Annotated in this window: 32 protein-coding genes and 12 pseudogenes (1 of these 44 running past the window's edge); 28 read left to right on the top strand and 16 right to left on the bottom strand. The window is 60.3% G+C overall.

Going from position 1 to position 57,073, the window contains the following annotated elements:
- Positions 1 to 1,545 precede the first annotated feature (1,545 nt).
- Entirely contained in the window at positions 1,546 to 7,113 is a 5,568-nt protein-coding gene (locus IVB27_RS28025) for a trifunctional serine/threonine-protein kinase/ATP-binding protein/sensor histidine kinase (protein ID WP_247446200.1), read from the top strand.
- 742 nt (positions 7,114 to 7,855) lie between these two features.
- Here IVB27_RS28025 and IVB27_RS28020 read toward each other — a convergent pair.
- Positions 7,856 to 8,500: an FMN-binding negative transcriptional regulator gene (locus IVB27_RS28020; RefSeq protein WP_247342287.1), complete on the bottom strand. Its 645-nt coding sequence runs from the start codon at positions 8,498 to 8,500 to the stop codon at positions 7,856 to 7,858.
- A gap of 753 nt (positions 8,501 to 9,253) precedes the next feature.
- Between IVB27_RS28020 and IVB27_RS28015 the strand changes: the two are divergent.
- The 3 genes and pseudogenes from IVB27_RS28015 to IVB27_RS28005 form a co-directional block, all read left to right on the top strand.
- Positions 9,254 to 9,672 (top strand): annotated as a pseudogene (locus tag IVB27_RS28015) (IS5 family transposase); the annotation flags it as partial.
- Between the two features lie 90 nt (positions 9,673 to 9,762).
- The gene (locus tag IVB27_RS28010; RefSeq protein WP_026233973.1) at positions 9,763 to 10,131 is read left to right on the top strand and encodes a hypothetical protein; all 369 of its coding nucleotides are present in this window, start codon (positions 9,763 to 9,765) and stop codon (positions 10,129 to 10,131) included.
- Between the two features lie 634 nt (positions 10,132 to 10,765).
- A complete protein-coding gene (locus tag IVB27_RS28005; protein ID WP_524536522.1) occupies positions 10,766 to 13,921 on the top strand; it encodes a Ulp1 family isopeptidase in 3,156 nt (1,051 codons plus the stop codon).
- Between the two features lie 278 nt (positions 13,922 to 14,199).
- Here the strand turns inward: IVB27_RS28005 and IVB27_RS28000 are convergent.
- The 3 pseudogenes from IVB27_RS28000 to IVB27_RS27990 all read right to left on the bottom strand — a co-directional run.
- Positions 14,200 to 14,388, bottom strand: a pseudogene (locus tag IVB27_RS28000) (transposase); the annotation flags it as partial.
- A gap of 168 nt (positions 14,389 to 14,556) precedes the next feature.
- Positions 14,557 to 15,687, bottom strand: a pseudogene (locus IVB27_RS27995) (IS3 family transposase).
- 117 nt (positions 15,688 to 15,804) lie between these two features.
- A pseudogene (locus IVB27_RS27990) lies at positions 15,805 to 16,416 on the bottom strand (DDE-type integrase/transposase/recombinase); the annotation flags it as partial.
- Positions 16,417 to 16,776: 360 nt separating this feature from the next.
- Here IVB27_RS27990 and IVB27_RS27985 point away from each other — a divergent pair.
- Both IVB27_RS27985 and IVB27_RS27980 read left to right on the top strand, forming a co-directional pair.
- Positions 16,777 to 18,024: a pectate lyase family protein gene (locus IVB27_RS27985; protein ID WP_247446199.1), complete on the top strand. Its 1,248-nt coding sequence runs from the start codon at positions 16,777 to 16,779 to the stop codon at positions 18,022 to 18,024.
- A 406-nt stretch (positions 18,025 to 18,430) separates the two neighbouring features.
- Positions 18,431 to 19,360 carry a TauD/TfdA dioxygenase family protein gene (locus IVB27_RS27980; protein ID WP_247446198.1) on the top strand — a complete coding sequence of 310 codons (930 nt, stop codon included), beginning with the start codon at positions 18,431 to 18,433 and terminating at the stop codon, positions 19,358 to 19,360.
- 782 nt (positions 19,361 to 20,142) lie between these two features.
- Here the strand turns inward: IVB27_RS27980 and IVB27_RS27975 are convergent.
- From IVB27_RS27975 to IVB27_RS27960, 4 genes are all read right to left on the bottom strand, one after another.
- Positions 20,143 to 21,402, bottom strand: a complete 1,260-nt coding sequence (locus tag IVB27_RS27975) for a carbohydrate porin (protein WP_247342268.1) — start codon at positions 21,400 to 21,402, stop codon at positions 20,143 to 20,145.
- 1,482 nt (positions 21,403 to 22,884) lie between these two features.
- Complete coding sequence (locus IVB27_RS27970; protein WP_247342263.1) at positions 22,885 to 23,073, bottom strand: hypothetical protein; 189 nt, start codon at positions 23,071 to 23,073, stop codon at positions 22,885 to 22,887.
- A gap of 195 nt (positions 23,074 to 23,268) precedes the next feature.
- Positions 23,269 to 24,600, bottom strand: a complete 1,332-nt coding sequence (gene hemN, locus IVB27_RS27965; protein WP_247342258.1) for an oxygen-independent coproporphyrinogen III oxidase — start codon at positions 24,598 to 24,600, stop codon at positions 23,269 to 23,271.
- A gap of 1,139 nt (positions 24,601 to 25,739) precedes the next feature.
- Positions 25,740 to 26,066, bottom strand: coding sequence for a GcrA family cell cycle regulator (locus tag IVB27_RS27960; protein ID WP_247342255.1), 327 nt, complete (start codon positions 26,064 to 26,066; stop codon positions 25,740 to 25,742).
- Between the two features lie 545 nt (positions 26,067 to 26,611).
- Here IVB27_RS27960 and IVB27_RS43810 point away from each other — a divergent pair.
- Together IVB27_RS43810 and IVB27_RS27950 are read left to right on the top strand one after the other, a co-directional pair.
- A pseudogene (locus IVB27_RS43810) lies at positions 26,612 to 27,854 on the top strand (cytochrome P450).
- Positions 27,855 to 28,134: 280 nt separating this feature from the next.
- The gene (locus IVB27_RS27950) at positions 28,135 to 28,731 is read left to right on the top strand and encodes an EAL domain-containing protein (protein WP_247342251.1); all 597 of its coding nucleotides are present in this window, start codon (positions 28,135 to 28,137) and stop codon (positions 28,729 to 28,731) included.
- A gap of 330 nt (positions 28,732 to 29,061) precedes the next feature.
- Here IVB27_RS27950 and IVB27_RS27945 read toward each other — a convergent pair whose 3' ends face one another.
- The 4 genes from IVB27_RS27945 to fixL form a co-directional block, all read right to left on the bottom strand.
- Positions 29,062 to 29,760 carry a helix-turn-helix domain-containing protein gene (locus IVB27_RS27945; protein WP_247342248.1) on the bottom strand — a complete coding sequence of 233 codons (699 nt, stop codon included), beginning with the start codon at positions 29,758 to 29,760 and terminating at the stop codon, positions 29,062 to 29,064.
- Positions 29,761 to 29,863: 103 nt separating this feature from the next.
- Positions 29,864 to 30,283, bottom strand: coding sequence for a response regulator (locus IVB27_RS27940; protein WP_247342246.1), 420 nt, complete (start codon positions 30,281 to 30,283; stop codon positions 29,864 to 29,866).
- Positions 30,284 to 30,327: 44 nt separating this feature from the next.
- Positions 30,328 to 30,945: a response regulator FixJ gene (gene fixJ, locus IVB27_RS27935; RefSeq protein WP_247342243.1), complete on the bottom strand. Its 618-nt coding sequence runs from the start codon at positions 30,943 to 30,945 to the stop codon at positions 30,328 to 30,330.
- Positions 30,946 to 30,948: 3 nt separating this feature from the next.
- Positions 30,949 to 32,466 (bottom strand): sensor protein FixL, encoded by a 1,518-nt coding sequence (gene fixL / locus IVB27_RS27930; protein ID WP_247342240.1) that lies wholly within the window; start codon positions 32,464 to 32,466, stop codon positions 30,949 to 30,951.
- Between the two features lie 188 nt (positions 32,467 to 32,654).
- Between fixL and IVB27_RS27925 the strand changes: the two are divergent.
- The 10 genes and pseudogenes from IVB27_RS27925 to ccoS all read left to right on the top strand — a co-directional run bounded on the left by IVB27_RS27925 (position 32,655) and on the right by ccoS (position 42,038).
- Positions 32,655 to 33,481, top strand: a pseudogene (locus tag IVB27_RS27925) (putative universal stress family protein).
- Between the two features lie 36 nt (positions 33,482 to 33,517).
- Positions 33,518 to 33,943 (top strand): CBS domain-containing protein, encoded by a 426-nt coding sequence (locus tag IVB27_RS27920; RefSeq protein WP_247342236.1) that lies wholly within the window; start codon positions 33,518 to 33,520, stop codon positions 33,941 to 33,943.
- A gap of 196 nt (positions 33,944 to 34,139) precedes the next feature.
- Positions 34,140 to 35,789, top strand: coding sequence for a cytochrome-c oxidase, cbb3-type subunit I (gene ccoN / locus IVB27_RS27915; RefSeq protein ID WP_247342233.1), 1,650 nt, complete (start codon positions 34,140 to 34,142; stop codon positions 35,787 to 35,789).
- Between the two features lie 10 nt (positions 35,790 to 35,799).
- Positions 35,800 to 36,534, top strand: a complete 735-nt coding sequence (gene ccoO / locus IVB27_RS27910; protein ID WP_247363280.1) for a cytochrome-c oxidase, cbb3-type subunit II — start codon at positions 35,800 to 35,802, stop codon at positions 36,532 to 36,534.
- Positions 36,535 to 36,547: 13 nt separating this feature from the next.
- Positions 36,548 to 36,712 carry a cbb3-type cytochrome oxidase subunit 3 gene (locus IVB27_RS27905; protein WP_247363281.1) on the top strand — a complete coding sequence of 55 codons (165 nt, stop codon included), beginning with the start codon at positions 36,548 to 36,550 and terminating at the stop codon, positions 36,710 to 36,712.
- 6 nt (positions 36,713 to 36,718) lie between these two features.
- Complete coding sequence (gene ccoP / locus IVB27_RS27900) at positions 36,719 to 37,594, top strand: cytochrome-c oxidase, cbb3-type subunit III (protein ID WP_247363282.1); 876 nt, start codon at positions 36,719 to 36,721, stop codon at positions 37,592 to 37,594.
- 108 nt (positions 37,595 to 37,702) lie between these two features.
- Complete coding sequence (gene ccoG / locus IVB27_RS27895; RefSeq protein ID WP_247446195.1) at positions 37,703 to 39,169, top strand: cytochrome c oxidase accessory protein CcoG; 1,467 nt, start codon at positions 37,703 to 37,705, stop codon at positions 39,167 to 39,169.
- Between the two features lie 15 nt (positions 39,170 to 39,184).
- On the top strand, positions 39,185 to 39,670 hold the full coding sequence (locus IVB27_RS27890; RefSeq protein WP_247363284.1) for a FixH family protein: 486 nt from the start codon (positions 39,185 to 39,187) through the stop codon (positions 39,668 to 39,670).
- A gap of 11 nt (positions 39,671 to 39,681) precedes the next feature.
- Complete coding sequence (locus IVB27_RS27885; RefSeq protein ID WP_247446194.1) at positions 39,682 to 41,871, top strand: cation-translocating P-type ATPase; 2,190 nt, start codon at positions 39,682 to 39,684, stop codon at positions 41,869 to 41,871.
- Entirely contained in the window at positions 41,871 to 42,038 is a 168-nt protein-coding gene (gene ccoS / locus IVB27_RS27880; protein ID WP_247342297.1) for a cbb3-type cytochrome oxidase assembly protein CcoS, read from the top strand. The genes IVB27_RS27885 and ccoS overlap by 1 nt, the downstream gene beginning before the upstream one ends.
- A gap of 180 nt (positions 42,039 to 42,218) precedes the next feature.
- On the opposite strand, the pseudogene IVB27_RS27875 reads toward ccoS, so the two are convergent.
- Positions 42,219 to 42,692, bottom strand: a pseudogene (locus IVB27_RS27875) (Crp/Fnr family transcriptional regulator); the annotation flags it as partial.
- Between the two features lie 1,975 nt (positions 42,693 to 44,667).
- Here IVB27_RS27875 and IVB27_RS27865 point away from each other — a divergent pair.
- Positions 44,668 to 44,862: pseudogene (locus tag IVB27_RS27865) on the top strand (FitA-like ribbon-helix-helix domain-containing protein).
- A pseudogene (locus IVB27_RS27860) lies at positions 44,859 to 45,031 on the top strand (PIN domain-containing protein); the annotation flags it as partial. The pseudogenes IVB27_RS27865 and IVB27_RS27860, both read left to right, overlap by 4 nt.
- 329 nt (positions 45,032 to 45,360) lie before the next feature.
- On the opposite strand, the gene IVB27_RS27855 reads toward IVB27_RS27860, so the two are convergent.
- Positions 45,361 to 46,941, bottom strand: coding sequence for a Fic family protein (locus tag IVB27_RS27855; protein ID WP_247400018.1), 1,581 nt, complete (start codon positions 46,939 to 46,941; stop codon positions 45,361 to 45,363).
- 366 nt (positions 46,942 to 47,307) lie between these two features.
- Between IVB27_RS27855 and IVB27_RS27850 the strand changes: the two genes are divergently transcribed.
- The 3 genes from IVB27_RS27850 to IVB27_RS27840 all read left to right on the top strand — a co-directional run bounded on the left by IVB27_RS27850 (position 47,308) and on the right by IVB27_RS27840 (position 48,519).
- Complete coding sequence (locus IVB27_RS27850; RefSeq protein WP_247400019.1) at positions 47,308 to 47,769, top strand: Fic family protein; 462 nt, start codon at positions 47,308 to 47,310, stop codon at positions 47,767 to 47,769.
- A 48-nt stretch (positions 47,770 to 47,817) separates the two neighbouring features.
- Complete coding sequence (locus IVB27_RS27845; protein ID WP_247363290.1) at positions 47,818 to 48,201, top strand: hypothetical protein; 384 nt, start codon at positions 47,818 to 47,820, stop codon at positions 48,199 to 48,201.
- Between the two features lie 126 nt (positions 48,202 to 48,327).
- On the top strand, positions 48,328 to 48,519 hold the full coding sequence (locus IVB27_RS27840) for a hypothetical protein (protein ID WP_247342204.1): 192 nt from the start codon (positions 48,328 to 48,330) through the stop codon (positions 48,517 to 48,519).
- Between the two features lie 413 nt (positions 48,520 to 48,932).
- Here IVB27_RS27840 and IVB27_RS27835 read toward each other — a convergent pair whose 3' ends face one another.
- Positions 48,933 to 49,469, bottom strand: a complete 537-nt coding sequence (locus tag IVB27_RS27835) for a hypothetical protein (protein ID WP_247400020.1) — start codon at positions 49,467 to 49,469, stop codon at positions 48,933 to 48,935.
- Between the two features lie 309 nt (positions 49,470 to 49,778).
- Complete coding sequence (locus tag IVB27_RS27830; RefSeq protein ID WP_247400021.1) at positions 49,779 to 49,925, bottom strand: hypothetical protein; 147 nt, start codon at positions 49,923 to 49,925, stop codon at positions 49,779 to 49,781.
- A gap of 357 nt (positions 49,926 to 50,282) precedes the next feature.
- Here IVB27_RS27830 and IVB27_RS43805 point away from each other — a divergent pair, with 357 nt between their 5' ends.
- The 5 genes and pseudogenes from IVB27_RS43805 to xopAD form a co-directional block, all read left to right on the top strand.
- Positions 50,283 to 50,612 (top strand): DUF4142 domain-containing protein, encoded by a 330-nt coding sequence (locus tag IVB27_RS43805; RefSeq protein WP_524536521.1) that lies wholly within the window; start codon positions 50,283 to 50,285, stop codon positions 50,610 to 50,612.
- A gap of 819 nt (positions 50,613 to 51,431) precedes the next feature.
- Positions 51,432 to 51,716, top strand: a pseudogene (locus IVB27_RS27825) (hypothetical protein).
- An 86-nt stretch (positions 51,717 to 51,802) separates the two neighbouring features.
- Positions 51,803 to 52,040 (top strand): annotated as a pseudogene (locus IVB27_RS27820) (potassium-transporting ATPase subunit C); the annotation flags it as partial.
- A gap of 105 nt (positions 52,041 to 52,145) precedes the next feature.
- Positions 52,146 to 53,914: pseudogene (locus IVB27_RS27815) on the top strand (DUF4118 domain-containing protein); the annotation flags it as partial.
- A gap of 1,236 nt (positions 53,915 to 55,150) precedes the next feature.
- Positions 55,151 to 57,073, top strand: the 5' end (the start) of a protein-coding gene (gene xopAD, locus IVB27_RS27810; protein WP_524536520.1) for a XopAD/skwp family type III secretion system effector. Its footprint extends 6,468 nt past the window's final position; the window shows 1,923 of its 8,391 coding nt (coding positions 1–1,923); it begins with the start codon at positions 55,151 to 55,153; its stop codon lies off the right edge, out of view.

The raw sequence follows: 57,073 nt of genomic DNA, 5'->3' as shown, positions 1-57,073 counted from the left end.
GCGCGGATGGAACATGCTCGAAACATTGTCCCGATGCCCCACACAACTCATCCACAAACTCAGCGTCGCCTAACCGAGCAAACGGACCTGGGCAGTTACCATGTTTGTAGGAAAGATGCTCGAATTCGAGCTGCTGCAGGGGCGCTCACGTGCGTTCGTGGCGTTGCTTCCTTCACGAGCCTCGCACCCCAACATGAGGCGGCGTAATCTGAAGGAGAGGCGGGACACACTCCATTCGGTGTCCAGCTGCGGACCGGTTCGCCAAAAGGCAGTTGCATTTGCTCTCCTGCACCAGCCAAACAACCGCTGCTCCAGCGAAAGAATCATTCTTCCACCAGAATTTGCGGGCATCAGAGGTCCGTGCCCGGCACCTTGAAGGTTCGCTCTTGACCTACATAGGAAGGACAAAACGCGCCCCGAGCGGTCAACCTGAAGGTGTTGTTAGACCTGCCAGTAGCTCATCGATCCGCTAAGGGCCCAGGGCCAGGCAGAAGCATTAAAGGGGAGCCGACGCACTCCGTCGACAAGAAAGTGCGTCGGGTTCGCCCCACATCGCCAGTACATCCGTGGTGATGCTGCCTCCAATGAAGCAACCAGCGTGGCAAAGCTGAGGCTCGCTCAGCAAGGCAGAGTAGGTCGTGACTCCCCGCTACTTCGTGCCGGCCAGGAAGGGGGGCTTGGTCATTCGTAGCGTCAGGTTGTACGCTGCCGGCGCAGATCTATCGAATCGGCAAAGAAGGCGTTCCGCTGTACTTTATTCTAATTGCAATTCTCTTCACCGGTTTTGGGGTAGCCTACGCCTTGCTTGAACAGCGGTTCAAGCAGCGAGAACTCTCTCGGTCATCGGCTTCGCACGGCCGGCAATTGCCCTGCGGCGAACGGCAGCGAGCGGCATTCCGATCAGCGAGGGCCTATACGGGCGCTCGGTGAGCATCAGGGGTGCCTTTGTCGCGGGTCAGTTGCTCCATCATTGGAGGAATGAAGAGAATAGTTATGGGCGCGGTTTCGCTCACACTTGGCTTTCAGATCTGCCCTTCATGCTGTGGTTCAGAGTCGATGACTGCATTGCGCATTCCAACAATGGAGCCAGGAGTGAACGTCGATTTCGAAAACAGCACCGCTCGTGTCGCCGGGATTTCTAGCCTGAGCGCCCTTGCGGCGTTTATGTTCAGCGACTCGAGCGAGCATCTTGCTTCTCCTCGGGTCTTAGAACGGAAGCAGCGATCCGGGCCCTGCTGCACGTCGGGCAGTGCGCCATGGTCGGGTAACGGGCCACGAGCCCACTCCATCGAATACAATCCTTCGCCGACACACTGCGCTAGCGAGAGCGCCGCCGCCGATTCTGTGCAGGCTCAGCCGGCGCGCAGGATTGGGCTTGATCGACACGCTTGGGCCACGTATTCGGTGTGTAAGTCGCATCTCGGCGTGCCGCCGTCCACTCTTTGGCGGCCTTAATCGGTAATCCGGCCCCTTTGCGAAGTCTCTTCACAAGCTCGCCCGATATGTGTCAGCTTCCTGCTCAGTCCTTATTGATCGGGCGGGCAAATGCCGCGGGACCTCAGCCGAACTCTGTTCGGCTCAAGCATCGACAGTGACATCCAGCTCCTGTGGGAGGACGGTGATCGCGCGTTCTGCCGTGGGTGGCACCGGCAAATCCACGGCAGCAGGGCTGTCGTGCTTGTCGTGCGGCCCATCGCGGAACACCCAGCGACGCTCGACCGCCTCGCCCATGAGTACGAGCTGAGGGAGGAGCTAGACGAGGGATGGGCGGTGCGGCCGTTGGAACTCATCCGGGAAGCCGGTCGGACTATGCTGGTCCTGGAGGATCCATGCGGCGAGCCACTGCTAAATTTACTCGGGATCCGTATGGAGCCGAAGCGCTTCCTGCGCCTCGCTGTTGGTATCGCGAGGGCCGTGGGCAGGCTTCACCGGCACGGCTTGGTCCACAAGGAGCTGAAACCCGCTCACATTCTGGTCAATTGTCCTGACGAACAGGTGCGACTCACTGGGTTTGGTCTGGCTTCCCGCCTTTCCCGCGAGCGCGTGCCGCCTGAGCCTGCCGAGTTCATCGCCGGCTCGCTGCCCTACATGGCGCCCGAACAGACCGGACGAATGAATCGCTCGGTCGATTGTCGCAGTGATCTCTATTCACTTGGCGTGACATTCTACCAGCTGCTGACCGGCGCGCTGCCGTTCACGGGCTCAGATCCCTCGGAGTGGATCCATTGTCATATTGCAAGAAAAGCAACACCGCCCGTCGAGAAGTCGCAAAACCTCCCGGAGCCGATATCTCAGATTGTGATGAAACTCCTCGCGAAAACCGCCGAGGAACGCTACCAGACTGCCGCTGGCCTTGAGCACGATCTGCAACACTGTCTCGCAGCATGGGCCAACCACGGTCGCATCGACCCGTTTGAGCTCGGCACAGACGACACACCTGATCGGCTGCTCATCCCCGAGAAGCTCTATGGCAGAGCCCTTCAGATCGAGGTTTTGCTTGCCTCTTTCGATCGCGCGGTGAAGAGCGGCGCGCCGAAGTTGGTGCTCGTCGCCGGTTATTCCGGTGTCGGTAAGTCTTCGCTCGTCCAGGAGCTACACAAAGCACTGGTGCCCTCGCGCGGGCAGTTGGTATCAGGCAAATTCGACCAACTGAAGCGCGACGTTCCTTATGTGACGCTAGTGCAGACGTTTCAGAGTCTTGTCCGTCCTCTTCTCAGCAAAAGTGAGGGCGAACTCGCCACCTGGCGGCAAGCGCTCCTGGAGGCGCTCGGCACGAATGGACGACTGATGGTCGAATTGATCCCCGATCTGAGCCTGATCATTGGCGAGCAGCCCGCAGTTGCTGAGCTTCCAGCCCGGCAAGCGCAAATGCGTTTCCAGCTGGTGCTTCGCCGCTTCATTGGCGTGTTCGCGCGGCGAACCCATCCTTTGGTGCTCTTCCTCGACGATTTGCAGTGGCATGATGCCGCAACGCTCGACTTGATCGAGGATCTCCTGACGCAGTCGGATCTGCACCTGCTGCTGATTGGAGCTTACCGCAGCAACGAACTTGATGCAGGCCATCCACTCAAACGCAAGCTCGACTCCTTCAGGAGAGCCGACGTAAATTTCGAGGAGATCACGCTCTCGCCGCTCGCTGCAGACGATGTCGCGCGGTTAGTCGCGGATACCCTTCGCTGCGGACTAAAACGCGCTGCCCCGCTTGCAAAGTTGGTGCATCAGAAGACGATGGGTAATCCGTTCTTCGCCATTCAATTCCTTTCTGAACTGGCCGAAGAGCAGCTATTGACGTTCGATCACGAGTCGGCGCGCTGGCGGTGGGATCTCGAGCGTATTCACGCAAAAGCGTACACCAAGAATGTCGTGGATCTGATGCTCGGCAAGCTCATCCGCCTGCCTGAGGCAACGCAGGACGCGCTGCAACAGCTGGCCTGTTTCGGCAACATCGCCGGGACGGCGGAGCTTGCGATCGTGCTCGAAATTTCGCAGGAGAAGGTGCATGCGACCCTGTGGCCGGCGATCCGGCAGGAACTCATCGCGCGCCACGGAACAGCCTACCGCTTCCTCCATGATCGCGTTCAAGAGGCGGCCTACTTCCTGGTGCCGGAATCCTCGCGCGCTCCTGCCCATCTGCGGATCGGTCGGTTGCTGGCGGCACACGTTCCTGCGCACAAACGCGAAGAGGCTATCTTCGACATCGTCAGCCAACTCAATCGAGGCGTCGCGCTAATTGCCTCCGGTCATGAGCGTGAGCAGCTCGCAGAGCTGAATTTCGTCGCAGGGCAGCGTGCCAGGGCGTCGGCTGCCTACGCCTCGGCACTCACATATTTCACCGTCGGTGCTGCGCTGCTCGCGGAGCACTCTTGGGGAAGGCGCCACGAACTCGCGTTTGCACTGGAGACAAGCCGGGCTGAATGCGAATTCTTGGTAGGCCAGCTGGACATTGCAGAGAGCCTCCTGTCGGTACTGTCGAAGCGCGCCTTGAACGCGCCCCAGCGAGCAACGGTCGCATGCTTGCGGGTCGATCTTTACTTGGCGCTCGGCCAGCACGGGCGGGCAGTGCTCACAGGGCTCGAATATCTTCACGACGTCGGGATCGAGTGGTCGCAGCATCCGACGGACCAGGAAACATTAACTGAATATCAGCGGATGTGGTCACAGCTGCCCGAGGCAATCGAGGATCTTTCTAGGTTGCCTGCAATGACAGATCAGACCATGCTTGCCACGCTTGCCGTCTTGACGCGCATTCTTCCGCCCGCAGGTTTCACGGACGCCAATTTATCCGCTCTGGTCATCTGCAGAGCTGTCACCATCAGCCTCGGATACGGCAACACTGATGCTTCTTGCGCCCATTACGCATGGCTGGGCCGAATCTTGGCCGGGCGCTTCGGCGACTACCAAGCAGCTGACAAATTTGGTCGTCTTGCTTGCGACCTGGTTGATCGCGGTGAGTTCTCCCGCTTTCGGGCTCCCGTCTATTTGGCCTTCGGGTGCAACGTGATCCCGTGGACGAAGCCCCTAAGAGGTGGCCGAGTTTTGATTCGGCGAGCGCTCGCAGCTGCGGTCAGCAGCGGCGATGTCATCTATGAGGCGTACAGCTTGCTTCATCTAACCTCAAATATGATGATGGCCGGAGATCCCCTGAAAGAGGTGCAGAACGAGATAGAGAAAAGCTTTGCTACGATACGGGATAGAAAGGTTCAGTTTGCTGCTGATACCGTAGCCGCTCAGCTCGCAATCATTAGAAGCATGCGCGGCCTCACGCGCTCATTCGGTTGCTTGGATGACCAACAGTTTGACGAGCTAGAGGTCGAGCGATCGTTGGCTCGGAGTCTGGAGCTGTCACCTAGTGAAACCGTCTACTGGATCCGCAAACTTCAGGCGCGATTTCTAGCCGGCGATTATGCTGCGGCTGTTGATGCTCGCTCCAAGGCGGAGCCCAAATTATGGACTCTGCCGACAGAGCCCTTGATCGCGGAGTTTCACTTCTTTGGTGCGCTGTCTCACTCATGTTACTGCGACAAGCTAGGCGAAAGCGAACAACAGCAACATTGGCTTATCATTGATGCCCATTACAGACAGCTGCAGATATGGGCGACGAATTGCCCCGAAAATTTTGAGAATCGGGCTACCTTGGTCGGCGCTGAAATTGCAAGGCTCGAATACCGGGATGCACACGCAATGCGACTGTATGAACACGCAATCCAGACCGCAGCACGTAACGGTTTCGCCCACCACGAGGCAATCGCTTGCGAGCTTGCAGCGCGCTTTTATGCTGCGCGTGGTTTTGACAGAATATCCCGGGTTTACCTGCAGGACGCCCGGCGCGGCTACCTTCGTTGGGGGGCGGATGGCAAAGTGCGTCAGCTCGACGAGCTGAATCCCCATCTCAGCCATGAGGAGACCGCTCCTGCCGTGAATGGCCTGCGGATCGGAGCTCCGGTTGAGCATCTTGACCTCGCGACGGTGACAAAAGTGTCGCAGGCGATTTCCGGCGAGATTGTTCTTCAAAAGCTAATCGACACGCTTATGCAGACTGCCATTGAGCAGGCCGGCGCCGAACGAGGTTTGTTGATTCTGCTACATGGAGGCGAGCCACGGATCGAGGCGGAAGCCACAACGGTAGCGGATGCGCTGCTTGTAAAGGTGAATGAACAGCCCGTAACGCCGATGGCCCTTCCCGAGTCCGTGCTGCATTTCGTCCTGCGTGTCCGCGAAAACGTCATTCTCGAAGATGCTGTCGCCGAGCCTTCATTTGCGGAAGATCCGTATATCCGCGAGCGCAAAGCGCGTTCTATTCTTTGCCTGCCACTGATCACGCAGGGCAAGCTGATCGGCGTACTTTATCTGGAGAATAATCTCGCCGCGCGCATATTCTCGGCTGCCCGCAACTCGGTACTTAAAATGCTTGCCTCCCAAGCTGCAACAGCGCTGGAAAACAGCCGGTTGTACAGCGAAGTTCAGCAACGGGAGTCGAAAATCCGGCGCTTACTTGACGCTAACATCATTGGAATATTTATCATTCGCGAAGGAGGCGAGATCATCGAAGCAAATCAAAGCTTTCTCACGATGGTTGGATACGACCGAGAGGATCTCGTCGCGGGGCGAGTGAACGGTCTCGACCTGACACCGCCAGAATGGCACGAGCGTACACTGAATGCGGGAACAGAAGCAAAAAGGACCGGAGCGGTTCAGCAGTTCGAGAAAGAGTATGTCCGCAAGGATGGCAGCCGCGTGCCGGTGCTAGTTGGCCTCGCCGTATTCGATGCGCGAGACGACCAAGGTGTTGGCTTCGTCCTCGACCTGACAGAGCGAAGGAGAGCGGAAGCGGAAGCCCGTGAAAGCGAACGACGGTATCGCGAGACTCTGATGGGGCTGGCACACGCCAATCGGATCACGACAATGGGACAGCTGGCCGCCTCAATCGCCCATGAAGTCAACCAGCCGATTGCCGCGATCAGGAGTAATGCGGGGGCGGGGCTAAATTGGCTCGGTGCTCAACCGCCAAATCTGGAAGAAGTTCGGCAGACCTTCGGGTTGATTGTCCGTGACAGTATGCGAGCGGGGAACGTGATCCGCCGGATCCGCGCTCTTATGAATAAGGCTCCTATGCAAACGGAGCTTCTCGCAATTGACGAATTGATTTTAGAGGTGCTGGGCCTAGTTCGCGCGGAACTTGCGAAAAATGATGTATGGGTGCAAACGCGACGGACTGAGGCGTTGCCGCTCGTCCGGGCAGATCGCGTCCAGGTGCGGCAGGTGATTCTCAATTTGATCACGAACGCCATCGAGGCCATGAGCGAGATCAACGAAAGTGATCGCGAGTTACTGATCAGTGCGCGGACAGATGACTCGAATAACGTAGTGGTCACTTTTCGGGATACGGGTCCAGGACTCGATCCGAACTGCGCTGACCGCGTGTTCGATGCGTTTTACACCACCAAGTCCGAAGGCATGGGCATGGGGCTGGCCATTTGCCATTCTATTATTGAGGCGCACGGAGGCCGGATGTGGGCGGGCGCCAATGATCCTCGCGGGGCCGTCTTTCAGTTCAGCATGCCGGTTGCGCCGGAGGGCGTGGATCGGTCGGAACAGGTCTCTTCAACGTCTTAGGCTCGAATTCGACATCGAGCAGGGCGCTCCGGGAGCCCCGATCATCGTGACAGAAGCAACGGCGAGACCTCGAGGATTTGAGACATTCGCGTTTCTTACTGCCCATCGGGGAGTGTTGGAGCGTGCGCAGATTGTCGCGAATTGTCAGAAGATCTGCAATCTGACCCTAACGTCGGATTCAAGACGCTTTGAGGGCTTCCTGCAAGTCTCAGAGGCTTGCAGGGCGTCAAGCGGAATAAGACGAAAGCTGCACACGCAGTGTTCGAGAGAATGACGGCAATCGCCCTCCAAAGCATCTTTTGTTTGAGTCGGGAGGGCGACATGATTTAACTTAATGCATGCAACCGTCGCCTGTGGCAGTGCAGATCTTCAGTGTGGGTGATCAGTTCGGCCCATGGCAACATTCCGTACTAAACTGGTTTCGAAACCGCTTGCTTTGAGAACCGTGGAGCCGGGGCAGCCCACTTGAATCCGATCTCAATGCAGAGCATTCTGTCATGCGCCCCGAAGCGCACCTCGGATTGCAACCGAGGTACCGCTCTTCTTCTCCGGAGTTGGCCTCGGGGCCGCGCGCCGCTGTTGGCGGTTGCAATAGCTGACGCGCAAGCGATGGCGTCCTGTATGGTTTTCTCTGCTCTGTGAAAAGCACCTGCCGCGAGCAGGAACCGTCCGCTGCCGGCGCATCGCTGTGCAGAAGGAGAGCAGTCGAGGATATGGAGAAATGCAGGTGGTACCGCGTCGTTCACAATACGTCGTTCGGGTTCGTCATCGCAATGAGGTGAGCCACACGACGGTCTTCGTCACGGTCGCTCTTTGATAACCCCTCGATGACGCCGGCGCGATCCGCCGCGTTGCGGTTCTGGCTCATCTTCCGCGTCCCATCCAACCGTGTAATTTGCAATCGCAGGCCGACAATCCCCTTCAGCTCCGTTTTGATGAAATCGGCAGGGGCGTCAGACACCGCCCAGCGGTCTTTGCCCGAGCGCTCATGCACATCGGTCAGCCGCGTGACCACCTTTCGCAGCCGATCGGCATCATCGAAGAATTCGATCGGCCCGTAGGCATGCACAGCGACATAGTTCCACGTCGGTACGGCCTCGCCTCTCTCGTGCTTGGTCACGTACCAGGAGGGGCTGACATAGGCCTCCGGCCCAGCGAAAATGGCCATCGCCTCGCCAGCCGGTGTCAGCTTCCACTGCGGATTCGCACGCGCCACGTGGGCGTAAATCGTGCCCATGGAGCCTTCGCGCTCGTCGAGTACTACGGGCAGCATCGTTCCAACAAGCCCTTCGTGAGTAGCGGTGATCAGTGTCGCCGTGCGTGCCTCGCGCATCGTCCGATGAACGTCGGTGATATCGACAACTTGGAAGGAGCGCGGCGTGTACATCGACGAAGCTCCCCGGCAGCCCGACGGAAAGCCGGGCGACTCATGATTCGGACTAGGGTACGCCTCGTGTCGGATCACAGAAACGATCAGTTTTGGTGGGTATTTTCATTCCTCCGCGCTCTAGGCCCCTGGGCCAGTAAGCCTATGATGAGTCAAAGGTGCAGGTGCAGATCGGAGGGTGCGTTTGCACGCTGGCCAGCCGTTGCCTTCCACGGACCGCCTGCAGACGAATTCGGCTCTTCGTGCCGATGACTGCAGCACATGAGCAGCTTCACCTTAGAGCTATGAGTGGGACGCCAGAGTTGCGGCTGAGCCCTTGCCGCATCAGCTCGCCGCGCCGCGAGTCGCAGGTTGGCGGTGACTGGTTGTGCTAGATCCGCGCCGGCACTGGACGGACATATCAAAAGCAAGGAAATCTTGGCCATTCCGGCGGCGTGATGATCGCCGGTCAAGAAGTCGATAAGAGGCGTCCGTCTGTGAGATGTGTCTGGCACGCGACATACAGGCCCAATCTGGCCCACCTATATCGCAGACAGGGGCCTAACATCCGACGTGCAATCCAGGATGACGAGGATCCCAGCCGCGCCGCCTATCTGTTTCCCGCGGGATGCGAATGCACCACGCGTTCTGGTGCTGGTCGAAAATGGCGAAGAGCTCAAGCGCCTCCCGCCGGTCCAGCACGTCAAGAGCGACGGCCCATCCTCCTAGCCTAGGGTCTGTACCTAATTTGCGCCACGTGATTCTCTTCCGCATATTTTGATTCGGGGACGAGCGATGCGTGGCGGCCTGTTTTGGTTGAATGATAAGCAGTGGGCGCGGATAGAACCTCACCTGCCGACGGGACTGACCGGACCGGATCGGGACGACGATCGGCGCATTATCAGCGGCTTCATTCAGATGCTGCAATCGGGTGCGCGGTGGCGCGATTGTCCCCCTGAATACGGGCCTTACACGACGATCTACAATCGCTTCAATCGTTGGGCAAAGCGCGGACGATGGTGCGCGATCTTTGAAGCGCTGGCCAAGCCCGGCAAAGATGCCGTCGCGCTTTCGCTCGACTCGACCTCGATTAAAGCTCACCGGTGTGCCTCCGGCGGAAAAGGGGGGAGCACAATCAAGCAATCGGCCGCTCGCGAGGCGGCCGCACGACAAAACTCCATGCGCTGAGCGATGCCAGGCGGAACGACGATTACCCGCCCAAGGCGAAAGCGGTCGTCCCTGAGCGTCGACGGGCTGAGGCGGGATCGGGGCAGCAGCACGCCATGGATCGCGACGGCGGCGCCGATCTCGATGTGTGCACCCGGGGCCGCACCGACAGTCTTGATGAGCGGCGCGGCGCCGCCGGCGCACGATCCCTTCCGAAAGGGTCCGCGCTCGAGGCCGAAGATGGAAACCGGCCCAGGCGGCGGGCAGACGAACACGAGATCGCCGACGACGACTTGCCGACCGATTGGCACGCCTACCCGGTCTATTTGACGAACGAGAAGAAGCTGGCGCCACGCTCGGTGCAAGTGACCGTCGCGGCGCTTCGATTTCTCTACCGCGCCACGCTCGGCCTCGATTGGGATTTCGACCAGATCATTCAGTGCGCCAAAGGCGCCAAAGACACTGGCCTTCATTCTCAGCCCTGAGGAGGTGCTGCATCGCCAAGCCGACCGACCGTCAGCCCAAAACCGCCGCCGCATGACCGGCCCGTCCGTCACCAAAATTTGGCGATAGCTCATTTCCGGAGCCGGCTCTGCGATCGGGGTTGAAGTCTACGTAGCGTCAGGTTGTACAGTCCGAATCATACATGCGGTGAAGCTTCATGATCGGAAGGAGAGGCTTCAATGTCCTAAGAGCGCAGGTGCGTTTGAGTATTGATTGTGCAGGCACGGCCGGCTGGTTGTAGCTAATGTGAGGACATTGAACTGAAGACGAAGAGAGTTTGCAAGGGAACTTCTCAAACCCCGGACGCCTTCCAACAGCAATGGGGCGGCCCAGTTTCGATCGCGGTGTGGCCGCATGCCCTTCTTGCCTGGAAGGGGGGAGGCGGCACCATGGCTTTTTGGACCGTGCGAGTATTTGGTTTCGTTGGTTTAAGGTTTGGCGATAGCTCAGCTGTTGCCCAGGAATCCGGGGCGCTCTTCTGCGGCAATGCACGAGCTCGGAGCGCGCGCGATAACGGTCCCTTGTTGTTCAATTGGCGATCTTGACGTCTAGCTTTTCGCGCCGGTGTCGCTGCCAGGCGGCTTGAAGAGTCGTCTCATCTAGTAGGAGAGTGGTGTGGAACCGATCTATAACGATCCGGACTATTGGATGCGCTGGCACGCCGAGCTGCAGGAGCTGCAGAGTGCGCGGCAAGAGGCGGATCAAGCTGGCTTCGAGCAGCAATTGGGCGAGCTGCAACTCCGCTCTCCTGAGGAGAGTTCGGGGGGTAGTTCCCCCGACACTCCAGCCGCACGGTCGCATGAAAACATCCAGCGTACGGACGTTGGTGGTTCGATGCGAATGCCGCCAAGGTCCAATCTGCGGAGCAATGCGTTCAGCAGCGCGCGTCACAGCGTCGATGTTCCGCACGCTCATCTTGGTTCGGCTGCAAATAATTACCGGTCTGACTTGCGGGAGGGGCCATTCAGCAGCATGCGCTACGCAGCGCCCTCGGAGGAACAACCTACGGCGCGGACGAAGGACAACAAGCCCCGTGGACTGTTCTCTCGGGTCAAATCAGGACTAAGCAAAGTCTTTGGAGGAAGCCACCGTGAGAAGTGGTCCGGCGGCCCAGCGTTTGATGTCGTCTCCTCGGAGCTTCGCATGGACTTTGCAAAGCGCAGTCGTCCGTCCGAGGCAGACCTGGAGCTGATTGAAGAGTTCAAGACGGCATTGGGCAGCGCGAACCGTACCGCGAAGACGATCGATAATTATGTGATGGCTCTTCGAAAGTTCAGCGAATTCCTCCAACCCAAAGGCGTCACTCTGAACGACCTGCTTGGCAATGCTGAGCTGCTGACAGCCTATAAAGATGAATTTAATAAGGTGGCGAGCGCCAATAGCAGGCACCATGTGGGGCCAGCCTTGAATGCACTCCAGAATTTCCAGGCTGGAAATCCCATATCCGCCCCAGCCTGGGTGGGTACGCGAGCGCAACCGATGCACCCCGAGGACGAGCGGATGATCGGCCAGTTCGTGGAAAACGTCAAAAGCTACAGAGTTGCTCCCGATGGCACCAGAGGCCGCGGGACTGGAACGGTTCCCCCTGATACGATCAGGAACAATATGATAGCGCTCAACGGGTTTGCTCGTTGGCTCCGAGCGCAGAACAAGGATCCCCTGGCTCCTCGGGCGTTCAACGAGCCAATGTCGCTCGCCGTCGACATCGACGAGTACGTCGAAGCTGGCGGCGATCATGATGATCGCCTCAGCGTGGCATTGTCTCATCTTCGCAGGATCGGGGCTGACGGGCTCCAAGCTGTCGGCGCCGGGCCCCGCCTGATGGGGCGCCAAACATTGGCGGCTCATCCGGAGGACGTCTCCATTATCGATGACTTTTTGACGGACGCTCTATCCAAGCTTGGATCCGACGCGACTCGCAAGGAGAAACACGACGCTTCGACGAAGGCGTCCAGCCTACGCTCTTTTAGTGATTGGCTTCGAAGAGAGGGCAGGCCGAGCATCATGGACCGCATCGAGGGCAATGCTGAGCAGCAGCGGTCATTGAGCGCAGATCATTCGGCGTACCAGAAAGCCACAAAGCCGGGCGCCCCACTCAATCTCTTTCGACAATACCTGGGTCTCGAGACCAGGCGACACAGACAACGACCTCGTGCTTATGACGACGACGCCAGCCTGATCGCGAGCCTGGCTAACGAAGAGCTGAGAAACCTCGACCCAGCTTCCGAACAGAGAAGAAAAATAATTCAACAGACTGCTTCGATCCGACGCAAGTTCAGTGATTGGCTCCGCACAGAGGGTAGGGAGAGCATCGCGAGTCGAATCAACGGCAATAGTGAGCAGCAGCGCTCGCTGGGCGCAGACCTCCGGGCTTTCAGGGAAGCCACAGGGAGAGTTGATAGCGTGGGTCTCAAGAAGCTCAAGCAGTATCTGCTACTCGTTGAGGCAAACAGAGCGCTGGGTGTGAGCTTCCCTGAGCAGAGGGCTGGGTCGAACTCAACCTCAACCTGGGCGCGAGATTTGCCGACTCCGCCGTCCGAAAGTGAGTGGCCGCCGCTGCTAGGTCCGTTTGGGCAGGCCGGCTTGCAGGAACCGGCTAGGTCGAGCTCGACCTGGTCCCCGCGCGTGCCGTCCGACTTCGATCCAAGTGAGTGGCCGGCGCCGCAAGGCCCGGTTGGACCGACCGGTTGGCAGGACCCGGCCGGCTCGAGCTTCACCTGGTCTCCACGAGTGCCGTCCGGCTTCGAGTGGCCAACTCCGGAGGGCGCGCCAGCTCGGTCCTCAGACATCTACCGCGATTTGACTTCTTTCGCTGATCTGCCGTCCACACCGCAGGAAATGCGTGACGACGCCCAGTCAAGGCCGGTGCTCAGCCCGACCGGCAGACCGCCGTTCTTCATCGGTCCATCAGGCAAGCCGCAAGAGCTCGAGGAGATCGGATATCTCGTCGGCGAGGATTGGCAGCATGGCTCACAGGCGGTGCCGGACTTCCTGCTCGATGTACTGGACAATAGAATGCTGTTGCCGAGTTCGCGAATGGCTCCCCAGCCGGTCTCTATCAACGGTGAGACCTACTCCATCGCATTGGGGCCGCGAGGACGCCGCGACGCCCAACTGATCCATCACCCTGGCCCATCCTCGGTTCCTGATGCCCGGATCGGCGCTTCGACGGCGAGTGCCTCTGCCGGCGACCGCAGCGGACGGGTGCTCGGAGCCAGGGAATGGCTGGGTGACGCGCATATCCAGCGGGACTACGAGCTCCTGTCGCAGGAGTTGCGGCAAAGCAATCCAAACCTCGCCGCCCGGACCCGGTTCGTCGATCCTCTCATCGCCTTTCAGGTGGGCCATGGTACGGAGGGCGACGCCCTGAACGCATTCCATCGCATTGTCAACGATCTGAATGGCAACGATACGGCCGACTTCCTGTTCTTGCCGGTGAGTGATGCGAGCGCTACGGACCTCCTTGACCGCGGCTCCCATTGGTCGTTTCTGCTGGTAGATCGCCGCGATCGCGACAGGCCGGTTGCCTATCACTACGACTCCTTAGAGCCATACAATGCCGGACCTGCAGAAACGCTCGCAGCGCGGGTGGGAGCCGATTTGCGAGATGCCCTCATACGCGAGCAGAGGAACGGCTATGATTGCGGTGTCTTTGTGGTCGATGGTACCCGGGAGCTGGTCAGACGGCTCGCGGGAAGACGGCAGGCAGATCTGAACCTCCTCAACCTCGTCGTCGACCGGCAGGCATTGCAAAACCGACTAAGGGGCTGATGTCGGCTTCAACTGAATAGCGCGCGCAGCTGGTTGAAGGGGTTGAAGTGCAACTTCGCCCCGATTGAAGGTCTGCAATCGGCCCGTTCGCAGAGCATGATGGTGTCTCACAACGAGAGCGGAGCCGGAGCTAGCCCGTCTTATTCGCCGGCGTGCTGAGAGGTTGGCGAGCGTGGCGTAAAGCGCTGATGCGGCGTAGGATGTCGTCCGTGAAGTTTCCCGCAACGCGCTGGTTCAAGCGTAGTGCGGCTGGCGGATGATGCACCGGAGCCTCTGCATCAGGGCCGCAAAAGCCGTTCGAACCAGCGCAGCAAAAGGTGGAAGTTGAAGCCGGCGGCGGCAAGGACGGGGTTGATTCGGTCGCGGGCGCGGCCCTTGAGGTGGTTGCGGCTCATGCGGTGTTCGGCCTTGAGGTGACCGATCACCGGCTCGACCGCGGCGCGGCGCTTCATCTCGCGGCGGATGGATGGTCTTGGTGACGCGGCGGACAGAGCTGACCCCGGTTGTTTGGACAGCGCCCCGCGGGATTTAAGTGGATTCCTGCCGGGTTATGCTGAACGCGGGGCCTTACGATTTTGTCGTTGCGTCGGGAGGGCGTAGCCCGACCAGAGCGACGACAAAATCGTCGGCGACGGTCATGCGACCATCACCATAGCTTGCGTGCCGAAGTAAGCCTCGTCGGGCGTGCGCCCGTCAAGGCTCGAGTGAGGGCCTCCCTGATTGTAGAAGGCCAGATACTTGGCAATTGACGCTCGCGCCTCGGACACGCTGTCGTAGGCGCGGAGATAAACTTCTTCGTATTTGACCGTGCGCCAGAGCCGCTCGACAAACACGTTGTCGCGCCAGGCGCCCTTGCCGTCCATGCTGATGGCGATCTTCGCGTCCAGCAGCACATCGGTGAACTCGAGGCGGGTGAACCTGGCTGCCCTGGTCCGTGTTGAAAATCTCGGGCCTGCCGTGCTTCGCCAACGCCTCCTGGACCGCTTCGACGCAGAAGGCCGCCTCCATTGTGATCGAGACGCGATGGGCCAGGACCCGTCGGCTGAACACATCGACGACCGCCGCGAGATAGACGAAGCCACGCCGCATCGGAATGTAGGTGATCTCCATTGCCCACGCCTGGTCGGGCCCCTCGATCTTCAATCCGCGCAACAGGTACGGGTAGATCTTGTGACCCGGTGCCGGCTTGCTCGTGTTCGGGCGACGATAGACCGCCTCGATCCCCATGCGCTTCATCAGCGTCGCGATGTGGCGGCGACCGGCGTATACGCCCTCCCGCCGCAGCAACGATCGCAGCATACGCGCTCCCGCGAAGGGATAATCGAGATGCAGCTCATCGAGCCGACGCATCAAGGCAAGGTCCTCGGCCGAAACTGGCCGAGGTTCATAGTAGACCGTGCTGCGAGCCAGCTTCAGGACCTTCGCCTGGCGCACGATAGAAAGATCATGACCGCGGTCGATCATCGCTTTGCGCTCAGCAGGCCCGCCTTGGTGAGCGCGCCGGACAAAAAATCGTTTTCCAACGCCAGCTCGCTGATCTTGGCATGTAACGCCTTCAAATCGACCGGCGTCTCGGCCGATGCCTTGTCATGCCCAAACACGCCGGCGGCGCCTTCCAGGAGCTGGTTTTTCCAGATCGTGATCTGGTTCGGATGAACATCAACCAGTTGCGCCAGCTCCGCCAGCGTCTTGTCGCCTTTGACCGCAGCCAAAGCAACCTTCGCCTTGAATGCCGGAGAATGCGTCCGGCGGCTCTTCTTCGTCATCTTCGCTCCTGATTCGCGGCAAGAATCCTCGCCGCTGTCAGGCAGAAAATCCACTCAAGCTACTGTCCGAATTTGCGGAGCCAGCTCTCTTGCCGTGGGGCCGTCCGCGTAGCGCGGGGGGAAAGTGAACTGGATCCCATTGTCGGTGAGAACCGTGTGGATCTTGTAGGGGACAGCCGCGATCAGAGCTTCGAGGAAGGTCGAGGCCGAGGTCCTTCCCGTCTTCCTGACCAGTTGCACGAAGGCGACTTTGCTGGTGCGATCGATAGCGACATAGAGGTAGAGCTTGCCTTCAGCGGTCTGGAGCTCAGCAATGTCGATGTGGAAATAGCCGATCGGATAAGCCTCTAATTTTTTCTTCGGAGGCTTGCTGCCTCCGACCTCCGGCAATCGGCTGATCCCGTGGCGCTGGAGACAGCGATGCAGGGATGATCGCGTCAGATGCGGGATGGTCGGCTGGAGCGCATAGAGGCAATCGTCGAGCGGCAATAGCGTATGCCGCCGGAAAGCGACGATGATCGCCTCCTCCTCGATGGAAAGCACGGTCGATTTGGCTTCTTTGGGGCCTGTCGGGAGATCGGCGACGGTCTCGCGCTCCCTCCACTTCGCGACAGTCTTCTGGTTGATCCCGTAGCGCTTGGCGAGCACTCTCAGGCTCTCTTGACTATTTTGTATTGCTCGACGGACCGCCTCCGTCGTCGTGGCGCAGCCGTGTAAAACTTGTCCCATAGCGCATCCTTCGAATCGTGCGATAAGAATGCACCATCAAAACTTGGGACTAAACTCCTAGGCCAGACGTGTTGCACCCCACAGTATTCCTCTGACGGGGCTCTCGAAGGTCGACCGCTGCTCTCATCGGCCGTGATTGGCTCAATGGCTACCCAGATCCATCACAGCTGGTGCGGAGCGTGCGGCTGCACCTGTTGCGTAGCATGGTTCCGATATTCCGATCCTGCCTTATTGAGGACGATCTGATGGCGTTAACGCCGGATGCTGATGGCCTATTCCAGTTCAGCATTTGAGTTCGAGAGTTCAAGTCCTCGTGCGGCTTTTCCGGGTAAAAGAGAGCACATGCCTATGAGGGACACGATGAAGCACATCAAACGGTCGTTGCGCGTGCTCGGTGGACTTGCTGTCGTCGTCGGCGTCTCTTCCGTGCTCGGATCGAACTATGTGCGATCGGAAGCCCTCAATGGCTTTGGCTCTGCAGCGACGGGCGGCCTTGGAGGCGAGGTAGTTCAGGTCAGATCAACCAAAGCTCTGAAGTATGAGTTGTGTCGTTCGTACAGCTTCGGGCGCTGCAATGACAATAGTCCGCGCGAGATTCAGGTAGCCGGAACCATAGACTTTACCGGTACGGAAGGGCAAGGCGAGGGGCAGGGTTGCCAACACGGCCGTGCTTGTTCGGCACCGTATAAAAGTGAGTCCCTTCTCCTTATAGATGGCAACGATGCGCATTGCGACGGCAAGGAGAAGACATTGGTCGGCTTCGACAGGGCCGGCAAGCACCCGCTGGAGATTGGCTCAAACAAGACGGTGATCGGCGTTGGCCCGAGCGCGACAATCAAAGGGAAGGGGCTGCGCCTAAATGGGGTCAGCAACGTCGTTATTCGCAACCTGACCATCAGTGATATCAATCAAGGCATGATATTTGCCGGCGATGCTATTGCAATTGCACGAGCCGACCTGGTTTGGATCGATCACAACCGGTTTCATAATATCGGGCGGCAGATGATTGCCGGCGGCCTTGGCCCTACGACGAATATTACGATTTCCTGGAACGACTTCGATGGCAGCGATACCTATTCCTCCTATTGTAACGGGGAGCACTATTGGAATCTCCTTTTTCTTGGTGTCCCGCAGACGATCACCATCGCAAATAACTATTTCCATGAGATCTCAGGGCGGGCGCCGCACATTGACGGTGCCCAGGCTATTATTCATCTCCTCAACAATTACTTCCACAACACGAATGCGCAACAGAGCGGCGGATTCTTCCATGCAGTGGATGCTGGACCATCTGTGCAAGTGCTGATCGAGGGCAACTACTTTGACAACATTGAAACACCTGTAAAGACTGGTAGTGGACATATCTTTGGCTTGTTGGGCAAATCCAGCCGGACCGTGCAGAACATCTGCCTTACCGTGCTCGGACGTCGGTGCATCGAGAACATCGCGAGCCCAGTGCCGCGGATCAATGGCTTTCGCCTGGATGAAGCCGTAGTTCAATCGTTTGGAGCTCTTCCAGGGTCATCTATTCCTCTTCCATTTCCAGCCGATGCTGTTTCGGCAGTGATCACGGCCAAGGCAGGTCCCGGACACCTTGAGAGCCGGTGATGGTCCGTTCGCAGAGGCGGCTCGAGACTGGCCGATTGCCGCAAACTGTTAAGCGGAGTGCGCATACTGGACGAGAACAGCGCGCAAGGCTGGCTGCCCGACGTTGCACGAGGACCGTATGGCCTTTCTCTTCGAGTGCCGAGCGGTACATTTTCTATCGACTATGCGCCCTATACCTTTCGCCGCCGGCCCGGGTGGGTTGGAAAGAGGGTGGGGGGTGGCATCGAGTTCCTGGCAAACTGTTCGACTCAAACCCGGTCCCGTACCTGAGGGACGTTCACAGCTCCGTTTTCCAACTGGCATGGTGCTTGCTCGAGAGTACCCGTAGCGCGAGGCTCGCCTACGAAACCTAGTCACACGCGCCCTAGTCCGCTTGAAGAATCCGCAAAGCTTGGAAATATTCGCAATGAAACAAACGGCTTCGACCGAGAGGGTCATTCCACTGACCGACGTCGTCAAGCGCGCAGCGCGCATCGGTGTTGAAATCGGAAATATTAAGCTCTCGGGTGATTTACCGAGCCAAACCATCGCTGAGATCACCAGCTTGCTGCTCGAACACAAGGTGATCTTCTTCCGCGATCAGGGGCATCTTGATGACGCGGAGCAGGAGCGATTTGCTGCTTGTTTGGGAAGGCTGGTGCCGCATCCGACACTCGGTACGGTCAATGGAACGGCCTCGATCATCGAGCTTGATTCCGCGCGCGGAGGTAGCCGGGCCGATGTATGGCACGCCGATGGAACCTTTCTCGCGGCGTATCCTAGACTTGCGGTGCTGCGAGCCATTGTGGTCCCATCGTCCGGTGGCGATACGATTTGGTCGAACGCTGTGGCCGCCTATCTGGATCTGCCGCGGCCGCTCCAACGGCTTGCCGACGAACTCTGGACCGTTCACAGCAACGCCTTCGACTACGCTGGGACCTGCCGTGTTCGCGAAATCGACCAGAAGCATTTTGATGAGGTCTTTACCAAAACGATCTATGAGACGGAGCACCCGGTGGTCCGTGTACATCCCGAGACCAGCGAGCGCGCCCTGGTGCTCGGCGATCTGGTGCAAAGGTTTATTGGTATCCCAAAACGCGACGGTCAGAAGCTGTTTGATCTATTCCAGTCTCATATCACGGCACCCGAAAACACCGTACGTTGGAGCTGGAAAGAAGGCGATGTCGCGATCTGGGATAACCGCGCAACGCAGCATTATGCGGTCAACGATTACGGTGACCAGCATCGCGTCGTTCATCGTGCCACAATCGATGGTGACGCGCCCGTCAGCGTCGAAGGTCGAAGCAGTGTAACGCGCCTCAAGACGACGAAGCACCCGTCCACGAAGGTTGCCTAGCAAGGCTCGGCAAAATTCACCGATCATGCACTGCTCTTATCGCATGTTCGCGCGAATAGATGTTTGAGAAGAGAAGTGAACCCAGCAGAACGCCACGCACAATTGGATGGGAGGGCTAACGCGCCGCAGACTCGGGAGGCGACCTCCTTGCTGGAGTAAGATGCTAAAGCTCGTCTCGACCGACGAAAATGAGTCAGCATTCGAGTGGCGCAAGTCATCCGGCCGCGTCCGGTCGATTTGCCGCCGAAGGGGGGCACGTGTCCGCCGAGCTCGCGCATTGCCTTTCGGCCAGCGCCACGACCGTCGGACAGATATAGCGATTGCCGTAGTTGGGTAGCTTTGGCATCTGTGTCGCGGTTCCGCTTACCACACCTCTTCGGCGTGAACTAAGCTCCGAGGGCACGATTTCGGCCTGTCATGGCAGAGTACGAGCTCGGGCGCGATTCTGACGAGCTGCACCAGCAATCATCCGAAAGCAATGTCGCTGCCGCAAGCTCAGCACTCGATTGAACAAATGAGCCTGGGAGATCATTCCGCGGCCGGAGGGTATAGCTCTTGCGCAAGTACGACGTCGGCCTATCGCTCGTAGACCGAAGCAGCAAAGGCTCTAACCTACCATTCCCAACAGCATGCTACGTTGGATATCAAGGCTCAATTTACGCGGTACCCGGCTTCGCGTCAGGAGCAAAGCGGATACCAAAATCGCCGTGATGGGTGGCCCATACCGTTGAAAAGGGCGAGTGGGACATCGACTACATGCCGCTCCGCGCAGTCCTCAGAGCCTAGAAGAATACCGACGTAGATACCAAGATATTCAGGGCGTGTCCTGTTTGCGGCGTGTAGGTAATGCTTGTCGGGTGATTGATGTACGTCAGTCCTACGGTTGTATATATCCCGGGCGCCAGATGCGCCGTATACAGTCCCGAAATTGCTGTGCTGTCCCGGTGCGCCAGCTGCTCTTTCGCCAATGCAGCGTCCACCGCGAAATGGCTCCAGATGGTGTTGTTGACAACAAGACTCATCTGATCAGTGGGCCGGCTGTCAAACAGGCCCTTCGCATACAGGCGAAGCTCGTAGTACTGACTAGCCCTATTTAGGTCAGGCGGAGCGTACATCACAGAGAACCCGCCATAGATTCCGCGAGATGCCGAGCCATGGACGGCAGACTGCCAGAATTGCCTATCCGCAGCTACATAGTAGACGCTGTTCGCCTTGGCCGTCGGTTGCGTCGGATGCTGTAGGTCCGTGTAGCTGCTGTTGTTAAAGCCCACGCCAGCCCGCAGCCAAGTCTCGGGTACGCCGGGAGTAGGCTTGTTCTTATAGCAAACTTCATCAAGCAAAAGAATGCCCGCGTCGCGCGTGCTCCAGTTCAAGCCAGTGGGATTTTCGCTTACATGCGTATATTGACCGGCTGGACTAAGCGAGCGCTGGATTGAGAGCTTGTTATATAAGCGATCGTCAAAATTGTACTTCAGATTAAGAGCCGGCGTTGGCGCCCAATTGTTGCTCATGCCTGCTTGGAACAGCATCTTCGACGACGGTCCAAAAACTTTTTCTCCGGCACCCGCAAACTCATGTTGGTTCCTGAGGTAACCCACTTTGAGTTCGATCTTCCTTTCGAACAACGTTTGATAGTAGGAAACTGCACTGATTCCCAGTCGGTCTGGCCCGGCGCTCTTCCATGTCCAATATTGATGCTCGGATCCCACGACGATCTGACCGTCTGGAATTCCAAACCGAGCGAGGTCATAGGTCACGATCATAGAGTTGACCGTACTAAATGTCGGATTCTGGCCGACATATTGTTGATTGGCGATGGTGCTTCTGGTGGCATTACCGACTTGATTGTTGACAAACGTGTTTAGGGTCCAGCCAGCGAATCCAATCCCGAAATCCGAAAGCTCGGATCTGACAGAAGCTGTATCCTGACCTATCGTGTCCGCAGGACCAGGCCCAGTGAACGCCGCACCTTTTTCGCGGAGCTTCTCGAATTTTGCGAATCGGTCAATCTGCTTTTGACTTCTGCTCTTGGCGGTGTCCACCTCACTGTCGGGCGTTGTACTAGACATAGCTGCTTTTGGCAGCGAGTTCCCAGAAAGGCGCGCCGCTGCTTTGGGCCGGGCGCTTCGGAAGGTTACTGCCGGATTCGCGATTGTTTGGCTTCTTGCCTCAGCGAGCTCATCGGGGCTGTGACTTCTAGGGCCAGAGTTATCACCACCTTCTGCCGCCGCCGAACTGCCGGCAAGACTGGCTATCAGGGAAAGGAGAATACGCCCTCTTGGCTTCGCACTTGGTCGAGAGATGAAAGCAACTACGCCAGCCGAGTATGCCCGCATGGATACTGGCGCTATACCGCAACGATGCATAGTGATTTCCACGTCCGTCGATTTGAATAAAGTGCACTTCCACCTGACGGCCTAGAGCGGTTCGCGATCCTTGTGCTCGGCGGTCTAGGTGACGCTTGAGGCCAGGCGGCATCTCTATGCCAACGAGACCCGCTCAGCCTTCCGCGCTATCACCCTGCTGGCGCAGCTTGACCAACGTGGTGGTACCCAGCGCGACACAACCCAGCCGCTCGATCGCTAATCGAATGCAAGCATCTGCTGCACCATGTCGACACGGAGAGTGGCCTGCTCGATGTGAGCGTTCGCTAGGATTGGCGGCCGGCGCACGGAGCCGAGGGATTCTCACGACAAATCCGCTGCCACGACGAAAAGCAATGTTCTTCAACAGAGAGCCGCCCAGTAGTTGAGCTCGCATAACAACACGCCGGACCCGAGAAACGCCGCCCGCAGCTCGGTCCATGGGATGAAGCACAGGCGAGCAGAAGGGGCTAACATCTTTTGACGCCCGTAAGCTCGCTGAGGCCGGCACAAGGCCTTGATTGGCTCTCATGGGAAGATGGAGAGCGCGATTGGAGGCGTTTTGATAGCTGCGGGACCAGACAGAACATCCATCAGCTCCATTGGATTTGCCGGAACTATATCGCATCGCGACTTCTTCCTTGATGTGGCCCGAGCGAGTTTCACCGGCACTGACTGGCATGTGTCCGTCATCTCCATCAATTGCTAGGTCTGGTAGTTGACCGGGCGCGGGACGTCGGCCGTCGCTGTGCGAATCGTAGGTATCGTGCCGCTCGGCGCGGACCGTCCCGGCGTCAGGGATGAACTCCGGTATGGCAGCATCGAGGGGGCAAGTCGGGAAGGTCGCTTCGATCCCGGTTGCGCGCGTGTCGCGCCGGCGCTGGTCCTTTTGTGCTCTTTGGTCTAGCTCATCGCGTCGACCAGTTGCTGCTCTGGATTGCACGCGGCGGTCCGTAGCGATCCCGGTCGAGCGGCGAGCATGCACATCAATACGATCCGTCGTGCATCCACGAAGCGCTCCTCTTTGCTGGGAGTTCGTATCCAGCGTAGACCGCAGGCTGATTGCGGTATCCCGGGCTGCCAGCGCTTGAGCCAGGTCGAGATATCTTCGTACATCCGGACGAACTCGATCAGGTTTTCGATACCGAAGTCGCTGAACGCCTAGATCTCATCTTCTCCGACGCGGTAGACCCAGATGAAGCCGTCCTCGATCGCCATTTTGTTGGCGACGTCCCGCAGCCAGTCGTCGTCCCGGTCGAGGTCCGCGGCCACACGGGCAATGGTGGTGATGTGATGAACTTTGTCGGTCGCGCCGTTTGAGCGGACAGCGTTGCAGTCGGGAACGTCCAATTCCCGGCAGCCAACTCGCCTAGCTGCTCTTCGCGGCTAGGGCCGGGTCGGCTCTCGTCGCGCAGCTGCACACGGAGTCCTTTATGAATTTGGCGCTGTACGTGAGTGCACCAGGTGAGCGAAATTCGTTACCCGGGCTTCTGGGCGCGTGACGGAACGTAATGCGTTCATACGATTAGCGCTCGTTGGCTGGTCTTAACAGAGCGGCGCGCCAAGATAAGCATCGAATGCGGCCGCCACAGCGCGAGCTAAAAAACGATGCTCCTGCCTCACGCGGATGAATCCCTTTTCCACCTCCACGATCCCATCCTCGACGAGCATTGCCAAGCGGGGTGAACCGAGGAACGGGACCGGGTCAAATCCATGAGTAATGCAAATTGCCGGCACGTCGACCTCGAAATCGCACATCAGCCGCTCGATGATTGCGGCCCGGACGTGGTCTTCGAGGCTGAGAGAGTAACCCTTTGCCGTCGCCAGACGGCCGGCTTTGATTTGGCCGCTGTAAGAACCCGCTGCAACTTCGTTCTGGACGTAACCGTCGCCAAGGCGGCCGATCGCCGACGGGCCGAAGCCGATGACTTTATGGCAGGTGTCGGCCGAGTAACCCAGTGAGTTCCGCCGCAGGCGACCGGCTTTCTGAGTCAGCGCGAGCTCATCGTCCGGCAAGGCGAAATGGTCGAGTCCGATTTGGCGGTAGCCCGCAGCAAGCAGTGTATTGGCCATCGCCGCGGCCTGTTCTGCACGGGCAGGGCTGTCTGGCAGCGTTGCCTCGTCGATCAGGCGCTGATTCTTCTTAAAGGAAGGAACGTGCGCGTAGCCGAATACCGCAAGCCGGTCTGGTCGCATGGCCACCGCCGTAGTCGCGGTCTGAACGCAGGACTGCACCGTCTGATTTGGCAGACCGTAGATGAGGTCGAAGTTGATGCGGATTACTCCATGCTGCCGCAGCATTTCGACAGCGCGCTCTGTTTGTGCCTCACTCTGAACGCGGTTAATGGCCTTTTGAACAATTGGATCGAAGCTCTGGACGCCCAGGCTCGCGCGGTTCACGCCGGCAGCCGCTAACGCTTCGGATGTGGCGAGCGTGAACGTGCGCGGGTCGATCTCAACAGCGATGGCGGCCGTTTTCGAAACCGCAAAGCGGCGGCGCAGAAGTTCCATCAGTACCCCGAACTGCGCGGGCTCGATGAGGGTCGGCGTTCCACCGCCGAAGTGCACGTCGCTCACAGGCAGCCGTTGCGGCACCTGCGCCGCGACCAACTCGATCTCCTTACGAAGAACCGCCAAATATTCTAGGATGGGTGAATCCCGGCGAGTGATGCTTCGAGCGAAGCCGCAATACCAGCAAATCGATCGACAGAACGGAACGTGGAAATAGAGCGACACGGACTCATTAACCGGCAGGCGCTGCAGCCATTTCTCAGAGGCTTCGGCGCCGACCACCGTGGAGAACTGGGCTACAGTTGGATAGATGGTGTACCAAGGAAGGCGAGCATCGCAATACTTTTCCAGGACCGAGGTCTGCAACGATTGTTATCCTATGTTTACGAAGTTTGTGGTCGCAAGCGAAGTCTTTTGCATTCCGTTTTGCCGATAGTAATCCGGAATGTCGCTAGACAATTGGAAGCTTGCGTGACGGCCGATCTGCTGACGAAACGCGGTGTGGGATAGCAAGCCGTTCCTCTCGAAGACAGAGAACAACTGCTGCAGGCGAGATACTCGAATCAACACGGCCACGGCGGAGCCCCAGATTCAACTCCGCTTCGCTAATCTCCGACGTTCGCCAACGAGACATCCACCGGGGCCGTTGACGCTGCTAGAGCTCGAACTGCTCCACGACCTGACTCTTGCGAGGTTCATCGAACAAAATTGATACATCGCCTCGCAATCTTCATCAACTGACCAGGTTTGGTAGTTGACTTCTGCCTGGCGTATTCCCCATCCACCCAGGGATCCTGCGCCGGCTCGGGGACATCCCGGTACGTAGTCGAACTTCACCAATGCGCGGATCGTCGGTGTCGCGCGGCGCCACGGCTGTTGGCGTGAGTGTGTTCTCGAGGTGGTATGGAAAAAGTAATGACCGGGTAGGCGAGCGAGACGTGATCGATGCAATTGAACAGCCGTTTCAGACTTGCCACCGGTTTTGCACAGATCGTCAAGGCATCTATGGTGGGTGGTGGTCGCCTTCGTGTGTCTGGGCACTGCAGGGGTTTATTTTTTTTGACCGACGTCAGACAATATATCGAGAGCTCGGCGGTCCGTGAAGTTGCTCCAAGGCTGAGCTTGTCACCGACGCCGGGGCGGTACCTGTCGGAGGTTCCATCCGGACAGGCTCACGGTCAAGCGGCTTCACCCGAGCTCGTGTACATCGTCGGGCACGGCGTGTGCAGAAACTTCCAAACACCGGCGCAAACCAGGACGTCGGCGCTTCCCCGAAGACGCATAGCCGAAACTGAGGCTCAAGAACCAGAACGCATTCTTCAAATTCAGTGCATCCAGCCTCTTGAGATTGGATGAATCGACCTACGATCGAGCCTCCGCCGCGAACATTCTACTCGACGCCACTGTTCGTCCCATAGCCACAAAGCGCGTAAACCAACAAGCAAATCGTCCGAATGGACCAAGTACGGCGCATAGCCCGGGAGATCGCGGTGCGCCTGATAGTTCTACGCGGGATTCCTGACTGCCTCAGCTAGCATCGCGTAAAGCTGCCGCTTGCTCATTTCCTGAGGCTGGCTATCTAGCGCCTTTTGCGACAGCTTCTTTCCGACGCAATCGCGACCAGCCGCCATCGCCGTCGGCCCTCGCTTCGGGGCGGGTCTAATCTTGGGTTTTGCTGTTGGTGGCTTGTGACCTCGAGTGAGGCCCAACCGAGCTAGCCTGCCGCAAACTGCGTTGCGACTGCACTCGAGATGACGCGCGATCTGCGCGGCACTCTGTCCCGCGGCCCAGAGCTTTTCCAGCTGTGCCAATTCTCTTCTATTCCAGCGCATGGACGATACTTTAGTGCCAGTTGTGACGTCAGGTTAGTTTACTCTTCGTCCGGCTCGCGCACGATCGCCGGTTTGGTCTCCTGTTCATTCATTCTACGAAAGCCCGCATCGCGAGTAAGGAAAAACGAGTGTCCTTGGCACACCGCGCTCTCTTGTTAGTCCCTACCGTGATTAGGGTCCCACCTGCTCGCGCAATATAAGTAGTCGAGTGGCAACCGGGCGTGCCGCTGGGTGCCATGGCGGCGAGTGCTTGCGTCCTGATGTTGACTACCACAAAAGCGAGTTCGCGCGCCTCCCCAATCTTGATAGGGGAGCTTCGCTCGCCTTTCCACTATTCTTTATCGACGGGGGCCGAACCAAGTTCCCAAGTAACTTCGGCCGTAAGATAATTTCAGAGAGCTCTCGCGAAGCCGAGCCATGGACATGCGTCACACATTGTTACTGTACGGCCCAGCTCGTTGTGTTTCGACCGAGCTTCCATGCGAGTGCAAAATAGCGCATGAGCCGATCTTTCAAAATTTCACGCCAATGTCCGCGAGACAATCATGACAGCCTTATCGGCAGAGAACGCTTGCGAGGAGGCTGACATCTCGCTGAGCCACCTTGATGTAAGCGAGCCCAAGCGTTTTTAAGGTGATACCGTTTGGACTTGTTTCGAGCGGCTGCGAAGGGAAGATCCCGTCCATTATTGCGAAGGCAGCCCGTACGGTCCATATTGGTCGATAACAAAATACCGCGACATCGTAGGCGTGGATTCAAATCACACAATTTCCTCGTCAGAGCGAAGCGTCACAATTGTGGACCCGCCGCAGAAGTATTGGACTCCCAGTTTTATTAAGATGAGTCCTCCTGTCCATGCTCAGCAGCGTAAGACTGTCAGTCCGATCGCGGCATCGGAGAACCTGGCGAAGCTTGAAGGCTTGATCCGCTTGCGGGTTCAGAAGATATTGGACGGTTTGCCGCGCAATGATACCTTCAACTGGGTCGATAGAGTCTCCATCGAGTTGACGACCAAATGCTGGCCACGCTGTTCGACTTTCCATTTCAAGATCGACGGCTGCTGACCTACTGGTCGGACGTAGCCGCCTTGAGTCCACAAATGGGCCACCAGATCGACAGCTGGGAAAAGCGAAAGGCGGTGCTGTCCGAGTGCTTGGACTATTTCACACGGCTTTGGAGCGAACGGGAAAAATCCGAGCCGCGCGCTGACCTAATCTCTATGATAGCGCATTCACCGGCGACCCGAAACATGGAGCCATGTGAATTCCTGGGCAACCTCATTCTGCTGATTGCTGGAGGTAACGATACTACGCGCAACTCAATTACCGGTGGCGTCTTGTTCATGAGTCAAAATCCGTCCCAACTGCGAAAACTCCGCGATGATGCTTCGCTAGTGCCCGGGGCGGTATCCGAGATTATACGATACCAAACGCCTAGCGCGCATATGCGCCGGACCGCTGTGGACGATTTCACGATAGGGCACAAGAAAATCAGGCGAGGCGATAAAGTTGTGATGTGGTACATCTCTGGCAACCGAGACGACGAGGTTATTGCTAGCCCCAACAGCTTCATCATCGATCGGGAAAATGTACGGCAGCATCTCTCTTTTGGCTTTGGGATTCATCGTTGCGTGGGTAGGCATCTTGCAGAGCTGCAGCTGAAAATCCCTGTGGCAGGAGATGCTGAAGCGATCTCTGGAGGTAACGGTGGTCGGCGAGCGAACCGGAGCGAGTTCAATCCAATTTTGGGCACGGTTATTCCGCACTGCCGGTGCAGATTCCAGGTTAGTCTCGGTTGCGAGCGACATTCAACACTGGTCATATCGTGCAGAACCGGTTAGGACCTCGTGGAGACCTGTTGTCTCGGTAAGTTCACCGGGGTTGCCTTGCGGGCTTCTGGGTGTTTTGACGATTGCCGGCAGGGCCACAGTGCCCGATCCGAGGGCCCCGGCAAGGCCTTTTTGGCGGTAGGCTGATCGCGCTTAAGCGGCGTGAGCGGCGCTCTGAGGCTGGTCGGTTGCCCAGATTGACGACCGGGTGCTGATGGAGGCTTGCCGTGAGGCCGCGTCGTGGAACCGACTCTTGAGGATCGCCGTCAACGTTTCGGCCGCGCAATCCGCAGGGAGAACCTCGATGCGCAAGTCCGCAAGGCGCTGGGCAAAAGCGGGCTGTCGCTGGCCGGCCTCGAGCCCGAGATCACCGAAGGCGTGCTGATCGAGGATGTCTTGCGCGCGAAGAAGACGATGCAATTGCTCAAGAGCCTCGGCATCCTGATCGCGCTGGACGACTTCGGGACCGGGTATTCCTCGTTGTCCTACCATCGAGGCCTTCCCTCTCGACTGGATCAAGATCTATCGGGCATTCGTTGGCTCGCTTGGACAGAACGAGCGATCGTTGGCCATCGTTCGCGCTGTTATCGGCTCGCTCAGGGTCTTGGCGTGCCGGTGCTTGCTGAAGGGATCGAAACGAAGGTCCAAATGTTGCTCCTTGTCCAGGAGGGCTGCGATGAGATGCAAGGCTACTTGATCGGACGCCCGCAGCGTCTTGCGGCGGAAAGTCGGTCCAAGCCGAGGGTCCCATCTCTCGTCCAGTCGGCCTCATGGGGGAGATTGCGGCGGGCTCGACAAAGCTGTCTTCAGGATTCGGCATTGAAGGACCCGGACTGAGATCCAGACCAGCGTCACTGGTGCGAGAGCTGCCAGCAGGCCGGTACCGCGAAAATCAGGATGATCTAGAGGACGTCAACATCCAGCGCCGCATTCGCCTGCGCGCACCGTAACGTCAGGCCGGCTGCTAGGCCACAACCTCATGGGAGAGGTCGAACCGGTTTGGTCGTTTGGGGCTTCAACTCCGCCGCAGCAGTTGGCACACGTTTTGGCAACTCTGATCCTCTTGGCCGGACACGCAGCCCGCGGCTTGATTGCGGCAAGAAAGGCCCGCCGAAATGCGTTCGGCGGGCCAAGTCGGAGAGGAGAAACGCGGCCGGGTGAAAGCGATCAGGCATCGAGATTGTGCAGGCGCTGGCGGTTGTGCAGTACGATCTGGCGGGCGCCGGAGAAGCCGAGTATGCGCTTTGCGTGAAGCTGCGAGAGCGCGCGCGACACGGTCTCGAGCGTGAGGCCGAGATAGTCGCCGATATCGCGCCGACACATCGGCAGTGCCATCATGCCGGCGACGGCGAGGCGGCGATCCATTTCGAGCAGGAAGGTTGCAACACGCTCCATCGCCGTCTTGCGCCCCAGCAGCAACATGTGATCTTCGGCGTGACGCAGCTCGCCCGCCGTCATGACCCAGAGCTTGCGCGCGACCTGTACGTCGGTGCTGGCGGACCTTTCGAGGCTGGCTCGCTCCACGAGGCGTATGCTGGTGGCGATAATCGCTTCGGCCGCAAGGCGATGCGTCTGGCCGGGTTCGAGGCCGAACACGTCACCGGGAAGATGGAACGCGCCGATCTGACGGCGGCCGTCGGAGAGCAGCTTGTAGCTGCGCACCGCGCCGGAGACGACCTGATAGACATATTCGGCGGGCTCGTCCTCGCCATAGATCTCCTCGTCCTTGCGATAGGAGAACTCGGTGGCAACGAGGCCGGCATGTCCGGCGATCGCGCCGAACTGTTCGGACACGGAACGCGCGGGAGCGATCTTACCGCCGATTTGGGTCTTAATCGCCTGGGTCTTGAGCGTCTGGGTCAGCATCTGCGCCATCTCCGTTGTGATGGTGCATTGGTACGCGGGATCGCGCGATCCGGAAATTTCGAGCGATATCTTAAGGAGGTTTACCTACGGAGAATCCCGTAGGTCAGTGGCCGCGCCTGTCCTGGATGGCGTGGCGGATGCATTTCGCCAGGTTTTCATCGAGGAGCGGCTTCAAAATCACGTCCTTGATCCCTGCCGCCGCTGCCTTTACCGAGATATTTCCGTCGGGATAGCCGGTGATCAGGATCACGGGCCTGTCGGCGTCGGATTGGCGCAGCCGCCAGGCCAACTCGATGCCATTGATGTCAGGCATCTTGTAGTCGATCACGTAGCAGTCCGCGCCGGGCGGGGTCGTCGCATTGAGCAGCGCCGGAGCGCTCCTGAAGGTCTGCACGGCAAAGCCCTCGGTTTCCAGCAGGAAGCGCAGGGATCCCAGCACCGCGGCATCGTCGTCGACCACGTAGACGGTGGGCTTTGCCGATGCGCCTGGGGGCCGCTGATGGGGCGAGCCGATCTCGATCATGCCTGCGTGGCTATCACAGGCCCGCACAAGTGCCTTGACCTGCCTCAATCCTTCAGCATGCCGGCGCGCATCGCCAGCCGGACCAGTTCCGAGAGGCTGTTGGCCTGCATCTTGGTCATCACATTGGCCCGGTAGACCTCGATCGTGCGCGGGCTGATGTCGTATTCGCGGGCGATCAGCTTATTGGAGAGACCTGCGATCAGCCCCTCCATGATCTGGTGCTCGCGCGGGCTCAACGAGGCCACACGGGCGGCCATATCCTGCGCGATAGCCTCGTTCTTGGCGACCGGTTCGGCCCGGCGGATCGCGGCCTCGATCATGGTGACGAGGCGGTCGTCCTCGAACGGCTTTTCCAGGAAGTCGACCGCACCAAGCTTCATCGCTTCGACTGCGAGCGGCACGTCGCCGTGACCGGTCATGATCACGATCGGGAACGGACTGTGCTGCGCCTTCATGCACTTGAGAAGCTCGATTCCGTCAACGCCCGGCATGCGGATGTCCGAGACTACGCAGCCGAAGGCGAGGCCGGGCAGGGCGCCGAGGAAGCCTTGCGCATTGTCGAATAGGGTGACGCCGAAGCCGCAGGAATCCAGCAGGAAGTTCAGCGAGTCCCGCATCGCCTCGTCGTCGTCGATGACGTAGACATGTCCCTTGGTTGTCATGAATCAGTTCTCGTCGGCTGCCGGGAGCGTGAAGCGGAATGTTGCGCCACCCGATGCGTTGCTCTCGGCCCACATGCGGCCGCCGTGAGCCTCGATGATGGAGCGGCTGATGGACAGTCCCACGCCCATGCCGGTCTCCTTCGTGGTGAAGAAGGTCTGAAACAGGTTTGAAATGACGTCGCCCTGGAAGCCGGACCCGCTGTCGGACACCTCCACTTCGATCACATCATCGGCGATGCGGCTGTTGGCAATAACGAGCTCGCGCCGCGGCGACTGCGCCATTGCTTCCAGCGCATTGCGAAACAGATTGACCAGGACTTGCTGGATCTGCACCCGGTCGGCGAGGACGAGATCGGCGTCCGGATCGAGCTTGAAGCGGAGCTGCACGTTCTGCTCGCGGGCGCCGGCAAGCCCAAGCGCGCCGGCTTCCTCGATCAGCTTGGACAGGCTCTCGACCCGCTTCTCGGACTCGCCGCGAGACACGAAGTCGCGTAAGCGCCGGATGATCTGGCCGGCGCGCAACGCCTGTTCGGCGGCGCGGTCCAGCGCGCTTTCGATCTTCCGTGTGTTCGGGTCGCTGCTGCCGGCGAGCAGCCGTCGCGAGCCCTTCATATAATTGCTGATCGCCGCCAGCGGCTGGTTGAGCTCGTGGGCGAGCGCAGAGGCCATCTCGCCCATCGCGGTCAGCCGCGAGACATGGACGAGCTCGGACTGCAATTCCTGGAGCCGCGCCTGGGTCTGTTGATGCTCGGTGAGGTCGCGGATGAATCCGGTGAAATAAGGCTCGGCGCCCGACTGCATCTCGCCGATCGCCAAATGCATCGGAAAGGTGGTTCCGTCGCGGCGCTTGCCTGTCACGATACGCCCGATGCCGATGATATGCGGATCTCCGGTGGTGCGGTAGCGCGCGATGTAGCCGTCGTGGCGGGTGCAGTCGGGCTCAGGCATCAGGATGCTGACGTTCTGGCCGATGGCCTCCTGCTCGGGCCAGCCGAACAGGCGCTCGGCCGCCGTGCTGAAGAGCTGGATGATGCCGTGGCCGTCGATGACGATCATTGCATCGGGAATGGTCTGGAGGATCGACTGGAGGTGAGTCTCGCGGGTGCGCAGTGCCTCCTCAACCTGTTTCTCCTCGTTGACGTCGAGAAAGATGCCGCTGAGATGGCGGGCGGCACCGGCGTCGTCCCGGATGAGACCTGCCCGGGCGCGAATCCAGCGCCCCAGGCCTGAGGCATTGGCAACTCTGAAGGATACGTCGAAGCCGCCGCCGTGGTCGACGACATGCTCGATCGCGCTCTCCAGGCGCGCGCGGTCCGCGGGACCGAGGCGCGAGAGAAGGAGTTCATAGCTCGCCGGTTGATTCCGTTCGATGCCGAGCAGCATTCTCGCGGTTTCCGACCACTCCAGCTCGCGCGTCCTGAGATCGAGATCCCAGGTGCCGACGCCAAAGCCTTCGATCCGGACGCCGAAATGCTCGCCGCGAGCGTCCTCTGGCGGATGCGTTACGCGGCTCAGCGACAAGCTACTGCTCCCATTCTCCCGCGGCGGGGTTCCGTGGCGGCAATTTCGCCCAAGGCCGGACCGGAGGCAAGTTCGGATGTCTGATCGGCGGATTTCTCCCAACTGGGCGCCGAAAATTGATCTACCTCATCCTGCCTTGCGTCGGCGCGGCTAGATATCCACAGCAACGTACTGCCCGGAGGCTCCCGATGACATATGCGACCGTGGTGGTCAGCCTGGCGCTCGATCAGCCCAACGAGGCACGTCTTCAGGTCGCGGGCGAACTCGCCGAGCGGTTCGAGGCGACCATTGTCGGCGTTGCCGCGGCGCAGTTCGCTCCGCCGCTCTATTTCGCAGATGGCGCCGAGGCCCTAGGGCTGATCGATCGGGAGCAGGCTTCCGTCAGGAACGCCTTGCCGAGCTGGAGGCGCAATTCCGCGCCGCGACGAAGGCGCGCGGCGGACACTCGGAATGGCGCAGCGCCCTGGATTTTCCCAGGCGGTTTGTCCTGGCGCAGGTGCGGTGCGCCGACATCGTCGTCAGCGGCGGATACAGCCCGCTTTCTCCGATGCCTTTTCGCTTGCAAGCCCGAAGGATCTGGTAATGCAGGCTGGCCGGCCGCTCCTGATGGTAACCGACGGAGTCAACTGGCTCGATCTGCGTAGCGTGCTCATAGTCTGGAAGGACACGCCCGAGGCACGGCGGGCGGTTGTCGATGCATTGCCGAGGCTGCGCAACGCGAAGGACATAACCATCGTCGAGCTTCCGGAAGACGCTGGCGACGGCTCGGCCGCGATGGGGCGCGTCACGGACGTTGCCGCATGGCTCGCTCGCCACGGCCTCGCTGCGATCGCGCGCATCCCGGAAGCCGCGAGAAACCAAACCGCCGCCGCGCAATTAGAGAAGATCGCCTATAACATCGGCGCCGGCTTGATCGTCGCAGGCGCATCATTCGCGCTTCCGCGAGCTGATCCTCGGCGGCGCCACGCATCATCTGATGACGCAATCGGCCCGCTGCGTGTTGCTGTCGCACTGACGGCTGGCGAACCCAGACCAATCGAGGAGGACGCGCGTGTACAAGTCTCTTGAACAGACCGTCGGCGGCTACATGATACGCAACGTACGGACGGCTCAGTGCGATCTCGACCTGCTCGAACTCAGCGAGATGTTCGAGCGCGACGATTTCAACTCCTATCCAGTCGAGGATGACGGGCAGGTGGTCGGCATCGTCACCAAATTCGACATCCTGAAGTGTTTCGCCTTCACGCCGAGCCAGATGCTGCCGCGCTATCCCGACCTGATGAGCCGCAAGATCGGCGACGTCATGACGCCCGAGTTCATCTATGTCAGCCCCGACACGAGGCTGACGCGCGTGCTCCAGATCATGGTCGAGCATCGCATCAGGAGCATCATCGTGCTCGACGGCGCACAGAAGCTGGTCGGCATCATCGCCCGCGAGGACGTCATCGCGGCGCTCAAGGCCACCGCGCGGGACTGATCCCGCGATTTCAAGCTCCGTGATTTTCCGGAGGCAATGCTTCGCGGTGTGCGCCGTGCCGTGCGCAAGCAATTGATACTACTCCCTGATCCGCATCGGTCTCACATCAACGGAAATCCAGCTAGCTTGATTTCAATCAATTCCCCGCGAGGGCGGATGTGGTTTCTGGCGGCGTGTTCTTTCAGAGAGAATCCGCATGAGCCAGCCCGCCCTCTCCAAATCCATGACGTCAGGTGAAAGCGGCCTGGCTGTCGTGTTCGCAGTCACCGCCTTCTTCTGCTTAATCGCCTCGGCCAAGGCGCTCGACGCGCCCTTCGCCTTCCACGCTGCGCTCAGCGCGGCCGCGAGCCTGGCCGCGGTGTTCTGCATCATCAACCGGTACTTCGATCGCGCGGCGGCGCTGCCGCCGGCGGAGATCAACGGCCGCCCCAACTACAACATGGGCCCGATCAAGTTTTCCTCCTTCATGGCGATGTTCTGGGGCATCGCGGGCTTCCTCGTCGGCCTGATCATCGCCTCGCAACTGGCCTGGCCGGCGCTGAACTTCGATCTGCCCTGGACCAGCTTCGGCCGTCTGCGTCCTCTGCACACCTCGGCGGTGATCTTCGCCTTTGGCGGCAACGTGCTGATCGCCACGTCCTTCTACGTCGTCCAGAAGAGCTGCCGCGTACGCCTTGCCGGCGATCTCGCGCCCTGGTTCGTGGTCGTCGGATACAACTTCTTCATCCTGATCGCAGGCACCGGCTATCTGCTCGGCGTCACCCAGTCCAAGGAATATGCGGAGCCGGAATGGTACGCCGATCTCTGGCTGACCATCGTCTGGGTCACCTATCTGCTGGTCTTCCTTGCCACCATCATCAAGCGCAAGGAACCGCACATCTTCGTCGCGAACTGGTTCTATCTCGCCTTCATCGTGACGATCGCGGTCCTGCATCTCGGCAACAATCCGGCCCTCCCGGTCTCGGTGTTCGGCTCAAAATCCTATGTCGCCTGGGGCGGCATCCAGGACGCCATGTTCCAGTGGTGGTACGGCCATAACGCGGTCGGCTTCTTCCTGACCGCCGGTTTCCTCGCCATCATGTACTACTTCATCCCGAAGCGCGCCGAGCGGCCGATCTATTCCTACCGTCTCTCGATCATCCACTTCTGGGCCCTGATCTTCCTCTATATCTGGGCCGGTCCGCATCACCTGCACTACACGGCGCTGCCGGATTGGACGCAGACGCTCGGCATGACCTTCTCGATCATGCTGTGGATGCCCTCCTGGGGCGGCATGATCAACGGCCTGATGACGCTGTCGGGCGCCTGGGACAAGCTGCGCACCGACCCCGTGCTGCGCATACTCGTCGTCTCCGTCGCCTTCTACGGCATGTCGACGTTCGAAGGCCCGATGATGTCGATCAAGGTCGTCAACTCGCTCAGCCATTACACCGACTGGACCATCGGTCACGTGCATTCCGGCGCGCTCGGCTGGGTCGGCTTCGTCTCCTTCGGCGCGCTCTACTGCCTGGTGCCGTGGGTCTGGAATCGCAAGGGACTCTACAGCCTGAAGCTCGTCAACTGGCACTTCTGGATCGCAACCCTCGGCATCGTTCTCTACATCTCGGCGATGTGGGTGTCCGGCATCCTCCAGGGCCTGATGTGGCGCGCCTACACCTCGCTCGGCTTCCTTGAATATTCCTTCATCGAGACCGTCGAGGCGATGCATCCCTTCTACATCATCCGCGCCGCCGGCGGCGCCCTGTTCCTGATCGGCGCGCTGATCATGGCCTATAATCTCTGGATGACGGTTCGCGTCGGCGAAGCGGAAGTCCAGAGGCCCGTCGCTCTTCAGCCGGCGGAATGAGGAGTTTTCCATGTCGTTCTGGACACGCCATCAAGTCTTCGAGAAGAACTCGATCATCCTGATCGTCGGCATCCTGCTGGTGATCGCGATCGGCGGTCTCGTCGAGATCACGCCGCTGTTCTACCTCAAGAGCACGATCGAGGCGGTCGACGGGGTGCGGCCCTATACGCCACTGGAGCTCGCAGGCCGCAACGTCTACGTCCGCGAAGGCTGTTATCTCTGCCACTCGCAGATGATCCGCCCCCTGCGCGACGAGGTCGAGCGCTACGGCCACTTCTCGCTCGCCGCCGAGAGCATGTTCGACCACCCGTTCCAGTGGGGCTCGAAGCGCACCGGTCCCGATCTTGCCCGCGTCGGCGCCAAATATTCCGACGACTGGCACGTCAACCATCTGACCAACCCGCGCGCCATCGTGCCGCAGTCGGTGATGCCGGGCTATCCGTTCCTCAGTCAGACCGAGGTCGATCCCGACACGATCGCCGACCACATGCGCACGCTGAGAACCGTCGGGGTGCCCTACAGCGACGATCAGATCGCGAGCGCCAGCGCCGATGTGAAGGCCCAGGCCGATCCGGATAATTCCGGCAGCGATGCCTTCAGCAAGCGCTACGTCAAGGCCGTCGTGCGCAATTTCGACGGCAAGACCGGCACGCCGACCGAAATGGACGCGCTGATCGCATATTTGCAGATGCTCGGCACGCTGGTCGACTTCAAGATCTACAACGATAAAGCCAATCTTCGCTGAGAAGGCATCAACGATGAAAGCCATCCTGACACTCGACAATCTTGCGTCCGGTCTCGTGACCACGATCTGGACGCCGGTCTTCATCGCGATCTTTCTCGCGATCATCGCCTACGCATTTTGGCCTCGCAACAAGGCCGCTTTCGACGAAGCGGCACACCTGCCGTTGCGGGAGGAGTGAGAGATCATGACCGATCATCATAGCGACATCGATTCCGTCACCGGCACGTCCACGACCGGGCACGAGTGGGACGGCATCAAGGAACTCAACACGCCGCTGCCGCGCTGGTGGGTAATCACCTTCTACCTCACCATCGTCTGGGCGATCGGCTACTGGCTCGTCTATCCGGCCTGGCCGCTGATCTCCAGCAACACCACGGGCATGTTCGGATACTCGTCCCGCGCCGACGTCGCAGTCGAGCTCGCAAACCTCGAGAAGATCCGCGGCGACAAGATGATGGCGCTGGGCGCGGCCTCGCTCGCCGACATCGAAAAGGATCCGGCCTTGCTGGCGCTCGCCCGCGCCAAGGGCAAGACGGTGTTCGGCGACAATTGCGCGCCGTGTCACGGCAGCGGCGGCGCCGGCGCGAAAGGCTATCCGAACCTGAACGACGATGACTGGCTGTGGGGCGGCACGCTCGACCAGATCATGCAGACCATCCAGTTCGGCGCGCGTTCCGGTCACGTCAAGGCGCATGAGGGCCAGATGCTCGCCTTCGGCAAGGACGGCGTGCTGAAGCCGGACGAGATCGTCACGGTCGCCAATTACGTGCGGTCGCTATCGGGCTTGCCAACCCGCAAGGGCTACGACGCGGCGAAGGGCGAAAAGATCTTCGCCGAGAATTGCGTCGCCTGCCATGGCGATGGCGGTAAGGGCAACCCCGAGATGGGCGCGCCGAACCTCACCGACAAGATCTGGCTCTATGGCTCGGACGAGGCGAGCCTGATCGAGACCATCAGCCTAGGCCGCGCCGGCGTTATGCCGGCCTGGGAGGGGCGGCTCGATCCGGCCACCATCAAGGCCATGGCGGTCTACGTCCACTCGCTGGGCGGTGGAAAATAGCCCATTGACGGAAGACGGGCGAACAAAACGCCCCCGTTTGCGCTGGATCAACTGACGCCGCGGCGTCGGGTCTAGGTTTAATCGCACCTTTGCGAGAAGCTTTTGACGATGAACAAGACCGTGAACCCGAACGACCTCACATCGGACGACGATTACGGGCCGCTCTACGCAGCCCGGAAGAAGGTCTATCCCCAGAGCGTCTCCGGCACCTTCCGCCGGATCAAATGGGGCCTGATGGCGTTCTGCCTCGGCATCTACTACTTCCTGCCCTTCGTGCGCTGGAACCGCGGTCTCGGCGCTCCGAGCCAGGCGGTGCTGATCGATCTGCCCAACAGCCGCTTCTACTTCTTTTTCATCGAGCTGTGGCCGCAGGAGGTCTACTACTTCACGGGCCTGTTGATCGTCGCCGCGGTGGCGCTGTTCCTGATGAACTCGGTCGGCGGCCGCATCTGGTGCGGCTATCTCTGTCCCCAGACGGTCTGGACCGACCTGTTCTACGCCGTCGAGCGCCTGATCGAAGGCGACCGGCGCGAGCGGATGAAGAAGGACAAATCGTCCGATCCGACGAGGCTCGAGCGCATCTCGGAGATCGTGCTCAAGCATTCGATCTGGCTCCTGATCGCCTGGTGGACGGGCGGCGCCTGGGTGCTCTATTTCAACGACGCGCCGACGCTGGTGAAGCAGCTCGTCACCTTCGAGGCGCCGATGATCGCCTATGCCTGGATCGGCATTCTCACCGCGATGACCTATGTGCTCGCCGGATTCATGCGCGAGCAGGTCTGCGTCTATATGTGCCCCTGGCCGCGGATCCAGGCGGCGCTCACCGACGAATGGGCGCTCAACGTCACCTACCGCTACGACCGCGGCGAGAAGCGCACCTCGGTCAAGAAGGCGATCGAGCTGCGCGCCATCGGTGAGCACGCTGGCGACTGCGTCGACTGCTATCAATGCGTCGCGGTCTGCCCGACCGGCATCGATATCCGCAACGGGCCGCAGCTCGAATGCATCCAGTGCGGCCTCTGCATCGATGCCTGCGACAACGTGATGACCAAGATCGGCCGTCCGAAGGGGCTGATCGGCTACGACAACGACATCAATATCCATCGCCGCCAGGAAGGCAAGGCGCCGGTCTACCGCATCGTCCGTCCCCGCACCGTCGCCTACAGCGCGATCATCGCGGCCGTCGGCGGCATCATGATCTACACCCTCGCGACCCGCAGCCTGCTCGACGTCAACGTGCTGCACGACCGCAATCCGGTCGCCGTCAGGCTCAGCGACGGCTCGATCCGCAACGCCTATACGGTGCGGCTGCTGAACAAGAGCGGTTATGACCGCGTCATCGCGATCGACGCGAACGGTCCGGCCAACGCGACCATTCACGTCACCGGCGTTGATTCCGTGACGCCGGACCGGCCGATGATCGTGATCCCCCGCGACTCCACCAGCGAGTTGCGGCTGCTCGTCACCGCGCCGGCGGACAGCAATCCAGAGAAGTCTATTCCCGTCCGCTTCCACGTCACCGATATCGGGCTCGGCGAGGCCGCGTCCGCCACCGACAATTTCGTCTCACCGTAAGTCCAGGAGACACCCATGGCATCCAAGCCGCTGACCGGGACCAAGGTGTTCCCGATGCTGGTCGCCTTCTTCGGCGTCGTGATCGGCGTCAACGTGACCATGATGAAGCTTGCGATCGCGACGCTGCCCGGCACCGACGTCGACAGCCCCTATGCCGCAGGCCTCATTTATGACCGCGAGATCTCGGCGGCGCAGGACCAAGCCGCGCGCAAATGGCAGGTTAACGCTCATATCGAGCGGCGCGCCGATGGCAATGCCGTGCTCCAGGTCGAAGCGCGCGACGCTGCCGGGCATCCGGTGAGCGGGTTGAAGTTCGGCGGCCGCCTGGAGCGGCCGACCGACAAGCGAGCTGATCTCGCGGTCGAGCTCTCGGAGGCCGGCATCGGCATCTATCGCGGCAATGCCGCCTCCGTCGCGCCCGGGCAATGGGACATGGTGATCGAGGGCGAATTGCGTGGCGCGCGCGTCTTCCTGTCACGCAACCGCGTCATTCTGAACTGAAGGATTTCGCCATGCAGATCACGCGGGACTTCTCGCACTACGTCCGGACCGCGGGCGAAGGCGTCCAGCACATCGATCTCGCGGTCGAGGGCGTTCACTGCGCCGGATGCATGGCCAAGATCGAGCGCGGACTGTCGGCGATTCCCGACGTCACGCTGGCGCGGGTGAACCTCACCGACCGGCGCGTCGCGCTGGAATGGAAGCAGGGCACGCTCGACCCAAGCCGTTTCATCGATCGGCTGGCAGAGCTTGGCTACAAGGCCTATCCTTACGAGACCGAGAGCGCGGAGGCGACGGAAGTTGCCGGTTCGCGCTTCCTGCTGCGCTGCCTTGGCGTCGCCGCGTTCGCCACCTTGAACGTGATGATGCTGTCGATCCCGGTGTGGTCCGGCAATGTCTCCGACATGTTGCCCGAGCAGCGCTACTTTTTCCACTGGCTGTCGGCGCTGATCGCGCTGCCGGCGGCAGCCTATGCGGGGCAGCCGTTCTTCCGCTCGGCCTGGCGCGCGCTATCGAACAAGACCACCAACATGGACGTGCCGATCTCGATCGGGGTGTGCCTTGCGCTCGGCATGTCCGTGGTCGAGACCATCCACCACGCCGAGCACGCCTATTTCGACGCGGCGATCATGCTGCTCACGTTTCTTTTGGTCGGCCGCTTCCTCGACCAGAACACGCGGCGGCGGACGCGCGCGGTCGCGGGCAATCTCGCCGCACTCAAGGCCGAGACCGCGGCCAAGTTCGTCGGGCCTGACGAGATTTCGCAGGTGCCGGTTGCGGCGATCCATCCCGGCGACATCGTGCTGCTGCGGCCCGGCGAGCGTTGCGCGGTCGACGGCACCGTGATCGAGGGACGCTCCGAGATCGACCAGAGCCTGATCACCGGCGAGACGCTCTATGTCACGGCCGGGCGGGGCACGCCGGTCTATGCGGGCTCGATGAACATCTCCGGCACGCTGCGGGTGCGGGTCTCGGCCGCCTCAGAAGCCACGCTGCTTGCCGAGATCACGCGGCTGCTCGACAACGCGCTCCAGGCGCGCTCGCGCTACATGCGGCTCGCGGATCGCGCCTCGCGGCTCTATGCGCCGGTGGTCCACGCGACCGCGCTTCTCACCGTCCTTGGATGGGTCATCGCCGGCGCGAGCTGGCATGATGCAATCGTGACCGGCGTTGCCGTGCTGATCATCACCTGTCCCTGCGCGCTCGGGCTTGCGATCCCGACGGTGCAGACGGTGGCCTCGGGCGCGATGTTCAAGTCGGGTGTGCTGCTCAATTCGGGCGACGCCATCGAGCGGCTGGCCGAAGCCGACCACATCATCTTCGACAAGACCGGCACGCTGACTCTGCCGGATCTCGCAGTCACGAATGCGGCCGAGATCTCCACTGATATCTTCGAGCTCGCCGGTCGCCTCGCGCTGTCGAGCAATCATGCGGTGGCCGCTGCGGTCGCGCAGGCCGCCGGCGCCAGATCGCCGATCGTCGGCGCGGTCGAGGAGGCCGGGCAGGGCGTGCGCGCTGTGGTCGAGGGCGTCGAGATTCGTCTTGGTCGTCCGTCCTTCTGCGGCGCCGAGGCGTTGGCCGGCGGCGTCAATCTCGACGCTGAAGCCTCCATCGTCGCTTTCAGCAAGGGAACGGAAAAATTCATCCTCTCGGTGCGCCAGGGGCTGCGTCCGGATGCGCAGGCCGTGATCGCGGCGCTGAAGGCGCGCAACATCGGCATCGAGATCCTCTCCGGCGACCGCGAGCCGGCGGTGAGGGCGGCCGCCCACGCGCTCGGCATCGCCGAGTGGCGCGCCGGCGTGACGCCGGCCGACAAGATCGCGCGGATCGAGGAGCTGAAACGGCGAGGCGCAAAAGTGCTGATGGTTGGCGACGGCATGAACGATGCACCCTCGCTCGCGGCGGCCCACGTCTCGATGTCGCCGATCTCGGCCGCGCATCTCAGCCAGGCGACCGCCGATCTCGTCTTCCTCGGCCGGCCGCTGGCGCCAGTCGTTGCCGCCATCGATTCCGCGCGCAAGGCGCTGCATTTGATGCGGCAAAACCTCTGGCTTGCGATCGGCTACAACGTCCTGGCGGTGCCGATCGCGATCAGCGGTGTCGTCACGCCCCTGATCGCGGCTGCCGCTATGAGCGGCTCGTCAATCCTGGTCATGCTGAATTCGCTGCGGGCACGCAGCGCCTCGCGGAAGATCGTGTGATGGAGATCCTGATCATTCTGGTCCCGCTGGCGCTGATGCTCGGTCTTGCCGGCCTCGCCGGCTTCCTCTGGTCGCTCCGGAGCGGCCAGTACGACGATCTCGACGGCGCAGCGTGGCGGGCGATTGCCGACGACGAGCCGCCGCAAGAGGCGCCGGCTAAGCGGTAAAGCGGTAGCTTTCCACACGAGGTGCGGCGGACTTCCAGTGAATGGGAGAGCATCCCTGTCGTCGTTGATGGAGGGTTGACCAGGTTTGTTATGACGGCAGGTTGTGTCACTGCATGGGGGCGTTGTTGCCAATCGAAGGCGGCGCAACTGAACGGACCGGCGGCGTGGCGGGAGTCCGACCTCCATGTCCGGCAAATGCTGGCGATGGCGCAGCACGATCTGGCGCGCTCCGGAGAAGCCGAGAAGGCCTTAGGCGTGAAGCTCTGACAGGGCTCGCGAGACCGTCTCCAGGATGAGGCCGAGATAGTCGCCGATGTCACGGCGGCACTCGGACGGCCATCAGGCCGGCGGCCGCGGTGCGGGATGTCCGTCTCGAGCAGGAAGGTCGCGATCCTCCATGGCGTTCTTGCGGCCGAGCAGCAGCATGTGGTCCTCCGCGTGCTTCAGCTCGCCGGCCGTCAGGGTCCAGAGCTTGCGCGCGACCTGACAGTCTGTATTGGCCGCCTTGTCCGGGCTCGCCCGGTTTACCAGGCGCACCGTGGTCTCGAGGATCGCTTCGGCCGCGATGCGGTGGGCCCTCGCCGAGATCTCCTCGTCCTTGCCGCTTGCGAATTCGCTGGCCACGAGCGCCGTCTGGCCGACCAGCCGCCGACCAGCCGCCGAACGCAGCGGACGGCGAGGGCGCGGAGCGAGTCGTGGAAGGCTGGGTGGTGTAGAGTGCGGGCGGAAGCATCGGCGATCTCCTTGCTGATGGGCGGAGGATGCGAGGCACCGCCACACGGTCAAATTCGGTGTCATCTCTGGTGGCCCTCCAGGCTGCTGCTGAGCGCTTGCATCGTTGGAGCGTTGAGGCAGTAGTCTTCGTAATCTCTGGTATCCACCCTGATCTCGACATCGTTGTTGCACTCAACCTTCCGGTCGCATTGGGTGCAGACCCGCTCGTCGCGCAGCACTGCCGGCTTCGATCGCGAAGACATCCTCGTGGTCGATGCCGAGAACCTTCAGTAACCCGGGCAATTTCGTCAGCCGCAAGCGTCCTTGACCACGCATCGAGGTCTGCAGGCGTAACGCGCAGATCGGCGCGATTCGTGCCGCAGTAGAGTTGATGCAACTCACGGAGTTCACGACGATGCCTCAGCCAGTTACCGAAAACATCCAGGAGGCCTTCAAGAATGGGATAAGTCTTCTCTGTTTTCTTCATGCCCAATACGCTCCCAATTCTGGTGTGATGCTTTCTTATTGAAGCCGGCCGGGGCCGCCGTTGCGCCAGCGCAATGTCCTTTGCGCGGACGTAGCTGGTCCGCCGCAATTGCAGTATTTCTCCCCCGGGCGTCCGGCCGTAGAGCGCATTCAACCCAAAATCTCGGCCAGCGCCGTTGCCAGACCTTACCTCGATCCCCTACCGGGAGGCCCATCCTTCCTCTTGATCGGCGACGTAGGCAAGCTCCTGCCGCAACGGCCCGCTCGCCCGGCCGCCTCTCGAGGAAGCGAAAGCCGGCAGCCCGAGCACGAAAGACCTGGAGGGCCTCGTCGAACGCTTCGTCGTAGGAATCGATCCCACGACCGTGTGCATGAGTTCGTTCAGCACGTAGGCGCGAACGAGACTCCTCAACATAGTGAGGGCGTTCTCGGCGGCTTCGCCGAAGAGCCCGTAATTCGGCTAGGACGCCGATTATCAGCGTATGCAGGTTTTCACGAGCGTCGCGCCACTCGGAACAATCACGGCCGCGCTCCGGAAAAGCGCGGCGGATGGAGCCGGCCTTTCGAGCGCGTAGGAGCGTATCGCGTGAGCGACCAAGTTCAGCGCGTCTTCGACGATTTTTTACGCGAGCCTTCTGCGGCCGGCAGAAATTCCCGGTAGCCCTTGACGGCAAGGAAGCCGCGCATCTCGGCGAACGTTTCGCGCGGTCGCCTGTGCAGATCTCGACTTCCTGGGCAAGATCTTTCGCCAGCTCCCGGTCCCAGGCGCTCGAGAGCATTTCTTTCACGGAAGGGTCGCGAGAGTTTTGTGGCAGTCATCGTCCTCAACCTCCGAATGGTCATGCGTCGTGAACAGCACCACCGCGATGCCGACCACAGCACGGTCGCGGATATCGTCGCGACGGTGGACAGAACGCTCATTGCCCTGAGAGCGCCCGTTAGGCCCTCCTAGACCAATGGATAAACGCCACTGCAAAAAGGATCCTCCAATTCAAAGTAGACCAGCATTCCGGAGGTTCGTACTCCAACTGGTGGATCCAGTCCGGCCCTGAACCGCCAGGCAGAGCTCTAACATTCGGCTAGGCGTCGGGCCGCGGTTATGCGAGTCTTGCAGCATTTCGAGGCGTGTCGGAAACGGAGGGACCCGATGTGCGATCGTTAACTGCGTGTCTCTTTCGGCGTGGTTGGAATTGGGACGGGTAAAGTCCTCGGACACTCAAAGTGACATGTGCCAGTGAAAGTACGCTCCACGACTGGACCGTAGGTGAGCGTGTAGTCGTTTGCGAAGCGGCTGGACCGCGTCTGAGCGGCAAGCAAGGAGTCGTTCTCGGGTTCGGTGCTACGCGCAGCAGGCTTCGCGTGTTGCTCGACGGTTCCAGAGGGCCGATCACGTTGCACATCACCTTCGTGGACCCGGTCGTGCAGCACGATCGCGCTTGAGAATGGTGCTGCCTACAAGGGGAAAGTCCGCGCGGCGTAGCACAATCGCAGCGCGGAAGCGGAAATGCGCGCCATTCTGGAGGCCGCCGTGCGTCCCGAGAAGATCGGCCTCACCAATGCCGATGTCGAGGCACTTGAACATGGCCGCGACGCGCGTCTCGCTGAGCCGATGCGCTTCGAATGATCCTGCTCGATACGAATCTGGTCTCCGAGCGATGAAGTCCGAACCGCATCCATCGGTTCGTGACTGGCTCGACGCCCAGGGGCCCGAGACGCTGTTTTTCTCCAGCGTCACCATCGCCGAACTGTTGTTCGGCATCCGCGCGCTGCCGCGCGGGTCGGGAGAAAGAAGGCCCTTGGTCAGCACCTCGACCTTGCAGCCGAGAACGGCCTCCCAACGTCCGTTCTGAGGCTGACAGCGGAATGGCGTACTGCTTCTGCTGCTGGACATCGGCATGCTGATGCCGCCGAGGATGATGATCGAGATCACGCCGATCGCGATCGGTGCTGGTCAGCTTGATCGCTGATCATCATGCTGGTCATCCCGATCATGATCGCGCGCGCTTCGAGGTTAGCCCACGGGCGCCGGTCACGTCGGCATCTCGCCGTGCGATGGCTCGCAACGTGCGCGCGCGATTTGGTGGCACTGGGCTTTTTGCCGAGCCCTAGTCCGGCGCGATCCTCAACCGAGGTCCGCCAGTGCTTGGACTTCTCCCGGAAGGCTCTGCCGGGGCGGAGGCGGTTCACGACGACAACAGTCTGCCAGGAATGCGGCGAAGGGACCGACATCACCTTGTACGCTCGCGCTCTCGAGTGCCCGCATGTATTCGTCGCGTCTGCCGACGGGAATGATTGTCCAAGGCAGTCCTCCCGATGCCATCATGACATTCATGAGGAAGCGGCCCGTTCGGCCATTGCCGTCTGGAAGAGGGTGTATGAAGGTGAATATGAAGTGTCCGAGCACAGCTCTCACGCGCGGATCCTTCTCCTCCTTCAGGCAATCAAGAAAAGCCTCCATGGCGTCAGGTACCGATTCCCAAGCGACCGGTGTGTGTCCCGAGTTCCTGATGAAAACGAAGTGAGTTCGATAACCGGCGAGGTTTTTGGGCTTGATGATGCCGGCTTGAACTGAGGGCTGAAAGAGGGCCCGGTACCAGTCGAGGTGCTCTCGATCGGCGATCTCGGCGGCGTCCTCGCCGTTGAGCACGCGGGCCACCGCGCCACGGACCAGTTGGAACGCATCCCAGTAGCCCTTCGCGGCCATTGCATCCGTTTGTTTGCGATCTCCATCGCTGCCGTTGGGATCCCATTTCCCGGTCTTCACCTTCTCGATCAGTTCCTCCGTGACCGAGTAGCCTTCGATAGAAAGCGAGTGGTACGCGTCCGAGGTGTACCGTTCGTCGATCGCGGCCAGATATCCGTCATGATCGTTGATACGCCGCGGCTCAAGCTTGAAATTTGCTAACACCTTCTCGCGTATCTCCGCCCACATGAGACGGATTCGCGTCATGATTGGTGGCGTGGCCCGGCTTGGAAGCTGCATCGGTACCGGCGCTTTGAATGGATCGGCATCTTCCCTGACATCGTGCCCGCCCGCCGTCATCGCGGTGACGATATCGTCGGCGGCCCGCGTGTTGCCCAGCAGTCGGTACGCCCCGGCGATGCGCCCCGCCGCGGCCGCATGTCCGCCTTCCAGCAGGACTTTTAGGATTGCGCTGGCATTCCTCTGCGAACCGAGCAGGGCGATGACGTCGTTCTTCTGCGTCTGCCAGAAAGCTGGCGCGGCAGCGCAGATCGCCTCCGGCGCCGGAAAGGTCTGGACCCCGGCGGTCTTGACCGGGGTCACCAGCAGTTTGGTCGCCTTGTACAGATAAAGGGAGGTGCCATGGAGGAGGGGCTGGGTTTGGTTATTGGCGGTCGGTGCCGCGATCACGATCTGCTTCGGAACATTGAGATTTTCTGCAAGTAGCGGGATTGAGCTTTCTGCCGAGAGGACCCAGTCACTCTTGAAGCGCTCGTTGCAGTAGGCGCGGCAAAACTCCCAGAACGACGAGTACCACGACGTGCTATCGCCCGACCGCTCCTCGGGCCGCGTCATCAGCACCCATCCTTTGATGATCTCCTTCAGGAACCCGGCCTTCACCAGCCGTTCGCGGTGGGTGCGCGAAAGTTCGTCGCTCCGGAAGATTCGTCGATTTCCGCCGTTGCTGAGGGTCTTCAGCTCAGTGAGGGACTGGGCGAGTTTTTCGTGGAGAGTGGGCATGTTCCAGCTCGCGAGGTTCCGATAGTTTGATGTCCTGCGAATACAATAATATAACGCTGTTTAATATCAATAGTATTATGCTGGCGCTCTCAATAAAATTCAGTTGCGTAATTACAATAAATTATTGCAAGGCGCTTAGGCCGAGAAGCCGAGCTAGACCTGGCTAGAGCGCCTTCCGGTGGAAGGCCGACGTTAAGGTGCTTGTCTGGCTGAGAATGTGGCCGCCGATCGGCAAGGAACCCGGTTATGCCTACGCTTAGCGAGTCCTCCTGAACAACATCGACGCCCATCGGGCCGGATCCTGACGGGCGCGCCGGCGTTCCGAGCCAGGCGCCATGGCCAGAGCGTTGCGGCGGGCCCGCGCAATTGACCCTTCTCCTCAAGGATTCAAAATCGAGCTGCGTCATCGAAGGCGAGAAGCCGCCGCAGGATCTTATCCAGCGGTGGGATAGGGTCATCGGCGAAGCAGGATGGACACCGCTCGATGAGACGGTGTTCTTGCGCCTGCACCGCATTGTCATCGGTGATGAGCGTTTCGTGAAGCTCGGCTTTCGGAAGGAAGGCGGTTTCGTCGGTGAGCATGACCACGAGACGCAGAGACCCATTCCCGACCATATCAGCGCGCATCACGAAGATATCGCCTCCCTCGTCCACGGATTGATCGCGTTCGACCAGGCCTCGTCAATTGAGCTTGCCCCCGTTGTGGCTGCCGCCGTGCTGGCCTTCGGGTTCGTCTACATCCATCCATTCGAGGACGGCAATGGCCGCACCTGGCACGACGGATTCAATCCGGCGGCATCCACTTTCCGGTTTCAGCCGCCATCCTAAGACAAAATCGCCGAATACAAGGACGGATTAGAAAGCTATTCGAGTAGATTGCTGCCATGCGTCCAATGGCAGCCTACTCCACAGGGCAACGTCAAGGTCCTGAACGATACGGCTGACGTTTACCGCTTTTTCGATGCAACGCCGCACGCGGAGTTTCTGTACGAATGCGTGCAGAGGACCATCGAACAGGATCTTCCGAAGGAAATCCGGTTCTTGCGGAGCTTCGATACATTCCGGGCGGGCGTCGAAAACATGATCGACATGCCGGAGCGCACCCTCAACAATCTCTTTGGATTCTTGCAACAGAATGAAGGGCGACTCTCAAAGCGCGCCCGTGACAACGAATTCTCCCAATTAACGCCAGACGAAGTCACGAAGATTGAGGAGCTTTATCAAACGGCCTTCTCGAACGACTCCGGAACAGCGAGCTGAGCCTCTGTCATCTTCATTGGATCATAGCCTGGATGTCGAATCAGAATCCTCTTCAGCGGCCGCCACAAAATATGATCCAAAGGCTCGCCGCGTGCGTGAGTTTTGATCCTAGACGAGACCGACGAGATGGTCGATGCCCTCATCGTATTTTCCGACTACTCGTTGATCGTGCTCCAGAGCGAAAGCGATGAGTTCGAGAAGCTCTGCGCATTGCCGCCCCCTCACGTTCTATCCGATGAGGTGCAGGCTCAGACAGCCGAAGAAATCGACCGCATCAGGCGCATGGCGGCGGATGGTCCGCGCGTCCCGAACAGATGAAGACTCAGATAGCCGAAACGGAAGCAAGCATTGTGGCCTTTGCTGAACAAGCGAGGGCTGGGGAGACATTCGCGGAGCGCGATGAAGGACGGATTGGTCTCTCACAGGCCAAAGAGCGTTGAGTCAATGAGCGTGCCGCTCTGAACCGCGAGCTTCCAAGCCGACAGGTCGGGTATCGTCGATCGATCTGTGGAGCAGGGCTGCTCCCATGAGACCAGCCAAGCTGGCGACCGGCATTGAACAGGCCGATGCCGGATGCGCGGTTGCGGTCATTGAGGTTGCTGAAGCGATCAGGGTGATCGACAGGAAACGAAATGACCGATGCCCCGTACGCAGGAGCATCGGTAGGACACGGATATGGTCGGCGCCGGAGGCGATACGGGAGCTGGTGTCGGTGCTGGTGCGGGTGGGGCCTACTGGGGGCCACCCGTATACTTGTCAACCGTCGACATGAGCGGCTTCGGGGTCGACAGATTGGACATCAGCCCGAACCGACCTTCGGGACCAGTCTGGTCCAGCTCGTCGATCAGCTCGTAGAGATCGATCCACTCGATGAACGAATGCTGAGAGAACTTCGCCAGCATCGCATCCAGGTTTGAGTTACAGGCCGACATCGAGGCAGACGTCGAGGTGTTGACGAAGGTTGCGTCGTAGACCTCGGCGCCGTTCATCTCATTGATGGCGACTGGAACGCCGTAGCTCGACAGCTTTGTGAACAGGTTGAAATTGGGACGAACTCCGCCCCAGTAGTTCGTCGGGTCCGCGCCGGCATGCTCGTAATAGTGATAGCCGAGCACATCGACCTTGACGCCATTCGCCTTCATGAAGTCGATGTAGCCGAACATCGTCGATGTGGTGCCGACGATGCGCCGAAGGTTTCTGCCGGTGTCGCGGCGTACCTGCTCGATCGCGTCCGACATTCCCCGCAAGAGATTGGCGAAGTCGGCCATCGACGGATATGCAGCGAACTCGGCAGAGGTCCATCCCTTGCCGAACAACGGAGAGCCGTTGCCATCACGGACGTCAGATTGATCTCGTTACCAAGTTCCCAGTCGCCGACTGAAGATGCGAACTGGCGAACGAATGCCAGGATCCGATTGTAGCCCTGGGAGTAGATCGCAGCAGCGTCGCCGGCAGGATACTTGCCAGCATCGGTCTTGTCGCCCCACGTTAGCGGAAGCGCCAGAACAGGTTCAAGCGTGACGCCATAGTTGGCGGCAAGGCCTACGATCGAGGTGAAGCGCGTCGCTACCCATGGATCAGTGGTCAGCCGCCAGAGGAATGGTCAGACGGTATCGCTTGAGTTTTTGTGCGGCGAGCGTCTTGAAGACGTCCTCGTCATTGATCTGGCGGTACGCCCCGGAGGCAAACATGGAGTGGCCATTGACGCCGATTTGAACTGTCAAGTCTTGTTCCTTGATTGCGCGAGGAAAGAAGAGGACGCCCGACGTTTTGCAGCAGATCTGATTTCGGGCGCGGCGGGGTAAAGGAGGAGAAACCCCCGCCGCAGGCGGGCCTTAGCAGTCGGTCGGCGCTCTGTGTCGCCGCTCCCTATTCTGTACTGCGAGTATGGTTGTATTTTGGCCTACTCTCCCCTGAGGGAGTGGACTCCGCGGACGTCCGAGACTGAAGGGAGCGGCGCGCGCCAAGCCGGGGCTTCCGTTTATTGGCGCCAGGATTGGGAGCCTCGGCCATGAGGTAGCTCGGTTGTCTCAATCCCTTGTGATCGCCCCAGTTGAGCTTCTGATCGCTCCCCTCGCCGCATGAGTGGGGCAGTCAATGAATTCACAAGTCCAAGAGAGGATGCCCGTGAAAACGCTTCAGGAATCCACTCTTGCCATCGCCATCGTGGCAAGCACACTTGCGATCGCGGTGCCAGCGTGTGCAAATTCCGCGGCTTCGGAGTAACCGGAGCGCCGTTCCGGCTCAAAGCTGTCGAACCAGGGGGAACCCTCATGATTTCCGGCCATCGGAAGGCGGTCGCGCTCTTTTCCTCCTATGCAGCGACCGGGGACCACACGCGTCTCGTCAGCTTCGCGCGGACCGCTCTGCCCCGTTTGCGGCACCACCTCTCAATGGCGCGCCGCCTCTAAGCGGGATACTCCAAAAGGTCGTCTGGCCAGGTCGCGGATGCGCTTAGCGGCCGGCCGTCGATCTCGCTGCGGCGTGCCTGTCAGTGACTTCTTTCGCGACTGAGCAACGCCGATTTCCGTCCGCACAGCTGGGCAACGGCTGGGACGGCATCAGTGCTGGCCGGCTCAGACGAGCTTGGAACGAGTCCTTCTCTGATGTGTTTTCGGGAAGCGATGGGACGGTGCGACAAAGCCAAAGGATACCGTTATGAGCAACAACGCGCGCGACATATGTCGGCCTTCGGCACCTGCAGGAAGCCAATGAACAACTCAAGCGACTGAAGGACTGCCTGCAGGCTTGTGGGGAGAGCACCTCCAGTGCCAAGACAACGGCGCTACCGGCGAGGGCAAACCTGCAGGCCATGGCGCATGCGATGGCTGGACGAAATTCTGAACAATACGTTTACCAACAATGCTTTCGAGCCCTTCGAAATCGCTGCCTTATAAGTCTCTCCTGGCTCTCTGCCCCGCGACCGGAATGGATTCAGCGCGGCCGCCGCTCGAGGCGTCATCGAAGGAAGAGGAGCGGATGGTCCAATGGATAGACGCAAACGTACGGTGGAGTATGTGGAGCACGAGCAACGTGAGGCCGCCTGATCTTGCAGGTAAAGCCGGCGCATCGCCTTTGGTCAGCGGTGCTGGCGATACCATGGTACGGAGGATTGCACTCGGGCAATTGCCCTTCCGGCATTTGGTTAACTTTGCGCCCGGTCGGAACGCGCTCTGGAGGAGCGCGTTCGTTCTGATGAGGCATAATTCCTGGTTAAGGAGGGAAACACAATGAAGCGGATCATGACCGCAATCACGGTTTTATCTCCAGCGGCATCCGGGCAAACGAACAAGCCAGATGTCTCATCTGCTCCGAGTGCGCAGAACTCCGGCGCCGGAATACCAGGTCAGCCGGGTAACAAGAACGGTCCTGCTGTCAAACCATGAGAGACGGTTGGCTCCAGCTCCGCGACAGACCACCGCAATCCGACGGTTCAGGCGCAGGACCCATCTAACGTTAAAGGGTTGCCGGGAAGTAAGAGCGGCCCGCCTGCCAAGCAGCCGTCTCGCGACTAAGCGGATCTGAAGCAGGGGCCACGTCGCAGTATCTGGAGCGCGAATACTCTGGCCGGCATAGTGGCGCAGTCAGCTCGACCAGCAAGGCCCTGGCCGACCGGGTCAAGGAAGATACCTCGAGAAGTGAAGGCCGAAAACCCTGGTGGGTCCGTTCCGGTCGAGCTCGTTACCACCTCGGCCAGCGGGCTCGATCCGGATATTTCGCCGGAAAACTTCCGCGCCTTCGCCACCCGCGGCACCGGAATAGGGCGGCTCTTGCTGGGCGAGCCCCGGGTTAACGTTCTGGCCCTCAATCTGGCGCTGGATGCCGCGGCGTCCAAATGAGACCAGCTAGGCCGAGCCCAGTGTGAGGACTATCCGGTGTCAGGACTATATTGCCGTATGGTTTAAGCCGGCCACGATCATGAAAAAAGACCCGCGCCGGACGCGTTGCTGGAGGCCGCGCGGCGGGAGGGCGATCAAGCCGGAAAACTGAAGATCTTCGTCGGTGCCGCACCCGGTGTCGGCAAGACCTATGAGATGCTGCAAAGCGCGCATGCAAGGCTGAAGGCGGGCATCGATGTCGTCATCGGTGTGGTCGAAACCCACGGGCGGCCCGAGACCGAAGCGCTGCTGAAGGGGCTGGAAGTGCTGCCGCGCAAGCGGCTGAGCTACAAGGACCAGACGCTGGAGGAAATGGACCTCGACGCGCTGATCGCGCGCCGTCCGCAGATCGCCCTGTCGACGAACTCGCTCATACCAGCGCGCCGGGCAGCCGTCATCCCAAACGCTATCTCGATGTCGAGGAGTTGCTGTCCCGTGGCATCGACGTCTACACGGCGGTCAACGTCCAGCACATCGAAAGCCTCAATGACGTGGTCGCGCAGATCACGCATGTACGGATGCGCGAAACCGTACCGGACAAGATGTTCGACCGCGCCGACGCGATCGAGCTGATCGATCTCACGCCCGACGATCTGGAGCATTATTTCTCGCCGGGCAATCTGACCGCGCTGCGCGAGCTGGCGTTGCGCCGCACCGCCGAGCGGGTCGACGAGCAGTTGCTCACCCACATGAAGGCCAATGCCATTGCCGGTCCCTGAGCCGCGGGCGAGCGCATTTTGGTGTGCCTCAGCGAGGATCCGCGCGCCGCGGGCCTGGTGCGCTACACCAAGCGGCTGGCGGACCGGCTGCATGCGCCCTGGACCGCGGTCACCATCGAGACGCGGCGCAGCCTGCAACTGACCGACGGGCCGCGCGACCGATTGGGCCGACACGATGCGGTTGGCCGAATCGCTCGGCGGCGAGTCCATCGCCATTCCCAGTGTCGGCCGCCGCATCGCCGATGATGTCGTTCAGTTCGCCCATGCCAATAACGTGACGCAGATCATCATCAGCAAGTCGACGCGCCCATGGTGGTTCGAGCTGATGCGCGGTTCGGTGGTGCATGATCTGGTGCGGCGCGCCGGCAATATCAGCGTCAATGTCATTGCCGGCGAGGAGCTCGCCGCCGAGCCTGTTCCAAAGAAAACGGTACGCAACGCGGAACGATCCAAACCGTTCGATCCAAAACCGTATTTGATGGTGCTGCTGGTCGTGGCCGTCGGCCTTGCGCCAGCGTCGCGGCCTCGCTGTGCTACAATTTCTTCTTCCTGCCGTCGATCTACACCTTCACGATCACCGAACCGACCAACGTTGCCGCCTTCTTCTTCTTCATGCTGATTGCGATCCTGGTCTCCGATGTCGCGGCGCGGGTCCGCACCCAGGCGGTTACGGCGATCGGCAGGCTCCGCACCACCGAATCGCTCTACGCCTTCAGCCGCAAGCTTGCGGGCACCGCGACGCTGGACGACGTGCTGTGGGCGACCGCCCATCAGACCGCGCTGATGCTGAAAGTACGCGTCGTGCTGCTGCTGCCGGAAGACGGCGTGCTCACGGTATCCGGCTATCCGCCTGAGGATGAACTCGACAGGGCCGACCTTGCAGCGGCGAACTGGACCTGGTCCAACGATCGCCCGGCCGAACGCGGCTCGGATACGCTGCCGGGCGCCAAGCGGCTGTTTTTGCCGACCGGCCGCGGGCTGATCGGCGTCATCGGCACCCTCGTCGACTGCGTCGAGCGGCCCGACCTGGCGGCGGGCACCGAAGAACTCTCTAACGCGCTACAGACCGTGCGCGCCCTCGACGACCAAGCTCGTCGGGTTGACGACAGCTCGCGAGAACCAGTCGCTCGCTGGTATCCTCGGTTGCTGGCTGGAGAGCCGTCGCGAAGACCTCTTCGTCGACGAACTCCGCGGAAAATTGCTGACCGTTGTGAAGAGCGACATGTTCGACAAGGACGGCCGCCCGAAGCCTGGTGCGAGCTCGTGCTGGCCGAATGGCAAGAACGACTGGCGCCCTTGTTCGAACATGATCGCGGCGAGATGTCGTTCCTTGATGCTCTCTACGAAGAGGGACGGATCGACGTCAGCAGTCTCCAAGGCGATGCCGCCGTCAAGCACGCGATAGAGAACTTCCCCGCGCTGCAATGGAAGGCTCTGAACATCAGGAATCACGACGCCGGTCTTCCGCGCTTGTGGGCAGGCTCCGACGTTACGCCAGAGGGAGAGTAGAAGTTCTCCTTATTTGTCACACCAGGACGAAACGGGAGGGTGGGAGAACGGCGGCGGATGCCCGTTTCCGTAATCTCTTCGTCCCAGCCAGCTCAAGACGCTCCTCAGATAAGGTGACAGCGCCCGATCGCAGGCCCAGGCGGCCTGACCTGCGGCCTTCGCCGGCCGGTGTAGGCCGCAGCCCGATTCATTAACGCTTGAGCCAGGTCTCGGATTTTCTTTATCGGTCCGGGAGAACGCCTCCGTCAGCCAATCGTCAGCCAGACGGTCTATCTAGGCCTGCCGCGCCTCATCAGCCTGAACCCAATGCAAACGCAGGAGTGCCAATCATCATGTATGGTCGAATTGGTGCCTCGTTCGATGTCCACTACGGTGGCGAAGCTGACGAAGCGAATCAGTCGGGAGCCACCGGGCAAACGGACGTAGGAAGCCAAAGATTCGCGAACCTGTTTGCCCGGATGCATTTGGCCGGAGTGGTTCTACCGGCAATTCATCTTCGCGTAGATGGACGAAGAACGGTCCCGGTGAAAGGCAGCGCGCAATCAAACCTCCACTCTGTCTCTGAAAAACTGAGGATAGCGAGTGCGGCGTGATGCGATCGCGTGCCAGTCTCGGCCGATCTTGGGCTGCTGGCGTGTACTTTGGCCAGGATCTAGGCCGCGCCGTCTCGGGTCCGGGCTGACCATGACGGTTGCCGAAAACATGCCGCAGGTTCCTCAGATCTCATGCCATGCGCCATCTGGGCGATTGCACTTATGGGCCAAAGCCTTGATACACCATGGCTGAGCGACATCAGCCCGCAACATCATAAGCAGCGATTCTCGCCTTTATCAGAGATGGAATATGACGGGCATTGGCCGATCTGGCAGATCGCGCATTGGGGATGCTGGAGCCGGATCGAGCAGTTCACGCTCGCACTCAAGCCTAGCCCCTGGGGAAGGCAGTCAATCGTTCGATTCCGTCGTGGAGCGGATGCGCTCTGGGCCCCAAGATAGAGGGACGCCCTCCGCTAGCATGGCGCGCGGTGCCGACGATGCCCTTGGCGACAGGTCTTCCGGTCCCTCCGTTGGCCCAGATCGAATCCTAGGCGCTGCGCCACGTGCAGTCACTGCGCGGCGGCGCGGCTTTCCCTCAGTGTCGGAGGGTGGAGACACAACGCCGGTCGCCAGCCAGCCGCCAACTTCGGGTGTGGCAGTCTCCATTTCCTCATCAGAGGAAGAAATCAACGCAACAAAGCGACACATGGATCGCCTGGTTGAGGAACTTGACGCTTGCCGTAATGCGGCCTTGCACGCCCAGAACTCGGAGGAGGCGCAAGAGCTGAGCGATCGGTTCATCAAAGCAGGTTCGGCAGTTCTGGAGTACTACGCGAGGCTGCGCCCGGCCGTGGCGCGGAGCATTCTGTCCGACGCTGAGGTCCGTCGATACCGCTATGCCGTGCTCGATGCGGCCCACCAATGCAACGCACTGGCCTCATCGACTATCGCCGCCTTGCAAGAGCGCAGAAAGAATTCGGCAGCCCTGTTCCAGCGGATTTTCGAATCCAACGCTACCCCCGACCAGCTGAGCAGAGTGGCTTCCAGTGTGGCGAAGGAGCATGCGGCTTGCATGGAGTGGTGGGGAAAGAAGCTGTTGCGCTCGGAACGGATGGTGTCCGTCTGCGAGGCCACCGCCAACTTGCCAAGCACGACGCCCGAGATGCGGAAGCCCGAAGAGGCCGCACTACGCCTGAATACCGGCTTGGTACTTCATGCGGGGTACATGCGTCTGCAATCGCGGATTGCGCTCACGCAAGTTATGATCGAGTCTCAGGCGAGCACGTTTGAACCGGCCGTGAGGGACGCCCTCATGGGTGAGAACGGGGGGGTGCATCTGCTCGGGACCTTTGTCCAGGATGTTTATCCGGCATTCCTCTCGACGGAGGAAGCCGTTCTGCACAACGACGGAGCGGCACTCGACGCAGAGCACTGCGCCGTTCTGGAAGGAGTCATGGAACGGCTTTCGGAATTTGCGTTGGCGTTGCACGACGACATCCTTGCCAAGCTAAGCGATAACCGAACAGGTGCCAGCCTGCCATTCGAACTGTTGGGCCAGATCGTAGACGACGCACGGATCACTGCGCACGAGGTCATGCACTTCCTGGCACTGCAGCTGAAAACGTCAGCCATCATTGCATCGCCTGCCGACGCTGGCGCTACGGTACCGGCCGACACTGCCGGCAAGGCAGCGGCGGCCAAAGGCACCGCTGCGCGCAGGGAGGGGAAAGGCAACCGCAAGCCGGCTGCTGATGCCGCGAGTTCGGCCGGGCGGCCCGAGCCGCAAGTCGCCGCGGGCGACAGCGACACCGCGCCAGCGGACAAGGTTCTCGTGCGCTCGGATCTAGGTACGAAGAAGCTTGTGAGCGCCAAGGAGGCGCATGCGAGTGCGTCGTCGGCGGCGGCACACTCGGCGGTCTGGAAGGCCCCGGCATCGACGGAGGCGTTGGCGCCACTGGTCAAGCGGTCGGACGAACTTTTGCAGTTCGATCTGGCTGGTCAGCAAAGGACCGTCTCGCAAGCGCGCCAGATGAAGCCCGAGGACGCCGATCACGTAGTGGGCATCGTGGTCGAGCGCCTGCAGACGCAGCCCGCCGAGATGCAGGCCTGTCTGGACCCGCTGGAAGAGCCTGGTCGACGCGGCCTGCTCACGCCTGCGCATGTGCACGAAGTGCACGAGAAAACAGTCCGGCTCAAGATGAAGTTGTCCGAGGCGCAGGGACTGGCGAAG

It is taken from the genome of Bradyrhizobium sp. 197, assembly GCF_023073375.1.
Lineage (GTDB): Bacteria > Pseudomonadota > Alphaproteobacteria > Rhizobiales > Xanthobacteraceae > Bradyrhizobium.
This window is presented reverse-complemented; position numbering and strand designations above follow the sequence as displayed.

Bases quoted from the DNA above. Each gene is read 5' to 3' on its own strand.
- ccoG (WP_247446195.1), top strand. From the start codon at position 37,703: ATGAACAAGACCGTGAACCCGAACGACCTCACATCGGACGACGATTAC.
- IVB27_RS28020 (WP_247342287.1), bottom strand. From the start codon at position 8,500: ATGTACACGCCGCGCTCCTTCCAAGTTGTCGATATCACCGACGTTCAT.
- ccoN (WP_247342233.1), top strand. From the start codon at position 34,140: ATGAGCCAGCCCGCCCTCTCCAAATCCATGACGTCAGGTGAAAGCGGC.
- IVB27_RS27840 (WP_247342204.1), top strand. From the start codon at position 48,328: ATGGTCGATGCCCTCATCGTATTTTCCGACTACTCGTTGATCGTGCTC.
- IVB27_RS27855 (WP_247400018.1), bottom strand. From the start codon at position 46,941: ATGCCCACTCTCCACGAAAAACTCGCCCAGTCCCTCACTGAGCTGAAG.
- ccoP (WP_247363282.1), top strand. From the start codon at position 36,719: ATGACCGATCATCATAGCGACATCGATTCCGTCACCGGCACGTCCACG.
- IVB27_RS43805 (WP_524536521.1), top strand. From the start codon at position 50,283: ATGAGTGGGGCAGTCAATGAATTCACAAGTCCAAGAGAGGATGCCCGT.
- IVB27_RS27835 (WP_247400020.1), bottom strand. From the start codon at position 49,469: ATGGCCGACTTCGCCAATCTCTTGCGGGGAATGTCGGACGCGATCGAG.
- IVB27_RS27960 (WP_247342255.1), bottom strand. From the start codon at position 26,066: ATGCGCTGGAATAGAAGAGAATTGGCACAGCTGGAAAAGCTCTGGGCC.
- IVB27_RS28025 (WP_247446200.1), top strand. From the start codon at position 1,546: ATGCCGCGGGACCTCAGCCGAACTCTGTTCGGCTCAAGCATCGACAGT.
- IVB27_RS27905 (WP_247363281.1), top strand. From the start codon at position 36,548: ATGAAAGCCATCCTGACACTCGACAATCTTGCGTCCGGTCTCGTGACC.
- IVB27_RS27940 (WP_247342246.1), bottom strand. From the start codon at position 30,283: ATGATCGAGATCGGCTCGCCCCATCAGCGGCCCCCAGGCGCATCGGCA.
- IVB27_RS27885 (WP_247446194.1), top strand. From the start codon at position 39,682: ATGCAGATCACGCGGGACTTCTCGCACTACGTCCGGACCGCGGGCGAA.
- fixJ (WP_247342243.1), bottom strand. From the start codon at position 30,945: ATGACAACCAAGGGACATGTCTACGTCATCGACGACGACGAGGCGATG.
- IVB27_RS27980 (WP_247446198.1), top strand. From the start codon at position 18,431: ATGAAACAAACGGCTTCGACCGAGAGGGTCATTCCACTGACCGACGTC.
- ccoO (WP_247363280.1), top strand. From the start codon at position 35,800: ATGTCGTTCTGGACACGCCATCAAGTCTTCGAGAAGAACTCGATCATC.
- IVB27_RS27985 (WP_247446199.1), top strand. From the start codon at position 16,777: ATGAAGCACATCAAACGGTCGTTGCGCGTGCTCGGTGGACTTGCTGTC.
- IVB27_RS28010 (WP_026233973.1), top strand. From the start codon at position 9,763: ATGGATCGCGACGGCGGCGCCGATCTCGATGTGTGCACCCGGGGCCGC.
- IVB27_RS27945 (WP_247342248.1), bottom strand. From the start codon at position 29,760: ATGCTGACCCAGACGCTCAAGACCCAGGCGATTAAGACCCAAATCGGC.
- ccoS (WP_247342297.1), top strand. From the start codon at position 41,871: ATGGAGATCCTGATCATTCTGGTCCCGCTGGCGCTGATGCTCGGTCTT.
- IVB27_RS27890 (WP_247363284.1), top strand. From the start codon at position 39,185: ATGGCATCCAAGCCGCTGACCGGGACCAAGGTGTTCCCGATGCTGGTC.